Annotated in this window: 55 protein-coding genes, 2 tRNA genes and 1 pseudogene (1 of these 58 only partly in view); 30 read left to right on the forward strand and 28 right to left on the reverse strand. The window is 71.8% G+C overall.

Translation table 11 applies throughout. From position 1 onward, the window contains the following. Window positions 1-378 precede the first annotated feature (378 nt). Both L2C96_RS34955 and L2C96_RS34960 read left to right on the forward strand, forming a co-directional pair. Window positions 379-1782 (forward strand): serine/threonine-protein kinase, encoded by a 1404-nt coding sequence (locus L2C96_RS34955; RefSeq protein WP_237339222.1) that lies wholly within the window; start codon window positions 379-381, stop codon window positions 1780-1782. 10 nt (window positions 1783-1792) lie between these two features. Beyond that, complete coding sequence (locus tag L2C96_RS34960) at window positions 1793-3013, forward strand: threonine synthase (protein WP_020421928.1); 1221 nt, start codon at window positions 1793-1795, stop codon at window positions 3011-3013. Here L2C96_RS34960 and L2C96_RS34965 read toward each other — a convergent pair. From L2C96_RS34965 to L2C96_RS34985, 5 genes are read right to left on the reverse strand one after another with little or no spacing between them, the layout of a single operon-like run. Beyond that, the gene (locus L2C96_RS34965) at window positions 3001-3741 is read right to left on the reverse strand and encodes an HAD family acid phosphatase (protein ID WP_020421929.1); all 741 of its coding nucleotides are present in this window, start codon (window positions 3739-3741) and stop codon (window positions 3001-3003) included. The genes L2C96_RS34960 and L2C96_RS34965 overlap by 13 nt on opposite strands. Window positions 3742-3791: 50 nt before the next feature. Next, complete coding sequence (locus L2C96_RS34970; RefSeq protein ID WP_020421930.1) at window positions 3792-4937, reverse strand: class I SAM-dependent methyltransferase; 1146 nt, start codon at window positions 4935-4937, stop codon at window positions 3792-3794. Next, window positions 4938-5888 carry a class I SAM-dependent methyltransferase gene (locus L2C96_RS34975; RefSeq protein WP_020421931.1) on the reverse strand — a complete coding sequence of 317 codons (951 nt, stop codon included), beginning with the start codon at window positions 5886-5888 and terminating at the stop codon, window positions 4938-4940. It abuts the gene before it with no gap. 1 nt (window position 5889) lies between these two features. Next, window positions 5890-6669: an enoyl-CoA hydratase/isomerase family protein gene (locus L2C96_RS34980; protein ID WP_020421932.1), complete on the reverse strand. Its 780-nt coding sequence runs from the start codon at window positions 6667-6669 to the stop codon at window positions 5890-5892. Between the two features lie 45 nt (window positions 6670-6714). Beyond that, window positions 6715-7479, reverse strand: coding sequence for an ABC transporter ATP-binding protein (locus tag L2C96_RS34985; RefSeq protein ID WP_237339256.1), 765 nt, complete (start codon window positions 7477-7479; stop codon window positions 6715-6717). A 297-nt stretch (window positions 7480-7776) separates the two neighbouring features. Between L2C96_RS34985 and L2C96_RS34990 the strand changes: the two genes are divergently transcribed. Further along, entirely contained in the window at window positions 7777-8313 is a 537-nt protein-coding gene (locus L2C96_RS34990) for a cysteine dioxygenase (protein ID WP_237339223.1), read from the forward strand. After that, a complete protein-coding gene (locus tag L2C96_RS34995) occupies window positions 8313-8705 on the forward strand; it encodes a rhodanese-like domain-containing protein (RefSeq protein ID WP_237339224.1) in 393 nt (130 codons plus the stop codon). The genes L2C96_RS34990 and L2C96_RS34995 overlap by 1 nt, the downstream gene beginning before the upstream one ends. Before the next feature lie 499 nt (window positions 8706-9204). Here L2C96_RS34995 and L2C96_RS35000 read toward each other — a convergent pair whose 3' ends face one another. The 4 genes from L2C96_RS35000 to L2C96_RS35015 are packed head-to-tail and all read right to left on the reverse strand — an operon-like array spanning window position 9205 to window position 13462. Further along, a complete protein-coding gene (locus L2C96_RS35000) occupies window positions 9205-10353 on the reverse strand; it encodes a glycoside hydrolase family 16 protein (RefSeq protein WP_237339225.1) in 1149 nt (382 codons plus the stop codon). Between the two features lie 28 nt (window positions 10354-10381). Further along, entirely contained in the window at window positions 10382-11698 is a 1317-nt protein-coding gene (locus tag L2C96_RS35005; protein ID WP_237339226.1) for an MFS transporter, read from the reverse strand. 31 nt (window positions 11699-11729) lie between these two features. Then, complete coding sequence (locus L2C96_RS35010; protein WP_237339227.1) at window positions 11730-12662, reverse strand: NAD-dependent epimerase/dehydratase family protein; 933 nt, start codon at window positions 12660-12662, stop codon at window positions 11730-11732. Then, complete coding sequence (locus tag L2C96_RS35015) at window positions 12659-13462, reverse strand: IclR family transcriptional regulator (RefSeq protein WP_020420179.1); 804 nt, start codon at window positions 13460-13462, stop codon at window positions 12659-12661. Before L2C96_RS35015 ends, L2C96_RS35010 begins: the two co-directional genes overlap by 4 nt. A 58-nt stretch (window positions 13463-13520) precedes the next feature. On the opposite strand from L2C96_RS35015, the gene L2C96_RS35020 reads away from it, so the two are divergent. Genes L2C96_RS35020 through L2C96_RS35030 form a run of 3 tightly spaced genes read left to right on the forward strand, consistent with a single transcriptional unit; the run spans window position 13521 to window position 16279 of the window. Continuing rightward, a complete protein-coding gene (locus L2C96_RS35020; protein ID WP_237339228.1) occupies window positions 13521-14687 on the forward strand; it encodes a mandelate racemase/muconate lactonizing enzyme family protein in 1167 nt (388 codons plus the stop codon). A 3-nt stretch (window positions 14688-14690) separates the two neighbouring features. After that, window positions 14691-15578 (forward strand): dihydrodipicolinate synthase family protein, encoded by an 888-nt coding sequence (locus tag L2C96_RS35025; RefSeq protein ID WP_237339229.1) that lies wholly within the window; start codon window positions 14691-14693, stop codon window positions 15576-15578. After that, entirely contained in the window at window positions 15566-16279 is a 714-nt protein-coding gene (locus L2C96_RS35030) for an SDR family NAD(P)-dependent oxidoreductase (RefSeq protein WP_237339230.1), read from the forward strand. Before L2C96_RS35025 ends, L2C96_RS35030 begins: the two co-directional genes overlap by 13 nt. A gap of 19 nt (window positions 16280-16298) precedes the next feature. Here the strand turns inward: L2C96_RS35030 and L2C96_RS35035 are convergent. Both L2C96_RS35035 and glgP read right to left on the reverse strand, forming a co-directional pair. Next, window positions 16299-16758 (reverse strand): annotated as a pseudogene (locus L2C96_RS35035) (transposase family protein); the annotation flags it as partial. 202 nt (window positions 16759-16960) lie between these two features. Next, complete coding sequence (glgP, locus tag L2C96_RS35040) at window positions 16961-19501, reverse strand: alpha-glucan family phosphorylase (protein ID WP_020420184.1); 2541 nt, start codon at window positions 19499-19501, stop codon at window positions 16961-16963. Window positions 19502-19539: 38 nt separating this feature from the next. Here glgP and L2C96_RS35045 point away from each other — a divergent pair, with 38 nt between their 5' ends. Then, window positions 19540-20976, forward strand: a complete 1437-nt coding sequence (locus L2C96_RS35045) for a neutral zinc metallopeptidase (protein ID WP_237339231.1) — start codon at window positions 19540-19542, stop codon at window positions 20974-20976. A gap of 1 nt (window position 20977) precedes the next feature. On the opposite strand, the gene L2C96_RS35050 is transcribed toward L2C96_RS35045, so the two are convergent. Continuing rightward, window positions 20978-21478, reverse strand: a complete 501-nt coding sequence (locus L2C96_RS35050; RefSeq protein WP_020420186.1) for a MarR family winged helix-turn-helix transcriptional regulator — start codon at window positions 21476-21478, stop codon at window positions 20978-20980. A 77-nt stretch (window positions 21479-21555) separates the two neighbouring features. Between L2C96_RS35050 and L2C96_RS35055 the strand changes: the two genes are divergently transcribed. Further along, window positions 21556-21855 (forward strand): thiamine-binding protein, encoded by a 300-nt coding sequence (locus tag L2C96_RS35055; protein ID WP_020420187.1) that lies wholly within the window; start codon window positions 21556-21558, stop codon window positions 21853-21855. Window positions 21856-21886: 31 nt separating this feature from the next. Beyond that, window positions 21887-22843, forward strand: a complete 957-nt coding sequence (locus L2C96_RS35060; protein ID WP_237339232.1) for a tetratricopeptide repeat protein — start codon at window positions 21887-21889, stop codon at window positions 22841-22843. 44 nt (window positions 22844-22887) lie between these two features. Here L2C96_RS35060 and L2C96_RS35065 read toward each other — a convergent pair whose 3' ends face one another. Next, window positions 22888-23613: an SDR family oxidoreductase gene (locus L2C96_RS35065; protein ID WP_237339233.1), complete on the reverse strand. Its 726-nt coding sequence runs from the start codon at window positions 23611-23613 to the stop codon at window positions 22888-22890. A gap of 85 nt (window positions 23614-23698) precedes the next feature. Here L2C96_RS35065 and L2C96_RS35070 point away from each other — a divergent pair, with 85 nt between their 5' ends. After that, entirely contained in the window at window positions 23699-24559 is an 861-nt protein-coding gene (locus L2C96_RS35070) for a LysR family transcriptional regulator (RefSeq protein WP_237339234.1), read from the forward strand. Window positions 24560-24612: 53 nt separating this feature from the next. On the opposite strand, the gene L2C96_RS35075 is transcribed toward L2C96_RS35070, so the two are convergent. Further along, entirely contained in the window at window positions 24613-24975 is a 363-nt protein-coding gene (locus L2C96_RS35075) for a DUF3817 domain-containing protein (RefSeq protein ID WP_020420191.1), read from the reverse strand. 247 nt (window positions 24976-25222) lie between these two features. On the opposite strand from L2C96_RS35075, the gene L2C96_RS35080 reads away from it, so the two are divergent. The 6 genes from L2C96_RS35080 (at window position 25223) to L2C96_RS35105 (ending at window position 31380) form a co-directional block, all read left to right on the forward strand. Next, the gene (locus tag L2C96_RS35080) at window positions 25223-26467 is read left to right on the forward strand and encodes an aspartyl protease family protein (protein ID WP_237339235.1); all 1245 of its coding nucleotides are present in this window, start codon (window positions 25223-25225) and stop codon (window positions 26465-26467) included. A 102-nt stretch (window positions 26468-26569) separates the two neighbouring features. Then, window positions 26570-27553, forward strand: a complete 984-nt coding sequence (locus tag L2C96_RS35085) for a LacI family DNA-binding transcriptional regulator (protein WP_237339257.1) — start codon at window positions 26570-26572, stop codon at window positions 27551-27553. Beyond that, a complete protein-coding gene (locus L2C96_RS35090; protein WP_020420194.1) occupies window positions 27550-28575 on the forward strand; it encodes a class I mannose-6-phosphate isomerase in 1026 nt (341 codons plus the stop codon). The genes L2C96_RS35085 and L2C96_RS35090 overlap by 4 nt, the downstream gene beginning before the upstream one ends. Continuing rightward, window positions 28575-29342, forward strand: coding sequence for an ATP-binding cassette domain-containing protein (locus tag L2C96_RS35095; RefSeq protein ID WP_237339236.1), 768 nt, complete (start codon window positions 28575-28577; stop codon window positions 29340-29342). The genes L2C96_RS35090 and L2C96_RS35095 overlap by 1 nt, the downstream gene beginning before the upstream one ends. Further along, window positions 29339-30373: an ABC transporter permease gene (locus L2C96_RS35100; RefSeq protein WP_237339237.1), complete on the forward strand. Its 1035-nt coding sequence runs from the start codon at window positions 29339-29341 to the stop codon at window positions 30371-30373. Before L2C96_RS35095 ends, L2C96_RS35100 begins: the two co-directional genes overlap by 4 nt. 32 nt (window positions 30374-30405) lie before the next feature. After that, window positions 30406-31380, forward strand: a complete 975-nt coding sequence (locus tag L2C96_RS35105) for an ABC transporter substrate-binding protein (protein WP_237339238.1) — start codon at window positions 30406-30408, stop codon at window positions 31378-31380. Window positions 31381-31425: 45 nt separating this feature from the next. On the opposite strand, the gene L2C96_RS35110 is transcribed toward L2C96_RS35105, so the two are convergent. Then, complete coding sequence (locus L2C96_RS35110; protein ID WP_237339239.1) at window positions 31426-32136, reverse strand: isocitrate lyase/PEP mutase family protein; 711 nt, start codon at window positions 32134-32136, stop codon at window positions 31426-31428. Next, window positions 32133-32597, reverse strand: coding sequence for a carboxymuconolactone decarboxylase family protein (locus tag L2C96_RS35115; protein ID WP_237339240.1), 465 nt, complete (start codon window positions 32595-32597; stop codon window positions 32133-32135). The genes L2C96_RS35110 and L2C96_RS35115 overlap by 4 nt, the downstream gene beginning before the upstream one ends. A 46-nt stretch (window positions 32598-32643) precedes the next feature. Here L2C96_RS35115 and pdxR point away from each other — a divergent pair, with 46 nt between their 5' ends. Further along, window positions 32644-33993, forward strand: a complete 1350-nt coding sequence (pdxR, locus tag L2C96_RS35120; protein WP_237339241.1) for a MocR-like pyridoxine biosynthesis transcription factor PdxR — start codon at window positions 32644-32646, stop codon at window positions 33991-33993. Window position 33994: 1 nt separating this feature from the next. Here the strand turns inward: pdxR and meaB are convergent, their stop codons facing one another. Then, window positions 33995-34963, reverse strand: coding sequence for a methylmalonyl Co-A mutase-associated GTPase MeaB (gene meaB / locus L2C96_RS35125; RefSeq protein WP_237339242.1), 969 nt, complete (start codon window positions 34961-34963; stop codon window positions 33995-33997). Beyond that, window positions 34963-36150 carry an acetyl-CoA C-acetyltransferase gene (locus tag L2C96_RS35130; protein WP_017984478.1) on the reverse strand — a complete coding sequence of 396 codons (1188 nt, stop codon included), beginning with the start codon at window positions 36148-36150 and terminating at the stop codon, window positions 34963-34965. The genes meaB and L2C96_RS35130 overlap by 1 nt, the downstream gene beginning before the upstream one ends. Before the next feature lie 118 nt (window positions 36151-36268). On the opposite strand from L2C96_RS35130, the gene mce reads away from it, so the two are divergent. Then, entirely contained in the window at window positions 36269-36712 is a 444-nt protein-coding gene (gene mce, locus L2C96_RS35135; protein ID WP_020420202.1) for a methylmalonyl-CoA epimerase, read from the forward strand. Here mce and L2C96_RS35140 read toward each other — a convergent pair. Together L2C96_RS35140 and L2C96_RS35145 are read right to left on the reverse strand one after the other, a co-directional pair. Continuing rightward, on the reverse strand, window positions 36709-37299 hold the full coding sequence (locus L2C96_RS35140) for a TetR/AcrR family transcriptional regulator (RefSeq protein WP_020420203.1): 591 nt from the start codon (window positions 37297-37299) through the stop codon (window positions 36709-36711). The two genes, mce and L2C96_RS35140, sit on opposite strands and share 4 nt — an antisense overlap. An 81-nt stretch (window positions 37300-37380) precedes the next feature. After that, window positions 37381-37755 carry an SPW repeat protein gene (locus tag L2C96_RS35145; protein WP_020420204.1) on the reverse strand — a complete coding sequence of 125 codons (375 nt, stop codon included), beginning with the start codon at window positions 37753-37755 and terminating at the stop codon, window positions 37381-37383. A gap of 211 nt (window positions 37756-37966) precedes the next feature. Between L2C96_RS35145 and ccrA the strand changes: the two genes are divergently transcribed. The 4 genes from ccrA (at window position 37967) to L2C96_RS35165 (ending at window position 42624) form a co-directional block, all read left to right on the forward strand. After that, window positions 37967-39304, forward strand: a complete 1338-nt coding sequence (gene ccrA / locus L2C96_RS35150; RefSeq protein ID WP_237339243.1) for a crotonyl-CoA carboxylase/reductase — start codon at window positions 37967-37969, stop codon at window positions 39302-39304. Between the two features lie 14 nt (window positions 39305-39318). After that, the gene (locus L2C96_RS35155) at window positions 39319-40380 is read left to right on the forward strand and encodes a coiled-coil domain-containing protein (RefSeq protein ID WP_020420206.1); all 1062 of its coding nucleotides are present in this window, start codon (window positions 39319-39321) and stop codon (window positions 40378-40380) included. Between the two features lie 834 nt (window positions 40381-41214). After that, window positions 41215-41664: a universal stress protein gene (locus tag L2C96_RS35160; RefSeq protein WP_017984484.1), complete on the forward strand. Its 450-nt coding sequence runs from the start codon at window positions 41215-41217 to the stop codon at window positions 41662-41664. 3 nt (window positions 41665-41667) lie between these two features. After that, complete coding sequence (locus L2C96_RS35165; RefSeq protein WP_237339244.1) at window positions 41668-42624, forward strand: adenylate/guanylate cyclase domain-containing protein; 957 nt, start codon at window positions 41668-41670, stop codon at window positions 42622-42624. A gap of 61 nt (window positions 42625-42685) precedes the next feature. Here the strand turns inward: L2C96_RS35165 and L2C96_RS35170 are convergent, their stop codons facing one another. Then, complete coding sequence (locus L2C96_RS35170; RefSeq protein ID WP_237339245.1) at window positions 42686-43924, reverse strand: aldehyde dehydrogenase family protein; 1239 nt, start codon at window positions 43922-43924, stop codon at window positions 42686-42688. A gap of 51 nt (window positions 43925-43975) precedes the next feature. After that, window positions 43976-44704 carry a M50 family metallopeptidase gene (locus L2C96_RS35175; RefSeq protein ID WP_020420210.1) on the reverse strand — a complete coding sequence of 243 codons (729 nt, stop codon included), beginning with the start codon at window positions 44702-44704 and terminating at the stop codon, window positions 43976-43978. Between the two features lie 355 nt (window positions 44705-45059). On the opposite strand from L2C96_RS35175, the gene L2C96_RS35180 reads away from it, so the two are divergent. After that, window positions 45060-45452, forward strand: a complete 393-nt coding sequence (locus L2C96_RS35180) for a hypothetical protein (RefSeq protein ID WP_237339246.1) — start codon at window positions 45060-45062, stop codon at window positions 45450-45452. A gap of 78 nt (window positions 45453-45530) precedes the next feature. Here the strand turns inward: L2C96_RS35180 and L2C96_RS35185 are convergent, their stop codons facing one another. Beyond that, window positions 45531-46478, reverse strand: coding sequence for a DNA-3-methyladenine glycosylase family protein (locus L2C96_RS35185; protein WP_237339247.1), 948 nt, complete (start codon window positions 46476-46478; stop codon window positions 45531-45533). Between the two features lie 247 nt (window positions 46479-46725). Between L2C96_RS35185 and L2C96_RS35190 the strand changes: the two genes are divergently transcribed. The 4 genes from L2C96_RS35190 (at window position 46726) to L2C96_RS35205 (ending at window position 49347) form a co-directional block, all read left to right on the forward strand. Further along, window positions 46726-47505, forward strand: coding sequence for a ribosomal RNA small subunit methyltransferase A (locus L2C96_RS35190; protein ID WP_237339248.1), 780 nt, complete (start codon window positions 46726-46728; stop codon window positions 47503-47505). Between the two features lie 81 nt (window positions 47506-47586). Then, window positions 47587-48507: a S1C family serine protease gene (locus L2C96_RS35195; protein WP_372491300.1), complete on the forward strand. Its 921-nt coding sequence runs from the start codon at window positions 47587-47589 to the stop codon at window positions 48505-48507. 83 nt (window positions 48508-48590) lie between these two features. Continuing rightward, the gene (orn, locus tag L2C96_RS35200; protein ID WP_084506149.1) at window positions 48591-49199 is read left to right on the forward strand and encodes an oligoribonuclease; all 609 of its coding nucleotides are present in this window, start codon (window positions 48591-48593) and stop codon (window positions 49197-49199) included. A gap of 72 nt (window positions 49200-49271) precedes the next feature. Next, window positions 49272-49347 (forward strand) — tRNA-His (locus L2C96_RS35205). A 276-nt stretch (window positions 49348-49623) separates the two neighbouring features. Here L2C96_RS35205 and L2C96_RS35210 read toward each other — a convergent pair. Next, a complete protein-coding gene (locus L2C96_RS35210; protein WP_237339250.1) occupies window positions 49624-50814 on the reverse strand; it encodes a L,D-transpeptidase in 1191 nt (396 codons plus the stop codon). A 173-nt stretch (window positions 50815-50987) separates the two neighbouring features. Here L2C96_RS35210 and L2C96_RS35215 point away from each other — a divergent pair. Continuing rightward, window positions 50988-51060 (forward strand) — tRNA-Lys (locus L2C96_RS35215). A 15-nt stretch (window positions 51061-51075) separates the two neighbouring features. Here L2C96_RS35215 and L2C96_RS35220 read toward each other — a convergent pair. The 3 genes from L2C96_RS35220 to L2C96_RS35230 all read right to left on the reverse strand — a co-directional run bounded on the left by L2C96_RS35220 (window position 51076) and on the right by L2C96_RS35230 (window position 53589). Continuing rightward, window positions 51076-51444, reverse strand: coding sequence for a tyrosine-type recombinase/integrase (locus L2C96_RS35220; RefSeq protein WP_237339251.1), 369 nt, complete (start codon window positions 51442-51444; stop codon window positions 51076-51078). Next, the gene (locus L2C96_RS35225) at window positions 51408-52073 is read right to left on the reverse strand and encodes a hypothetical protein (RefSeq protein WP_237339252.1); all 666 of its coding nucleotides are present in this window, start codon (window positions 52071-52073) and stop codon (window positions 51408-51410) included. The genes L2C96_RS35220 and L2C96_RS35225 overlap by 37 nt, the downstream gene beginning before the upstream one ends. A gap of 304 nt (window positions 52074-52377) precedes the next feature. Further along, the gene (locus L2C96_RS35230) at window positions 52378-53589 is read right to left on the reverse strand and encodes a cytochrome P450 (protein WP_237339258.1); all 1212 of its coding nucleotides are present in this window, start codon (window positions 53587-53589) and stop codon (window positions 52378-52380) included. A gap of 304 nt (window positions 53590-53893) precedes the next feature. Here L2C96_RS35230 and L2C96_RS35235 point away from each other — a divergent pair, with 304 nt between their 5' ends. Continuing rightward, window positions 53894-55420 carry a TROVE domain-containing protein gene (locus tag L2C96_RS35235; protein WP_237339253.1) on the forward strand — a complete coding sequence of 509 codons (1527 nt, stop codon included), beginning with the start codon at window positions 53894-53896 and terminating at the stop codon, window positions 55418-55420. A gap of 13 nt (window positions 55421-55433) precedes the next feature. Here the strand turns inward: L2C96_RS35235 and nicT are convergent, their stop codons facing one another. Continuing rightward, a protein-coding gene (nicT, locus tag L2C96_RS35240) for a Nickel transporter NicT (RefSeq protein ID WP_237339254.1) crosses the window boundary here: on the reverse strand, window positions 55434-56494 show its 3' portion. Its footprint extends 7 nt past the window's final position; only the last 1061 of its 1068 coding nucleotides appear in the window; its start codon lies beyond the right edge, outside the window; its stop codon occupies window positions 55434-55436.

Consider the following 56494-nt stretch of genomic DNA (forward strand, 5'->3'; position numbering starts at 1 on the left):
GTGGCCGGGCGGTTGGGTGTGGTGGCCGGGCGGTTGGGTGTGGTGGCCGGGCGGTTGGGTGTGGTGGCCGGGCGGTTGACCGGGCGATTGGCCGGACGCCCGGACGTGCTGGCCGCGCGGCCGGACCAGGCAGCCGGACACGGCGGCCGGCTGCCGGGCGGTTGGCCGGGTTCCCGGGTCCCGCACGTCACCGGCTCCCCGGTCGGCGGACCGGGTGGGCGCGAGGCGCGGCGGCCGGTATCAGTGCAGGTCAGAGCGGCCTGGATTGGTCCGGGCCAGCGGGTTCGGGCAGTTCGCAACCGCCCGGCGCGGGTGGCCTGGACCGTTTCGAGGTGTTTGCCGCGCGGCGTGTGGAGCCGACACCGTAGCCTTGCCGGGGTGACGGAGACCGAGGGGCAGGACAACCCGCGCGTGATCGCCGGCCGGTACCGGCTGCAGCGTCACATCGGCGGGGGCGCGATGGGCGTCGTCTGGGAAGCGAACGATCAGCTACTCGACCGGACCGTTGCGGTGAAACAACTTCTGCTACCGCCGCGGCTCACGCCAGAAGAGGCCGAGCAGGCCCGCAAGCGCTCCTTCCGCGAGGCCCGCCTCGCCGCCCGCCTCCAGCACCCGCACGCCATCACCGTGTTCGACGTGGCCGACGACGACGGCAAACCGGTGCTGGTGATGGAGTACCTGCCCTCGCACAGCCTGGCCGAGGTCCTCGCCGAGCGCGGCAGCCTCCCGCCAGGCGAGGTCGCCCGCATCGGCGCGCACGCGGCGTCCGCCCTGGCCGCGGCCCACGCGGCCGGCATCGTGCACCGCGACGTCAAGCCCGGCAACATCCTGCTCGGCGAGGACGGCATCGCGAAGATCACCGACTTCGGCATCTCCAAGGCCGCCGACGACGGCACCCTGACCGGCAGCGGCCGCTTCGCCGGCACCCCCGCGTTCCTCTCCCCCGAGGCCGCGCGCGGCGAGACACCCGGCCCGGAGTCCGACGTCTACTCTCTCGGCGCCACTCTCTACGCCGCGGTCGAGGGCCGCATGCCCTACGGCGACACCGACAACCAGATGGCGCTGCTCTACGCGGCCGCCGCCGGCCGCGTCGCTCCGCCGGAGCACGCCGGGCCGCTCACCGGCGTGCTCACCCGGATGCTCGACGTCGACCCCAAGGCCCGTCCCACGATGGCCGAACTGGCCGCTGAGCTGGGCAAACTCGCCTTGATGACGGCCACGACCAAGGTCGACCCGGTGCCGCCGCAGAGACCGTCGCGGCGAAGATTCGCCTACGCCGGCGCCGCACTGGCCGTCGTCGCCGCCCTGGTCGTCGCGCTCGTCATCCTGCTGCCCGCCTCGACCGGGGACAACGACGCGCCCGCCGACCAGGCCTCGGCCCCGCCTTCCCCCACGTCCGCGACGAACAGCCCGGCCCCGCCGTCGACCAGCGTCACCACCGTGACCAAGACGGCGACCAGCAGCCCGAGCCCGACCCCGGCCACCGCCTCCGCGGTCCAGGCCGTCAGCGACTACTACGCGATGATGCCGGGCAACACCGACGCCGGCTGGGAGCGGCTCGGCCCGGGGCTGCAAGCCCAGGGCAAGACCCGCTACGTCAACTTCTGGTCCAGCATCAGCTCCATCACCATCGTCGGCGGACCACGGCAGATCGACGCCAGCACCGTCGAGGTCACGGTCGATTTCGTGAAGGGCGGCTCGCACTCCCGCGAGCGGCACCACCTGGGCATGATCGAGCGCGACGGCAAGTGGCTGATCAACACCGACACCCTGGTCCGGTAGAACGGGAGGCGTGGCCTACTCCGCGCTCTCCCACCTGGACTGCCCCCGCTGCCACCTGACCCACGACGCGGACCGCGTGCAGGGCCTCTGCACCTGCGGCTCACCGCTGCTCGCCCGCTACGACCTGGCCGCCACCACGGTGACCAGGGACGAGATCGCCGGGCGCGAGCCGACCCTGTGGCGCTACCACGAGGTCCTGCCGGTCCGGTCGGCCGCGAACGTGGTCTCCCTCGGCGAGGGCGTGACGCCGCTGCTGCTGCTGCCCACTTACGGCGCGCAGGTCGGCGTGCCCGGCCTGCTGATGAAGGACGAGGGCCTGGTCCCGACCGGCTCGTTCAAGGCGCGCGGCGCCGCGGTCGGCGTGTCCCGCGCCGCCGAGCTGGGCGTCACCGGGATAGCGATGCCCACCAACGGCAACGCCGGCGCCGCCTGGGCCCTCTACGCCGCGCGCGCCGGCCTGCGCAGCCTGATCGCGATGCCGGTCGACGCGCCGGCGATCACCAGGGCGGAGTGCCAGGTCAGCGGCGCCGAGCTGTACCTGGTCGACGGCCTGATCTCGGACGCCGGCAAGCTGATCCGCGACGCCGTCGCCGAACGCGGCGGCTACCAGGACGTCTCGACGCTCAAGGAGCCGTACCGCATCGAGGGCAAGAAGACGATGGGGTACGAGATCGCCGAGCAGCTCGGCTGGCGCGTGCCGGACGTGATCGTGTACCCGACCGGCGGCGGGGTCGGCATCATCGGCATCCACAAGGCGCTGCTGGAGATGCGTGAGCTGGGCTGGATCCCGGACGGCAAGCTGCCGCGGCTGGTCGCGGTCCAGGCCACCGGGTGCGCGCCGATCGTGGACGCGTTCCAGCGCGGCGCCCGCGAGTCCGAACCGGCCGTCGGCGCGCGCACGATCGCCTTCGGGATCACGGTGCCCAAGGCGCTGGGCGACTTCCTCGTGCTGGACGCCGTCTACTCCACCGGGGGCACCGCGATCGCCGTCAGCGACGAGGAACTGCTGGCCGAGCAGGGCAACCTCGCGCGCGCCGAGGGCACGTTCGTCTGCCCCGAGGGCGCCGCGTGCTTCGCCGCGGTCCGCGAACTCCGCGGATCGGGCTGGCTGTCCGCGGACGACGAGGTCGTCGTCCTCAACACCGGCGCGGGCGTCAAGTACCCGGAGACGGTCGAGGTGTCCGTGCCGGTGCTGGCCAAGGACGGCGCGATCCCGCCTCAGGGCAGGTAGTACATCGGGTTCGGCAGCTTGACCGGCCGCTCCGCGTGCCCGCCGTCGAGGTCGCTGTACTGGTCGCCGAGGTTGAGCACGATCGTCTCGCCGGTGGCTTCGATGTGCGCCCGCGTGCCGGACTTGTACTGCACGGTGTCGCAGGTCAGGCCGCACGCCAGGTAGTCCGGCGCGGTGGTCTCCGGCTTGAAGAACGCCGCCGCGGGCGCCGGGTAGCCCTCGTTCGCCAGGTTCTTCAGCGACGCCGGGCCCTGGTGCTCCTTGCGGCCGGTCAGGAAGTAGACGTCGACGCCGTGCTGTGCGGCCCAGTTCGCCAGTTCGAGGGTCGGCTTGATCGCCGGGAACGCGCCGTCGTTGATCGCCTTCTCCTGCTTGACCGGGTCGAAGCCGAAGTCGTTGTCGGCTTCCCAGCCGTAGGTGACCTCGGAGGTGTCGTCGATGTCGAGCACGATCGCCGGGTTGCGCACGCCCTGCTGGAGGCGGATCGCGAGGTAGCGCTGGGCGCCCTCGACCTGGCGGCGGACGTCGGCGGCCCACTGGCTGCGGTCGGACTCGTGGTGCTTGCCGTCCGCGTCCACCTGGTCGCCGTAGTAGGCCTTGACGTCGAGCTTGACCTGACCGAGGTTGTCCGGCTCGTGGCTGCCGCCCGAGGTGGCGACGGCGGTGGCGCCCCCGGCGACGGTGGCGCCGATCGCGGCAGCGGCGGCCAATTTGACCAAACCGGACATTCTCTCACGCAACACGGGTCCTCCTCGTGAACGGTTGACGACCCGAGAACCTACCCCGGGATCCGCTCCGCGCGACAGAGGAAGAAGTGGGGCGTGCGGCCGATCCGCGTGAGCACCACGCTGGCCTCCTGGTCGCCCGCGAGCTTGAGCCGCTTGCGCAGCGCGTCCGGGTCGATGTCCAGGCCGCGGACCAGGATCTCCAGCCTTCCGACGCCGCGCGCCCGCAGCAGCGAACGCAGCGATTTCTCCTGGTAGTGGCCGTGCTCCAGGACGCGGAAGGCCCGCACGCCGGGTGGCGGCACATCGCCGGTCAGGTAGGCGATCCGCTCGTCGAGCTGCCACAGCCCGTGCCGGGCCGCGTAGTGCTTGACCAGGCCGGCCCGCACCACCGCGCCGTCCGGGTCGACGATCCACTCGCCCGGCGCGGCGGCGCCCGCGTCCGACGGGTCCCGGTCGGTGATCGTCCACTGTGTACCGTCCGAGCGCAGCACGGTCGCTCGACGCTCCGCCGTCGCCAGCCCGGCGCTCCACACGCAGGCCTCCCGCACCTGGCCGTCGAGCGACACCAGCTCGATCTCCGCCGCCCACGGCACGGCCGCCGGATCCAGGCCGGGGGCGCACTTCACGACGAGGTCCCGGCCCGCGTAGGCCTCGGCGAGCTCGTCCAGCGGCGGCGCGAAGTCCGACGGGCGCCAGGTCCGGCGGCCCGCCGAGTCGCGGCGGGCCGGATCGGCCACGACCACCGCGTCCCGGCTGACCGGTCGCAGCGCGTCGGCCTGAACCAGCGGCACGCCGGGGCAGTTGTGCCGCGCCATCGCCAGGCGCACCGGGTCCAGGTCGGAGCCGAGGCACCGTCGGGCGACCCGGGCCAGCTCGGCCAGGTCGGCGCCGATCGAACAGGTCACGTCGTGCACGTCGAGTCCGGTCAGCCGCTCCGCGCGGTGCCGCGCCACCGGCGGCACGCTGGCCTGCTGCAGCGCGTCGCCGGTGTAGAGCCAGGACGGGTCGAGCTTGCCCTTGCGCCGCAGCAGCACGGTCTCCAGCACCGCGGCGAACCGCTCACCGGCCAGCTTGCGCACGGCCGCGACGTCCGCGATCCGGTCGGTCAACGGCAGCTCGGCGACCTGGCCCAGCGCACGCGCGCCTTCCTCCGAGCGGAGGAAGGCGACGTCGTCGAGGGTGAACGCGTAGGGCACTTACGGCTTGATACCGGTGATCATCACGTTGTAGAACAGCTCGCGCGGCAGCACCTTGGACAGCACCTTCTTGTCCAGCGCGGACAGCCGCAGCCACAGCTGGTAGGCGAACATCCGCCACCGCACCGTGAGCTTCTCCTGCGGCACCGCCGCCTCGAACGTGCGGATCGGCCAGCCGGCCAGCGCCGCGCTGAACTCCTCGGTGACCGCGCGGACGTCGACCGCGCCCGCGCCGAGCGCCATGCGCTCCAGCTCGGACGGGTCGAACGTGTGGATGTCGACCACGGCCTCCAGCGCCGCCGCGCGCGAGGACTCGTCCAGCTCCTCCTGCGGGCGCCGCCAGCCGCTCAGCGCCGGGACCTTGGTGACGTTGGTGGTCAGCCACCAGGTCAGCTGGCCGAGCTTGCGCGCGTAGAAGTTGCCGATCTTGGTCGGCTCACCGGCGAACACGAACCGGCCGCCCGGCTTGAGCACCCGCAGCACCTCGCGCAGCGCGCCCGGCACGTCCGGGATGTGGTGCAGCACCGCGTGCCCGACCACCAGGTCGAAGCTGTTGTCCGGGTAGGGGATGCGCTCGGCGTCGGCCACCCGGCCGTCCACGTCCAGGCCCAGGTTCTCGGCGTTGCGCAGCGCGACCTGCACCATGCCTGGCGAGAGGTCGGTGACCGAACCCTTCTTGATCACGCCGCCCTGCATCAGGTTCAGCAGGAAGAAGCCGGTGCCGCTGCCCAGCTCCATCGCGGTCGGGTAGGGCTGGCCCTCCTCGCCCGCGACCGCATTGAACACGTCAGTGGCGTAGGAGATGCAGCGCTCGTCGTACGAGATCGACCACTTCTCGTCGTAGGTGCCTGCCTCCCAGTCGTGGTAGAGGATGTTGGCCAGCTTCGGGTCCGAATACGCCGCCTTGACCTCTTCCTCGGTCGCGTGCGGGTTCGGGGCGGGGTCGGTCACGTCACTTCCCTTCGAAGGTGGCCTTGCCGGGGCCGTTCTCCACGAAGGAGGTCATGCCCGTGGTCTGGTCCTCGGTCGCCCACAGCGCCGTGAACAGCTGCGTCTCCAGCTTGAGGCCGCTGGCCAGGTCCATGTCGAGACCGCCGTCGATCGCGGCCTTGGCCTGCGCGAGCGCGACGGCCGGGCCGTTCGCGAACTGACCGGCCCACTTCTGCGCCGCGGAGTAGACGTCGTCCGGCGCGACCAGCTGGTCGACCAGGCCCAGCGACAGGGCCTCCTCGGCCTTGACGAAGCGGCCGGTGAACACCAGGTCCTTGGCCTTGCTCGGGCCGATCAGGCGCGCGAGCCGCTGCGTGCCGCCCGCGCCGGGGATGATGCCGAGCAGGATCTCCGGCTGGCCGACCTTCACGTTGTCGCCGGCGATCCGGTAGTCCGCGCCCATCGCGAGCTCGAGCCCGCCGCCCAGCGCGTACCCGGTGATCGCGGCGACGACCGGCTTCGGGATCGCGGCGACCGCGGCCACCGTGCTCTGCAGCTTGGCGCCGAACGACCGCATCTCGACGTAGGAGCGGGTGACCATCTCCTTGACGTCCGCGCCGCCGCAGAAGGTCTTCTCCCCGCCGTAGAGGATCACCGCGCGCACGTCGGACCGCTCGGTGACCTCCTGCGCGGCCACCGCCAGCTCGGCCGTGACCTGGCCGTTGATCGCGTTGACCGGGGGCCGCTCCAGCCGGATCGTGCCGATCCCGCCGTCCACCTCGAGCCGTACGAACTCGCCCACGCTGGCATCCTCCTTGATCTTGCCTACCGGCTGGTAGGGCTGACCTTACCGGCGACGCGCGAAGAAGCGGTCACCCGAGCGTTCGAGGACGAGGTCCTGGTCGAACGTCTTGGACAGGTTCTCGGCGGTGAGCACGTCGTCGACCAGGCCCGCGACCACGGCCCGGCCTTCCCGCAGCAGCAGCGCGTGGGTGAAGCCTGGCGGAATTTCCTCGACGTGGTGTGTGACGAGCACCATGGCCGGCGCGTCCGGGTCGAGCGCCAGCTCGGACAGCCGGGCGACCAGGTCTTCGCGGCCGCCCAGGTCGAGGCCCGCGGCGGGCTCGTCGAGCAGCAGCAGCTCCGGGTCGGTCATCAGCGACCGGGCGATCAGGGTGCGCTTGCGCTCGCCCTCGGACAGCGTGCCGTACTCGCGGTCGGCCAGGTGCCGGATGCCCAGCGCGTCCAGCAGCTCCTCGGCGCGGCCGGTGTCCATCGTGTCGTACTGCTCGCGCCAGCGGCCGATCACCGCGTACCCGGCGCTGACCACGACGTCGACGACCTTCTCGTCCCCCGGGACGCGCGACGCGATCGCCGCGGAGGTGAAGCCGATGCGCGGGCGCAGGTCGAAGATGTTGGTGCGGCCGATCTGCTCGCCCAGCAGGTGCAGCGACCCGGTGGTGGGGTGCAGTTCGGCGGCCGCGAGCCGGAGCAGGGTGGTCTTGCCTGCGCCGTTCGGGCCCAGCACCACCCAGCGCTCGTCCAGCTCGACCGACCAGTCGAGGCCGGCCAGCAGGTCGTTCTTGCCGCGGCGGACCCCCACCCCGGCCATCCGCACCACGAGATCGTCAAGGTCGTTCGGCTCGCTCACGGGCCCATTGTGGCCGCCGGGCGCCGCCGGAGTCCCGCCGCCCCCGTACCACTTGGTGGGACGTCACAGCGGGTAGCCGGATCTCGTGGCACGATGCGCTTCGTGAGCACCTCCCGGTACCCGCGGCGCCGCTTCTGGCGCAACCGTGCCGTGGATCTGGTGCTGGTCGCGTCCTGCGGGTGTAGCCCGACGCGGCACGGTCGCTGACCTGCCGCGTCTCGCCACGTCCCCTTTCACGCGACCTTCTGGAGACTTTCGGTGACTTCTGTCCTGCGTTCGACCGAGATCCACCCGCGCCTGATCGGAACCGCGCTCGAGGAGCTGCTGCACCCCGAGCGGCTGCTGTGGACGCCGACCCAGCTCGCCGGCCTGACCCGCACCGTCACGCTGGAGCTGGGTGCGCGGATCTCGGAGTTCCTGCACTTCGACGCCGACCAGCGGTGGTGGGCGCGGCTCGCCCTCACCGAGGGGATCGAGCTGTGGGTGCTGACCTGGCTGCCCGGGCAGGGCACCAAGCCGCACGACCACGGCGGCGCGGCCGGGTCGTTCACGGTGCTGCGCGGCGAGCTGTCCGAGGAGTACCGCTACCCCGGCGGGCCGATCCGGCAGCGCACCCATGTGACGGGCGACGGAATCGGGTTCGGCGCGGGGCGGGCGCACCAGGTGACCGGCGCGGGCGCGGTGCCGTCGGCGAGCATCCACGCCTACTCGCCGCCGCTGGTGCCGACACGCGAATACGCCAGTCTGGCTGACGTGCCCGCCGAGATCCCGCCGCTGCCGGGCATCCTGCGCTGATGAACATCGACGAGATGCTGGCCTCCGCGCGAGCCACCCTGAAGCGGGCCGAGCCCGCCGACGCCTGGCGGCTGCAGGCCGAGGGCGCGCTGATCGTGGACATCCGGCCGATCGGCTACCGCGAGGCCGAGGGCGAAATCCCGGGCGCGGTGCCGGTCGAGCGGATCCACCTGGAGTGGCGCCTCGACCCGGCGAGCGACCACCGGCTGCCCGGGGTGCGCCCGGACCGGCCGGTGGTCGTGGTGTGCAACGAGGGCTACGCGTCGAGCCTGGCGGCAGCCGACCTCCGGCGGCTGGGGTTGTCCCGGGCGACGGACCTGGTGGGCGGTTTTCGGGCGTGGCGGGCTGCCGGGTTGCCGGTGCAGCCGGGTGGCACGCCGGCGGTTCCCTGAGGGGGAGCTGGTTGCTGGGGCCCCCGCGGTGGCGCGGTGCGGTGTGGAGTGGAGTGGCGGGTTGCTGGGGCGGACTGCGCCGCGAAGCGTTGGGGACTGGGGTGCACTGTGCCGCAAACCAGCGCGGGGCTGCGGTGCACTGGCCGCGAAGCGGCAGGAGGCTGCGGTGGGCGGGCGAGTGCGGCGCGGCGAGGACCAGGCCGCGGAGCGGCGGTCCGCTGAGGCGCGCGATTCCGCGAGACCGGACTGGCGCGACGGCAGCTGCTGCCGAGGCAACCAGGCGCTGCGCCGCGAAGCGACCGCCCGCCCGGTGGGCGGGCGCGGAAGCCCGGCACGCCGGTAGCGGGGGCTGCCGGGGCAACCAGCCGGGGTGCGGCGAGGGGGCTGCCGCGGGGAACGTGGCTCGGCGGCAGCTTCCGCAACCCCGGCCAAGCGGGGCGTGCCGATCCCCACGACAGGCACGCCCGCTCACCTACCCCGCGGGGACGCGTCCGCTCGCCTAGTCCGCCGGGAGGAACTTCACCGCGTCTGCCCTCGCGGTCGCGGCTCCCGCGGTCAGCGTGACCGCGCTGGACGTGCCTGCCGGGAAGTCCCACGTGCCCAGCTTCAGCCAGCCGCCCGTCGTGTAGTCGGCGGTCACCGTGCTTGTCTGTCCGTTGTGGACCACCGTCAGGCGCGCCGCCGAATCAGTCGACGGTACCCGGTAGATCCACACGTCGTAGGTCCCACCGGCGCGCAGGTTCGGTCGCCACGTCGCCGTCGAGCCGGGGGTCTGGCTGTACCGCGAGCTGTTCCCGACCGTGAAGCCGGCCAGGGAGCTGTCCAGCCAGGTGCCGGTCTCCGAGTAGCCGTAGTCGGCCGGCGTGTCGTTGTCGACGTAGTACTCGCGCTGGTAGTACCGCACGTAGTCGAACTGCGCGGTCGCCGGGAGTTTGCTCTCGTCGACCGTCTCGTACGCGATCGACGTCAGCCAGATGTTCACGTAGTCGTGCGTGTCGAGGCTCGGCGGGTAGGTCGCGGTGTTCGTCAGCACCCCGTCCACGTAGAAGGCCACCCGGCTTTCGTTCCAGTCGAAGCCGTAGGTGTGCCAGCCCGCCGAGGTGTCGAAGCCCGGGTTCGTCCACTTGCGACCGACGTCGGTCTTCGTGCCGTCCGGCCGCCACGCGTTGACGCCCTGGCTGATGCTGCCCGGCGCACTGGAATTGATCTCGGACTGGTCGATCTCGGTGCGCCGGTCGGGGTTGAACGTCGTGCTCCCGTCACCGGCCATCGCCCAGAACGACGTGTGCCAGCCGGATCCCACGGGCGTCTTCGCGCGCGTCTCGTAGTACCCGTAGCGGAAGGACTGCTTGCTCACCACACCGCCCGCGGTGTAGGCGTAACTGCCGACCTGCTCCTTGCGCAGGTTCAGCGTCAGCACGCCACCGCCCTCCGTGACGTTCGCGGGCAGCTGTGCGCTCTTCACCTTCTGATCGGTGCGGTAGTTCCACTTGGCGCTGTCCACTGTGGAGTCGTTGAACTCGTCGCTGAAGACCAGTGTGTAGCCGGATCCGGCTGGGGTGGTGACCGGGCCGGCCGCCACCGCGGCCGGAGCGGTCACCAGCGCGGCCGCGACCAGCACGGCGGGGACGAGTGCGTACCTCGGCATTGAGGGTTCTCCTTGACCGGTGGGGACTTCAGGCCACGGCGCGGGCCTTGGGCCCGGCCGTCTCCCGCACGACCCGCAGGACGGTGACCAGCGTGATCGTGGCGGTGAGCATCACGTAGAACGCGGGCGAGAGCCGGTAGCCGCTGGCCGAGATCAGCCAGGTGGCGATGTAGGGCGCCGTGCCGCCGAACAGCGACACCGCGATGTTGTACGGGATCGCGATCGCGCCGGAGCGGATGCGCGGCGGGAACAGCTCGGCCATGGTCGCCGACACCGCACCGTCGTAGGCGGCGATCAGCAGGCCGAGCACGACCATGCCGAGGATCGCCAGGAACTCGTTGCCCAGCGACATCAGCAGCAGGGAGGGCCAGGTCAGCAGGATGAACCCGGCTGTGCCGGCGATCAGCAGCGGGCGGCGGCCGATCCGGTCGGACAGCGCGCCGGCGAACGGCACCGCCACCGCGACCACCGCCAGGCACACCGTGGAGGCGACGAACGACTGCACCTTCGTGAAGTGCAGCGTGGTCTGCAGGTAGCTGGGCATGAACGTCTGCAGCGTCCAGTGCGCGACACCCTTGATCACGACCAGCCCGGCCAGCACCAGCATCGCCTTGCCGCCGGTGCGGAAGGTTTCCCGCACCGGGCTCTCGGTGACCTCGCCCCTGGCCTCCAGCTCGCGGAACTCCGGCGTGTCCTGCAGCTTGAGCCGCAGGTAGAGACCGGCCAGGCCGAGCGGCAGCGCGAGCAGGAACGGCAGCCGCCACGCCCACGAGGTCATCGTCGCGTCCCCGAACGACGCGGTCAGCAGCAACGCCAGTCCCGAGCCGAAGACGAACGCGGCGAACCCGAAGGTGTCGGCGAAGCTGGAGAAGAACCCGCGCCGGTTCGGCGGCGCGTACTCGTACAGCACCGTCACCGCGCTGGACGTCTCGCCGCCCGCCGCGAAACCCTGCACCAGCCGGGCGACGACGAGCAGCAGCGGGGCGAGCGCGCCGACCACGTCGTACGTCGGCAGCACACCGATCGCGAAAGTCGCCAGCGACGTGGTGAGCACGACGATCGCGAGCACCCGCTGGCGCCCGATCCGGTCGGCCAGCGGCCCGAAGAACAACCCGCCCAGCGGCCGGATCACGAACCCGGCGGCGAACACCGCGAACGTCGACAGCAGGGCCGCCGTCGGGTCGCCCGCGGCGAAGAAGTTCGCGGCGATGACGGTCGACAGGGTGCCGTAGATACCCATGTCGAACCATTCCACGAAGTGGCCGGCACCCGCGGCCAGCAGCACTTTCCGGCGGGGCACCTGGCCGGTGCTCACGGTTTCGGGCACAGCGACCTGTTCAGACATGACGACCTCGTTGTCCGTGTCGGAGTGGGGATCAGCGGAGTTCCGCTTCCGCGATCATGCGGGAGACGGGAAATTCGACGGTGAAGCCGAGCAGTTTGCGCGCCTTCGCGTTGGACGTCGTGTAGTGCACCGCGGGACCGGGCAGGGACACGTCCTCATAGTCCAGTCCGGCGCGGCGCGCCAGTTCCGGGACCAGCCAGTCGAAATCGACCGAGTCGTCCGCGCCGAGACCGATCACTTCGCCGTCGAGACCGGGGGTTTCCACGGCGGCGACCACACCGGCCGCCAGGTCGCGGGTGTCCAGGATGCCCATCCGGAAGGGCGTCCCGTCCTCGCCGCGCGAGAGCACGAGCTTGGTCGTGCCGTCGTCGTGTGGTTCGAGCGCCGCGACTGCGGCCGCGTTGCCGAACGCCCGCTGCTGCTCGATCTTGCGGTGCAGGAAGAACCTCGGCCCGGAGAAGAAGCTGTCGCGGTCCAGCAGCTCGGCGGCGTCCTGGAAGTGGGAGAACCGCAGCACCACCGCCTCCAGCCCGCGGGTGCGGCGGTAGAAGTCCACGGTGTCCTCGGCGAGCTTCTTCGTCAGCCCGTACGCGCTCGTCGGCGCGCGCGGGTGGTCCTCGTCGAGCGGCTGGTACACGGGTTTGCCCTCGGGGTAGACCTCGCCCGTGCTGGCGAGCACGAGCTTCGCGCCCGCCAGAGCCGCCGCTTCGGCCACGTTCGCGGTGCCGAGCACGTTGGTCTCGAACAGCGCCGCGTCGTCGGCCCGTTGCCAGGACATCCGGGCGGCCAGGTGCACCACCACGTCCGCGCCGCCGCAGGCCGAGATCAGACCGTCCCGATCGGACAGTGGCAGACTGACCGGCGGCGCGACATCGATCGGCACCACCGTGTGGCCGCGTTCTTCGAGCCGTCCGGTCAGCGTGCGGCCGAGCCGTCCCGCGGCCCCGGTGACGGCGATCCTCACCGCACCTCCCGCACGGGCGTGTGCACCGGGCCGAGGTAGCCGAGGCCGATGCTCACGCTGTCGGCCGCCTCGACGATGGTGCGCCCCAGATCGGCCTCCCGCTCGTCGAGCGCGATCGCGGACAGCGCACCGGACAGCGAGATCGCGGCGACGACCGCGCCGGTGTGGTCCCGCACCGGCGCGGCGATGCACGCGCGGCCCAGCGCCAGCTCCTCGATCTCGGTCGAGTAGCCGCGGCTCGCGATCCGCGCGAGGTCCGCGTCGAGCGCCTCGAACGTCGTGATGGTGTGCCCGGTGAAGCCGTGCAGCGGCTCCGGACCCAGCAGTTCCCGGCGCTGTTCCGGCGACAGGCCCAGCAGCAGGCTCTTGCCCATCGCCGTGGCGTGCAGCGGGTTGCGCTGCCCCATCAGCGAAAACGACTTCTGCGCCAGCTGGCCTTCGACGTTGAGCAGGTAGAACAGCTCGGCACCGCGGCGCACCGCGACGTTCGCGCCGAGACCCAGCTCCCACGCCAGCCGCTGCGCGACCGGACGTGCCTGCCGGTAGATCGGGTCGTTGTTGAGCGCGATGCCGGCCATCGTCAGCACCGCCGGGCCGAGCTCGTAGAGCTGGCTCACCGGGTCGCGGCGGACCAGGTCGACCGACTCCAGCGTCGCGAGCAGCCGGGACGTGGTGGAGATGCCCAGCCCGACCTCGGCCGCGACATCCGACACCCGCAGCGCGGGCCGGCCGAGGGTGAAGGCGTTCAGCACGGCCGAGGCCCGCTCCACGCTCTGATTGCCACCGCTTTCGGAAACCATGGCACGAAGTATGCGGAGGCTTTGCACATTCCGCAAGTCCCGTGCAAAGATTGGCAACATGCGCATCGCCGAGGTGACGACCTACGTCTTGAAGCTGTCCGGTCCACAGGCCTACCTGGGGAAGCTGGAGGACGGCAGCGAGCTGAGCGAGGACCGCGGCTACGTCGTGCGCGAGCCGTGGCGCAGCCTCTACTCCGGCCGGTTCGAGACGATGCTCGTCCGCGTCACCGCCGAGGACGGCACCACCGGCTGGGGCGAGGCGCTGGCGCCGGTCGCCCCCGAGGTTCCCGCGGCGATCGTCGACCGGATGCTCGCCGGGTGGCTGACCGGCCGGGAGATCACCGGCGTCCGCCCGCTCTGGCTCGGCCTGCGGGACCTGATGCGTGAGCGCGGGCACCTGGTCGGGCACCAGGCCGACGCGCTGGCCGCGGTCGACATCGCGCTGTGGGACCTCTACGGCAAGCTGACCGGGCTTTCGGTGGCCGACCTGCTCGGCGGCGCGGTGCGCACGCACGTCCCGGCCTACATCTCCGGCCTCGCCCGCTCCACCGACGCCGAGCGCGCCGCACTGGCCGCGGACTGGGTCACCAAGGGGGCGAGCCTGGTCAAACTGGCCCTGGGCAAGCGGATCGAGGCGGATCTGGCCACCTTCGACGCGGTCGCCGAGGCCGCGCCGTCGATGCGGATCGCGGTCGACGCGCACTGGGCGTACCGGATCGGCGAGGCCGTCGAACTGGGCCAGGAGCTGGACCGGCGCAAGGCGCTGTTCTTCGAGGCGCCCCTGGTGCCCGAGGACGTCGACGGGCACGCCGAGCTGGCCAGGCGCATCCGCACGCCGGTCGCGGTCGGCGAGGCCATGCGCAACCGCTACGAGTTCGCCGACTGGCTCGGCCGCCGCGCACTGCGCCTGGCGCAGCCGGACGTGGCGCGCACCGGCATCACCGAGGCGATGTCGATCGCGGAACTCGCGTCGGCCCACCACGTGCCGGTGGCCTGCCACCACTCGGTCGGCCTCGGCATCGCGCTCGCCGCCGGGATCCACGTGTCCGCGGCCAGCGCGGACACGCCGTTCTTCGAGTACCAGCCGGACACCGTCCCGGTCGCGCAGAGCATCCTGCGCACCCCGCTGACCGCCGGGCCGACGGGGTTCGCCGTGCCCACCGGGCCGGGGCTGGGCATCGACGTCGACGCCGACCTGATCACCGAACTCGCGAAGGAGAACTGACCCGTGCCGGACACACCCACCGGTCTCATCCCCATCCTGGCCACGCCGTTCACCGCGGAAGGCGAGCTGGACCTGCCATCGCTGCGGTCGCTGGTGGAGTTCCAGCTCTCCTGCGGCGTCGACGGGCTCGCCGTGTTCGGCATGGCCAGCGAGGGGTTCGCGCTGACCGCGGCCGAGCGGGAGGTCATCCTGCGCGAGGTGCGGGCGATGACGTCGTTGCCGGTCGTCGCCGGGGTCAACGGCACCAGCACGGTGACCGCGCTGGAACAGGTCCGCGCCGCGGGTGACGGCGGGGCGGACCAGGTGATGGTGCTGCCGCCGTTCCTGGCGAAACCGTCGCCGTCGCAGGTCGTCGAGTTCTTCACCGAGGTCGCCGGCGCCGGGGTGCCGGTGATGATCCAGGACGCGCCGGGCGTGACCGGCGTGCCGGTCGACGTCGCCGCGGTGGCCGCGCTCGCCGGGGTCGAGGGCATCACCTCGATCAAGGTGGAGGCGCCGCCGACACCGTCCAAAGTGGCCGCGGTGCGCGATGCCGCGGGATTGGCCGTCCTCGGCGGGCAGAACGCGCAGGCGCTGATCGAGGAGTACGACAACGGCGCGGTCGGCACCATGCCGGCGTGCGAGTTCACCGACTTGCTGCGGTCCATTCTGGACGATCTCGCGGGCGGACGCCGGGCCGAGGCGCGGGCGGAGTTCACCCGGCTCCTGCCGTTGATCCACCTCGGGGTCCGGCCGGGGCAGGCGTGGGCCGTGCACAAGGAGGTGCTGGTGCGGCGCGGGATCATCCGGACGGCCACCGTGCGGCTGCCCGCCCGGCCGCTGGAGCCGATCACCGAGAAGGCCCTGACCGAGGTCCTGGACGAGCTGGTGCTGCCGGCGTGGCGCCGGTGAGGGGCGTCCTGGTCGTCGGCGGCGGCTCGGACATCGGGCGGGCGATCGCCGCGGCGTTCCCGGACGACCACGTGGTCGGCGCCGGGCTGGAGCCGGTGACCGACCCGGCGTTCGGCGAGTACGTGGTCGCCGACTGCGCGACACCGGCGGGCGCGGAAGCGGCCGTCGGCGCGCTCGACCGGCTGGACGTGCTGGTGCTGGCGGCGGCGTCCCAACCGGTGGCGGCCGCCGCGGAAGCGACCGACGAGCAGTGGCGCGCGGCGATCGCGAACACGCTGGACGCGGCGTTCTACCCGGCGCGGGCGGCGCTGCGGGTGATGACGGCCGGGAGCAGCATCGTCGCGGTGACGTCGGTGAACGGCTTCCTGGCCGCGCCCGGCCTCCCCGGCTACGCGGCGGCGAAAGCCGGGGTGGACGGGCTGGTGCGGCAGCTGGCGCTGGAGTACGGCCCGCGCGGGATCCGGGTCAACGCGGTCGCGCCGGGCATGATCGGCTCGGCCGACCTGCCCGCCGTGGCGGAGGGCTACCCGCTGCGCCGCACCGGCGAGCCGCGCGAGGTCGCCGACGCCGTGGCGTTCCTGGCGTCGGCGCGGGCGTCGTTCGTCACCGGCGTGGTGCTCCCGGTCGACGGCGGGCTGTCGATCGCCTCGCCCGCCGCGTTCCTGCGGCCGGACCTGCGCGCCCGCTTCCTCCAGGTGTGATGTCCAGGGAGGTTGGTCAGCCGGGTGGTGAGAGCACTCGTTCGATGGTGACGCCGCGGGTGGCGAACCAGGTCACCGCGCGGCGCAGCACCGCGGTGGCGGTGACAGCGGTTTCGTCGGCGTGGATCTCGGCGTAGGCCACGCGGGACTGGTCGTCGAGCACGGTGTGCACGAACGCGGTCACGATCTTGGGGTTGCGGTAGGAGTTGCGGGGCTTGTCTGGTGTCGCGGCCCGGTTGCGGTCGCCTTGGGCGCGGCCGACGAACCGGTGTCCGCCGCCGCCGGGAACGTTGCCGAACTTGGCGACATCAACATGGCTCAGCGCGCCGGGGTGATCGTGTTCGTAGCGGCTCGCCGGTGACCCGGTCGATCCGGGCCAGGCGGTTGATCCGGCAACGCACCAGCACCGCGTGCACGGTGGAGGCGGGCAGGCCGAGCCGGCCGGCGATCTGGACCGGGCCCAGCCGGCGGCGCCAGCGCTGCGGTGCAGGTCCAGCCCTGTTCGACAATCAGGCGCGCGAGCCGGAGCCGGGTGCCTGGCGTCAGGGTGGGACACGAAGGCCTCCGGTGGGTGATGTGGTTCCACGACAGCTCCACCTCACATCCGGAGGCCTTCACCTGTCTGCACGACAGGCCGTCACCGGTCACCTCGAATCGGAACAACGTCCTTGGACATCACAGCTAGGCCAGCACCACCTTGCCCAGCTCGGCGGGCGTCGCCAGGAGGTCGTGGCGCGGCAGGATCCGCACGGTGTAGCCGAGGGAGCCGGCCCGGGGCAGCCGCAGCGTCGCGGTGTACTCGCCCTCCTGGGACGGCTCCATCCGCACCGTCATGGGCTCCGCCAGCTCGTCCGTGTCACCGACGCGGCCGACCACCGTCTGGACCTCCACTTCGGACGGCGCCAGCCCGGCCAGGTCCACCTTCGCCCGCACGCGCACCTCGTCGCCGACCACCAGGCGCTCCTGCGCCTCCACCGTCAGCTCCGTGTCCAGCACCCGCACCTGCCGCCACACCGCGTCGACCCGCCTGCGGTACTCCGCCAGCGACCGCGCTCCCGCGTAGCCGTCCGCGGTCGCCGCCGCGCTGGTCACCGCCGCCGGGTGGTAGGCCGTCTCCACGTACTCGCGCACCATCCGCGACGCCTGCACCCGCGGCCCCAGCACGTCCAGCGTGTGCCACACCATCGACATCCACCCGCGCGGCACGCCCGCGTCGTCCCGCTCGTAGAACAGCGGCGCCACCTGCTGGCCCAGCAGGTCGTACAGCGCGGCCGACTCCAGCTCGTCCCGGCGCAGCGGGTCGGTCACGCCGTCCGCGGTCGGGATGGCCCAGCCGTTGCTGCCGTCGTAGCACTCATCCCACCAACCGTCCTTGATGGACAGGTTGAGGCCGCCGTTGAGCGCCGACTTCATGCCCGACGTGCCGCACGCCTCCAGCGGCCGCGTCGGGTTGTTCAGCCACACGTCGCAGCCGCGGTAGAGGTAGCGCGCCATCGACATGTCGTAGTCGGGCAGGAACACCATGCGCCGCCGCACCGCGGGGTCGTCGACGAACCGCACGACCTGCTGGATCAGCGCCTTGCCGCCCTCGTCGGCGGGGTGCGACTTGCCCGCGACGACGATCTGCATCGGGCGTTCCTCGTCCAGCAGCAGCGCGCGCAGTCGTTCCGGGTCGCGCAGCATCAGCGTCAGCCGCTTGTATGTCGGCACGCGGCGGGCGAACCCGACGGTCAGCACGTCCGGGTCGAACACCTGGTTCACCCAGCCCAGCTCCAGCGCCGACGCGCCGCGCTGCAGCCACGCGTTGCGCACCCGCCGCCGCACCTCGAGCACGAGCTTCTGCCGCAGGTCCCGCCGCAGCGCCCACAGTTCCTCGTCGGACACGCCCATCTGGCTGGGCAGCTTGCCGTCGTGCCCCCACGCCTTGTGCTTGCCGCCGAGCAGCGCGGTCAGCTCACGCGCCACCCAGGTCGGCCCGTGCACGCCGTTCGTGACCGACGAGATCGGCACCTCGGCGTCGTCGAAGCCCGGCCACAGCCGCGCGAACATGCGCCGCGACACGCGCCCGTGCAGCTGGGACACGCCGTTGGACCGCTGCGCCAGCCGCAGGCCCATGTGCGCCATGTTGAACATGCCCGGGTTGTCCTCGGCGCCCAGCGCGAGGATCCGCTGCAGCTCCAGCCCCGGCAGCAGCCGCCCGTCGCCGAAGTAGTGCTGCACCAGGTCCACCGGGAACCGGTCGATGCCGGCGGGCACCGGGGTGTGCGTGGTGAAGACGGTGCCCGCGCGCACCGCGGACAGCGCTTCGTCGAACGCCAGCCCCTGCTCGCCGATCACCTCGCGGGCGCGCTCCAGGCCGAGGAACCCGGCGTGCCCCTCGTTGGTGTGGAACACCTCCGGCTGCGGGTGACCGGTCAGCTCGCAGTAACGCCGCACCGCGCGCATGCCGCCGATGCCTGCCAGGATCTCCTGGCGGATGCGGTGATCGGCGTCGCCGCCGTAGAGCCGGTCGGTGACGCGGCGCAGGTCCTCGTCGTTGGCCTCGACGTCGGTGTCCAGCAGCAGCAACGGCACGCGCCCGACCTGCGCCTGCCACACCTGCGCGTACAGGTCGCGCCCGCCGGGCATCGCGACGTGCACCAGCACCGGCTCGGAGTCCTCACCGGTCAGCAGCTCCAGCGGCAGCGCGCTCGGCTCGATCACCGGGTAGTGCTCGACCTGCCAGCCGTCCAGCGACAACGACTGCCGGAAGTACCCCGACCGGTAGAGCGGCCCGACCCCGATCAACGGCACCCCCAGGTCGGAGGCCGCCTTGAGGTGGTCGCCGGCGAGCACGCCGAGGCCGCCCGAGTAGTTCGGCAGCGCTTCGTGCACGCCGAACTCCATCGAGAAGTACGCGATCGCGGCCGGCGCCCGCTCCCCCTGCGGGCGCTGCTGGTACCACCGGTCCTCGGTCAGGTAGCGCTCGAGGTCGTCGCTCATCGCGTGGACCCTGGCGAGGAAGTCCTCGTCACCGGCCAGCTCCGTCAACCGCGCCGGCGACACCGCGGTGAGCATCCGGAGCGGGTCCCGCACGCGCCGGAACAGGTCGTCGTCCATCGACGCGAACAGGTCACGGGTCGGCGGGTGCCACGTCCAGCGCAGGTTGGTGGCCAGCGCGCGCAACCCGGCCAGCGGCTCGGGCAGGCTCGCGCGGACGGTGAACCGGCGGATTGCTCTCATGGGGATCGACGATATCGGTAAGGTGCGCTGCGACAAGCGTGACGAACATCGAGGGGGCCGGGGTGCGGCGATCGCTGGTGGCGCTGAGCGGGGTGCTGGCGCTGGGACTGGCCGGTTGCAGCGACGGGAAGTCCGCCTCGGTGTCCGAGGGTGACGTCGCCGGGCTGCCGATCACCCACTTCGAGAGCGGTCTCAAGCCGACCGCGCCCGAGCCGGACCTCGACGTGACCAACGTCAGCGGCGACGAGGCGGACCGGGTGGCCGTCGCCACCATCGCCGACGTCGAGGACTACTGGTCCGACGCGCTGCCGGGCAACTTCGACGTCAAGTTCGAGCCGGTGAAGTCCCTGCTGTCCTACGACTCCGACGGCGAGAACCAGGAGAACGGCTGCGGCGACACGAAGGGCAACGCGAACGCCTTCTACTGCAGCATCGACGACTCCGTGGCGTGGGACCGGGGCGTGCTGCTGCCGACCATGATGGACCAGTTCGGGCCGCTGTCGGTGGTGACCGTGCTGGCGCACGAGTTCGGCCACGCCGTGCAGTACCGGCTCGGCGACAAGGCGGGCATCAGCCGCAACACGCCCACGATCGTGAAGGAGCAGCAGGCCGACTGCTTCACCGGCGCCTACTACCGCTGGGTCGCCGAGGGCAAGAGCAAGTACTTCGCCGTGTCCACCTCCGACGGGCTGAACTCCGCGCTGTCGTCGCTGTTCCTGGTGCGGGACAGCGCGGGCACCTCGGCGACAGACCGGTCCGCGCACGGCACCGGGTTCGACCGGACCTACGCCTTCCAGATCGGGTTCGAGCAGGGGCCGACGGAGTGCGCGGGGATGACGCTGGACAACATCCGGCCGCGGCTCACCGAGCGGCCCTTCGACTCCGGCGACCGGGACGGCGACATCGAGGTCGACCAGGAGGCGATCGGCCTGCTGAAGGACAGCCTCGACCAGGCGTTCGCGGGCGCCAAGGTGCAGGCGCCGGAGATCGTCGACGACGGCGCGTCCTGCCCGAACGGCTCGGCCACCCCGCCGGCCACCTATTGCACGAGCGACAACACGGTGCGGATCGACCTCGCCGCGCTGGCCGAGCTGGGACAGCCGGTGGACCAGGAGGGCGAGTTCACCGGGTCCAGCAGCGGCGGGCACGGCGACTTCGCGGCGTTCTCCGAGGTCGCGTCCCGGTACGCGATGGGCATCCAGAAGGGTGTCGGCGCTTCGCTGGACAACGCGAACGCCGGGTTGCGGACCGCGTGCCTGGTCGGCGCGTGGGCGGCGGTGGCCGCGCAGGAGGGTCAGCAGATGCGGCTGTCGGCAGGCGACCTGGACGAGGCGATCTCGGACCTGCTGCGGCCGGACTCGCTGGTCGCGGCCGACGTCGACGGCAAGCCCGCGGCCAGCGGCTTCAACCGCGTCGAGGCCATGCGCACCGGCTACCTGCAGGGTTCCGGGCCGTGCAGCACCCAATACGGCTGAGTCAGCCGATGAAGTCGCCGGTCGCCTTGCGGACCTTGGTGAGCAGCTCGGACAGCTGCTCGGTCTGCTTCGGCGTGAGGCCGACGAGCCCGAAGTCGATCGAGGTGACCGCCTTCGTCGCCTCCTCCAGGCGGGCGTGACCGTCGTCGGTGATCTCCACCAGCGTGGTGCGCCGGTCGGTCGGGTGCGGCACCCGCTTGACCAGCCCGTCCTTCTCCAGCCGGTCGACGATGTTGGTCACGCTCGTCGGGTGCAGCTGGAGGCGCTCGCCCATGACCCGCATCGGCAGCGCGCCGCGGCGCGCGAACGACAGCAGCACGAGCGCCTCGTACCGCGCGAAGGTGAGGCCGTGCGGTTTGAGCGCGCCGTCGACGGCCGACTGGACGATCTGCTGCACGCGCATCACGCCGGTGACCGCCGCCATCGTCGCGGACGGCCCGATCCGGTCCTCCCACAGCTGCGCGGCGCGGGCGATCGGGTCGAAAGGCAGCGGGCGGTTCATGGCAGGGAAGCTACCAGCGGGTTCTTGACCGAGGGGGCAGGGTAGTGCGCAAAGTGTCGCAAGTGTGAGGAGAGCCGATGATCGTCGCCTTCAGCGTGAGCCCGTCCGGTGGTGACCCGGACGGCGGGGTCAGCGAAGCGGTCGCCAGGGCGGTGAAGGTCGTCCGCGACTCCGGCCTGCCGAACTCGACGAACGCGATGTTCACCAACGTCGAGGGGTCCTGGGACGAGGTCATGGACGTGGTGAAGCGGGCGGTGGAGGCGGCGGGCGAGGGCGCCGCCCGGGTGTCGCTCGTGCTCAAGGCCGACATCCGGCCAGGCTTCGACAGCGGTCAGCTGGAAGCGAAAGTGGAGCGGCTGGAGGAGCACCTCCGGTGAAACGCCGGACAGTACATGCCAGGATGGAAGCGTGACAAATCCACGCGCATCAGCAGCGAAGTCAGCCGCCATGTCCGCCGCGCTGTCCGGCGCGGTGGATCTGTCCGCGCTCAAGGCCAGGGCCGAGGCGCAGCGCAACGCCCCGCCGCCGTCGAGCGGCGCACCGTCCGGGGGCGGCGGCGCGGCGAGCGCCGCGGTCATCGACGTCACCGAGGCCACGTTCCAGGCCGAGGTCGTCGAGCGGTCGCTGCAGCAGCTCGTCGTCGTGGACCTGTGGGCCGACTGGTGCGGGCCGTGCAAGCAGCTGAGCCCGGTGCTGGAGCGGCTCGCCGAGCAGTCCGGCGGCGCCTGGGTGCTGGCGAAGGTCGACGTCGACGCCAACCCGCGCATCGCGCAGGTCTTCGGCGTCCAGTCGATCCCGACGGTCGTGGCGATCGCGGGCGGGCAGCCGGTCAACGCGTTCTCCGGCGCGCTGCCGGAGCCGGAGATCCGGCAGTGGCTGGACCAGCTGCTGGAGGCGCTGAAGGGCAAGTTGCCGGGCATCCCGCCGTCCGGGGCGGGCGGCGCCGAGGAGCCAGAGGACCCGCGCTTCACCGAGACCGAGGCCGCGTTCGAGCGCGGCGACTTCGCCGCCGCCGAGGCCGCCTACCAGCGGATCCTGGACGTCGAGCCGGCCAACGAGCTGGCCAAGGCAGGTCTGGCGCAGGTCCGGTTCGCCGCCCGCGCGGCCGAGGCCGACCCGTCGGCCGTCACGCGCGCCGACGCGTCCCCGGACGACCTGGACGCCCAGTTCGCCGCTGCCGACTACGAGGTTGCGACGGGCAAGGTCGAGGACGGGTTCTCCCGGCTCATCGAGGCCGTGCGCCGCACGGCGGGCCCGGACCGCAACCGCGTCCGCGAGCACCTGGTCGGCCTGTTCGACCTGTTCGACCCGGCCGACGAGCGCGTCGCGGCGGCCCGGCGGAACCTGGCGTCGGCCCTGTTCTGAGACGGCGTTCCCCGCGCCGCGAGGTGCGGCGCGGGGAGTGCGGTTCACCAGGGGATGACGCCGTCGTCGTCGAAGAAGCCGCCGCGCGGCCCGTCGTCGGGCAGGGTGGCGAGCCGGATCGCGATGGCCGCGCCCTGCTCGGGAGTCCGGGGCGCGGCGAAGCCGGTGAAGTCGGTCGCGACGTACCCGGGGCACGCGGCGTTGACGATGACGTTCGTGTCGGCGAGCGCGCGGGCGTACTGCACGGTGATGCTGTTGAGCATCGACTTCGACGGCGCGTAGGCGGCCATCACCGGGCCGGTCCGCAGTGCCAGCGAGCCCATGTTGCTGGACATGTTGACGATGCGCGGCGAGCCGGCGCGGCGCAGCAGCGGGAGCATCGCGTTCGTCACCCGGACGACGCCGAACACGTTGGTGTCGAGGACGGTCCGGACGACGTCGAGGTCCAGTGTGGTCGGATCCTGCGCGCCGCCGTCGGTCCGGCCGCCGATGCCCGCGTTGTTGACCAGGACGTCGAGCCGTCCCGCTCTGCGCTCGATCGCCGCCGCGGCAGCCGCGACGCTGTCGTCGGAGGTGACGTCGAGGGCCACCCCGAACGCGTCGGCGCCCGCGGCGCGCAGCCGCTCGACGGCCTCTTCGCGGCGGGCGTCGTCACGCGCCCCGACGGCGACCGTGTGGCCCATCGCGCCGAGCCCCTGCGCGATGGCGTAACCGATTCCCTTGTTCGCGCCGGTGACCAGCGCGATCTTCGTGTCGTTCACGCGGCCCATGCTCGGCGCGCGGGAACGCGCTGTCCAAGATCAGCTCGCTATCCTGTGATACTCGGCAGGTATCAGCGCGCGTAGGCTCGAAACCGTGCGTGATCTGGAAACCCGCGAGCTCCGCTACTTCGTCACCGTCGCCGAGGAGCTGCACTTCGGCCGCGCCGCGGAGCGGCTCGGGATCGCGCAACCGCCGCTCTCCCGCGCCATCCGGCAGCTGGAACAGCGGCTCGGCGCCCGGCTGCTCGACCGCGACCGCCGCGGGGTGGCGCTGACCGACGCCGGGCGGGTGCTGCTCCGCGAAGCCAGGGTGGCGCTCGACGCGGTCACGGCCGCCGCGCGCCGCACCCGCCGCGCCGCGGACCCGCACCGGCCGCTGGTGCTCGTGACGAAAGCCGGGGCGTCACATGAACTCCTGCAGCGGCTCCTGGACGCCGCCGCGGCCGAACCGGACGTGCCACCGGTCGAGGTCCTCCTGTGCGAAGTGGGCGAGCAGGCCGGGTTGCTGCGCGACGGGCGGGCCGACGTGGCGATCATGCACCGCCCATTCGACGACCTCGCCGGCTTCGACACCGAAGACCTCGTCGTCGAAGGGCAGGTCGCGATCCTGCCCGCGGCGCACCCGCTCGCGGCCCGCGCGCAGCTCACGCTCGCCGACGTCAGCGACGTCCCGGACCTGCCGATCGCGCGGTGGCCCCGGCTCGACGGCACCTACCCGCCCGGCCCCGGCCCGGAGGTGCGCACGCAGTCGCAGCTGGCCCAGCTCGTGGCACTGGGGCGGACGCTGCTCGTCATCCCCGCGTCCAGCCGGGCCTGGCAGTGGCCGGAGCACGTGGCGGTGCCCGTCGTCGACGCGCCGGAGGTCACGACCGTGCTCGCCTGGCCGGCGAGCAGCCGCTCAACCGCCGTCGCCGCACTCGTTCGCTCGGCGGCCGCGCTCTACGAGACGGCGTGACAGCACGAAGCGCCGCCGCCACGGGTCGTGGCGGCGGCGCTTCGCGGTGAAGATCAGGCGGAGACGGTGTCCCGGACGATCAGGCCGGTGCCGCCGTGGGTGAGGCGCTCCGGGCCGTCCAGCTTGCCGGTGCGCAGGGCCCAGGTCTCGAACCACCAGGTGAACAGCGGCGGGATGCTCGCCAGCAGCGCGGTGATCACGGTCTTCGGGCGCCAGCCGAGCGGCTTGAACACGGCCAGGGTGACGACCAGGTACACGACGAAGACGACGCCGTGGACCATGCCGAGCACCGGCACGCCGCCCTCGTTCGGGGCGTCGACGACGTACTTCAGGAACATCCCGATCAGCAAACCCGCCCAGGACAGCGCCTCGGCGACGGCGGCCACGCGGAACACGAGAGCGGCCTTGCTGGTCACTGCTTTCCTCCTTGTGAGAAGCACATGAGAAAACGTCCGACTCCGGTCTACGTCAACCACGCTGTCGGACGCTTCGGTACCCAGTGTGAGGCGTGATGGTCCTCACGGGTACTTCGGGGGTCGTGATCATCATCACGAGCGGTCGTCCACAGAGGATCCGCGTAGCCACACGGTCACCCACGGAATATGGATCACGTATGACGCCGTCATCGGTCACCGATCGGCCCCCGCCGGTAGGCCTTGTGGCATGACACTCAGCCGACGCGGTTTCCTGTGGCGGGCCGGCCTGGCCACCGCCACTGTCCCACTGGTGACCTCCGGTCTCGCGAACGCGACCGAAGCCGACCCGGACCGGCTGTTCCGGGCCGGCTCGTTCGACGCCGCCGACCGCGGCTACGCCAAGCTGCTGCGCCGGGACCCGGCGAACGCCCGCGCGGCCGCCCAGCGCGGCTACATCGCCCTGCTGCACAACCGGTTTCCCGACGCGGAACGGTTTCTTTCCCGCGCGCTCGAACTGGTTCCCGGCGATACCGACACCACCCGGAAGCTGGCGGAGTGCTTCGTCCGGCAGGACCGGCACGACCGCGCGGTGCCGTTGCTCGGGAGCACGCCGTTCGGGACCCAGTACGCCGCGTTGCGCGGCAAGCCGTGGGAGATCCGGGGGGCGACGGCGGTCCGGCTCCCCTTCATCGACCTCGATCCGCTGCCGACCGTCGAAGCGTCCCTCAACGGCGGTGAGCCCCGCCGGTTCCTCCTCGACACCTACGGCACGCTCGACCTGGACCAGCCGGTGGCCGACGAACTGGGCCTGCGCTCCCTCGCCACGGTTTCGGGTTACGCGGGCAACCGGCCGGTCACCATCCACCTCGGGATCCTCGACTCGATCCGGTTCGGCGACCTCGAAATCCGCAACATCCCCATGCAGTGGACGAACCAGCCCAAACCGGCGCTCCCGGACGGCGCGATTCCCGCGGGCGTGCTCGGCACGACGGTCTTCTACCGCCTGCTGACCACGATGGACTACGCCCGCCGCGCGCTGGTGCTGCGGCGCAAGGACGCCCCGTTCCGGCCAGGGCCGCGTGCCGCACGAGTGCCGCTGTGGCTGGCCGGGGACCACTACCCGTGCTCGCTGGGCAGCCTCAACGACTACGGGCCGAAGATCGTCACGCTGGACACCGGCGGCATCGCCCACGGCCTGGACACCACGGTCGAGATGGCCGAGCGAGCAGGCATCCCGGTGGACTACGCGAACCCCGGCGAGATCAACGGCAGGCCGGTCTACCCGATCACCGCCGAGCGGATCTCGCTGGGCCGGGCCGTCGGCCACGACGTGCGCGGGTCCGCGAGCACCGGTCCCGTCGAAGGCACGCCGGGCCCCGGGCAGTCGGCGATGTTCGGGTTCGACATCATCGCCAACTTCACCCACGAGTTCTTCAAGCCGTTCGCCGTCACCTTCGACTACACCGGCATGAACTGCTACCTGGAACCCTGACCAGCCGGGCGGCGGTTGACACACCGCCGCCCGGTGGTGTGAAATCCACCCGCTATGACAACGTTGTCGTCGGGTCCGGGGAAGGCGTCGCGGCGCGCCACGATGAACGACGTCGCCCGTCTGGCCGGGGTGAGCATCAAGACGGTCTCGCGCGTGGTCAACGACGAGCCCGCGGTGCACCCGGAGACGGCCGAACGCGTCCTGGCCGCCATCGACGAGCTCGGGTTCCGGCGCAACCTCGGCGCGCGCAACCTGCGCCGCGGCTCGACCACCGGCACCATCGGCCTGGTCGTCGAGGACGTGGGCAACCCGTTCTACTCCGAGCTCACCCGCGCCGCCGAGAAGGTCGCCACCGCGTTCGGCAGGCACGTGCTGTCCGGCTCGTCGGAGGAGGACTCCGACCGCGAACGCGAGCTGGCGCTGGAATTCTGCTCCCGCCGGGTCGACGGGCTGCTCATCGTCCCGGCCGGCACCCAGCACGGCTACCTGCTGCCGGAAATGCGGGCGGGCACGCCAGTGGTGTTCGTGGACCGCCCGGCCGGGGACATCACCGCCGACACCGTGCTGGTCGACAACGCGGGCGGCACCGTCGAAGCGGTCGCCCACCTGGCCCGGCAGGGGCACCGCCGGATCGCCTTCGTCGGCGACCGGCCGGACATCTACACCGCCGCCGAGCGCCTGCGCGGCTACCGCGAGGGGTGCGCCCGCGCCGGGGTCCGCTTCGACGAGCGCCTCGCCATCCTGCGCCCGCCGACCAGGCAGAGCGTCGCCGACGCGGTCGCCCGCCTGCTCGCCGGGCCGGACCCGGCGACCGCGATCATCGCGGGCAACAACCGCGTCACCGTCCACCTGCTGCGGGCGCTGGCCCACGTCGCGCCGCGCCCCGCCGTCGTCGGTTTCGACGACTTCGAACTCGCCGACCTGCTCGACCCGCCGGTGACCGTCGTCGCGCACGACGTGAGCCGTCTCGGGTCGGCGGCGGCCGAGCTGTTGTTCGCCCGCATCAACGGCGATGCCTCCGCACCGAGAAAGGTTGTCCTGCCCGTGCACCTCGTTCCCCGCGGCTCCGGTGAGGTGGCCCCGTGACCGCCCCGATCAAGCTCCCGGCCAACCAGCCCGCCCAGTTCTACCGCGGCGGCGCGGCGATCGCCGCGCTGCGCGGAGTGTCCGAACAGGACTCCGCCTTCGGCCCGGAGGACTGGGTCGCGTCGACCACGACACGCTTCGGCCAGGAGGAGTCCGGACTGACCCGGCTGCCCGACGGCCGCTGGCTGCGCGACGCCGTCCGCGACGACCCGGAGTCCTGGCTCGGCGCCGAGCACGTCGCGGCGTTTCGCGACTCCACCGCGCTGCTGGTCAAGCTGCTCGACGCCGGTCAGCGGCTGCCGGTGCACTTCCACCCCACCGACGCGTTCGCCCGCAAGCACTTCGACTCGCACTTCGGCAAGACCGAGGCCTGGATCGTGGTCGGCACCAGCGGCGACGACCCGCGCGTCTACCCCGGATTCCGCGAGACGGTCAGCCCCGCCACCGTCGACGGCTGGGTGCGCGAGCAGGACACCGAGGCGATGCTCGGCGCGCTGAACAGCGTCCCGGTCCGCCCCGGCGACACGGTCTACATCCCGGCCGGCCTGCCGCACGCGATCGGCGCGGGCGTGTTCGTCGTCGAGCTGCAGCAGCCCACCGACTTCTCGCTGACCATCGAGTGGCGGAACTTCCTGGACGACCCGGACAAGGGGCACCTCGGCCTCGGCTTCGACACCGCGCTGCAGGCGCTCGACACCTCCGGCTGGGACGACGAGCGGCTGGCGGGCATCGTCAAGCACACCGCCGACGAGCCGGGGTCCACTGTGGACCTGCTGGCCGCGGGTTCGGCGGAGTTCTTCCGGGCCGACCAGCTCCGCCCGTCCCCCGCGCTCGCGCTCGACCCGTCGTTCGCCGTGTTCGTGGCGCTCGACGGGCAGGGCACGCTGCGCACCGAGCACGGCGGCGAGATCGCCGTGGCCAAGGGCGAGACCCTGGTCGTCCCGCACGCCGCCGGGCAGCTCGAACTGGCAGGCGACCTGACCGTCATCCGCTGCCGTCCCCCGGCCCCCGGAGCGCGCTGATGAACGACACCGTCCTGCTCGACGCGCGGAACCTGGTCAAGCACTACGGCTCGGTGGAGGCCCTGCGCGGCGCCTCCTTCCAGGCCCGCGCGGGTGAGGTGACCGCACTGATCGGGGACAACGGCGCGGGGAAGTCCACCCTCGTCAAGTGCCTGTCCGGCGCGGAGCAGCCGACCTCCGGCGAGATCCGGCTGGACGGCAGGACGGTGTCGCTCGACTCGCCGGTGACCGCGCGGCGCCTTGGCATCGAGACGGTGTACCAGGACCTCGCGGTCGCCCCGGAGCTCGATCCGGCGGCGAACCTGTTCCTCGGCAGGGAAATACGCCGCAAAGGCATCCTCGGCAGGCTCGGCATGCTCGACAAGGCCGAGATGCGGCGCCGCGCGATCGAGGAGTTCGACCGGCTGGGCGTGACGCTGCAGAGCACGGACGTGCCGATCGGCTCGCTGTCCGGCGGGCAGCGGCAGAGCGTCGCGGTGGCGCGGTCGGTGGTCTGGGCGTCGAAGGTCGTGTTCATGGACGAGCCGACCGCCGCGCTCGGCGTGGTGCAGCGCGAGCGGGTGCTGGACGTCATCCGGCGGGTCCGCGACGAGGGCATCGCGGTGGTGCTGATCAGCCACAACATGCCCGAGGTGCTGTCGGTCGCCGACCGCGTGGAGGTGCTGCGGCTGGGCACGCGCGTGGCCCGGTTCGTGGCGGCGGAGACCAAGCTCGAGGACCTGGTGGCGGCGATGACCGGCGCACTGACCCACGAGGAGGCGGCGTGAGCACGGCGGTCCAGACCGAGGTGAGCGGCGGGATCGGCAAGCGGTCCCTGGGACAGCGGCTGATCGGCGCCAACACGTTCTGGATCGCGCTGGTGCTGCTCGCGTTGATCGCGGTGTTCACGGTGCTGGCGCCGAACGAGTTCGCCACCGTGTTCACCTTCCAGACGCTGCTGATCGAGACGTCGGTGCTGCTGGTGCTGTCGGTCGGGATGACGTTCGTGATCATCACCTCCGGCATCGACCTGTCCGTGGGCTCGGTGCTGATCTTCGCCGGCATGGTGTGCGGCAAGACGATGGAGGCGCTCTCCGGCGGTAACGCGAGCACCGCCGGGTGGGGTGTGATCACCGTCGGCCTGGTCGCGGCGGTGCTGGCCGGCACGGCGTGGGGGCTGATCAACGGGTTCCTCATCGCGGTCGCGAAGATCCCGCCGCTGATCGTCACGCTCGGCTCGATGGGCGCCGCGCTGGGTGCGGCGTACCTGCTCAACGGCGGCTCCGACGTGCGCAGCGTGCCGACCACGCTCAACCGCACGCTCGGCTACGGCACGTCGTTCGGCGGCGTCCCGAACCTGGTGCTGGTGGCCGCGGTGATCACCCTGATCGGCGCGTGGCTGCTGCACACCACCCGCTTCGGCCGCTACACCTACGCGGTCGGCTCGAACGCCGAGGCCGCGCGCCGGGCCGGGATCGGCGTGACCGCGCACCTGCTCAAGGTGTACCTGCTGACCGGGTTCCTGGCCGGGGTGGCGGGTTTCCTGTCGCTGGCCTACTACGCCTCGACCACGATCACGGCGCACACCAACGACAACCTCAACGCGATCGCGGCGACCGTGATGGGCGGGACGAGCCTGTTCGGCGGGGCCGGGTCGGTGCTGGGCACGGTGATCGGGGTGTTCATCCCGGCGGTGCTGAAGAAGGGCTTCAACATCACGCACGTCCAGGACTTCTGGCAGATGATCGCGGTCGGCGCGGTGCTGGTGGCCGCGGTGTGGTTCGACCAACGGCGCCGCCGGGCGCGCAATTCCCGCTGAAATCCGTACAACGAGGTAGGGAGAGGGATCGGATGAAGTTGGCGCAGATCGCCGGACTGGCGGCGACCGCGGTGCTGCTGGCCGCCTGCGGATCGGGTCAGGTCGGCGGCTCCGGGGGCGCGGCACCGGAGAACAGCAAGCGGCTCACGCTCATCCCGGGCGTGCAGGCGGAGCCGTTCTACATCTCGATGCAGTGCGGCGCGCAGGCCGAGGCGCAGAAACTCGGCTACACCCTGGACACCTCGGCGCCGCAGAAGTTCGAGGCGGCGCTGCAGACGGAGAAGGTCAACGCGCTGGGCTCGAACCCGCCCGCCGCGCTGCTCATCGCGCCGACCGACGACACGGCGATGCTCGCGCCGATCCAGCAGGTCGCCTCGCGCGGCGTGAAGATCGTCGAGGTCGACACGGCGCTGAAGGACACCAGCGTGGCGCAGTCGTCGATCTCCTCGGACAACACGGCGGGCGGGCAGCTCGCGGCGGACACGCTGGCGCAGCTGGCAGGCGGGAAGACCGGGTCGGTGCTGGTGCTGGACACGATCGCGGGCACCTCGACCACGAACGCGCGCGCGGCCGGGTTCGAGGAGCAGCTGAAGAAGTACCCGAACCTCAAGTCGGTCGGCATCCAGTTCACGCAGAACGAGCCGGAGCAGGCCGCGTCGAAGGTGACCGCGGCGCTCGCGTCGACCCCGGACCTGGTGGGGATCTTCGCGACCAACCTGAACACCGGCGAGGGCGCGGCGACGGGCCTGCGCAACGCAGGCAAGGTGGGCCAGGTCCAGCTGGTCGGCTTCGACGCCAGTCCGTCCGAAGTGGAGGGTCTGCGCAACGGCGAGTACCAGGCGCTGATCGCGCAGGACCCGGCGATGATCGGGCAGCAGGGCGTGCAGCAGGCGGTCGCCGCGCTGGAGGGCAAGCCGGTGACCCGCAACCTGACGGCGCCGCTGCACTCCATCACGAAGGCGAACATGGACGCCAACAGCCAGTACTTCTACAAGCAGTCCTGCTGAGGGGGCCGGGGAGGTGCGCCACTGGGGGTGCGCACCTCCCCGGTTTCACCGCAGCGTCTTCAGGTGCTCGGCCAGCCACCCGCGGGCGGCCCGCCACAACCCGGCGCCGAGCGAGATCCGCGCGACGCCCAGCTCGGCCAGCTCGGCGACGGGCCCGTTGGCGTTGACCGCGGCCGGGCTCACCGCACGCACGAACTCGGCCAGGACCTCGCGGTCGCGCAGCAGGATCGGGTACACGCAGTCCGCCTCGGCTTCGAGGTACGCCCGCGCGCGTTCGACCGCCTCCGGCAGCACGGCACGCGGGTCCGGCGCACCGAGGAACACGTCGATGCGGGCGTTGATCACCAGGTCTCGCCCCGCGGCCGCGCGCACCGCCGCCAGCCGGGCGGCCTGCTCATCGACCGGCCGCGGGGCGCCGCGCGCATGGTCGGTGTCCTCGTAGTTGCACCCCACGGCGCCGGTCGCCAGCAGCCGTTCGGCGAACTCTTGTCCGGTCAGCCCGTAGCCGCTCTCGGCGTCGACCGTCACCGGCACCGACACCGCCCGCGCGATCCGCGCGGCGGCGGCGAACATCTCCTCGGCCGGTGCGGCCTCGCCGTCCGGGTAGCCCAGCGCGGCGGCGACGGCGACCGACGACGTCGCCACAACCGGGAAGCCCGCCTCCTCGACCAGCCGCGCGGTGTCGGCGTCCCACGCGTTCGGCAGGAACAGCGGCTTTCCCGGGACGTGCAGCGCCCGCAGCGCCTCGGCGCTCACTGGGGGTCCGCCGGGAGCGGCTTGTGGCTGGTGACGCCGAGCCGGTTGAACGCGTTGATCACCGTCGCCGCCCACGCGACCGCGACGTACTGCTCTTCGGTGAACACGCTGGTCGCCTGCTGGTAGACGTCGTCGGGCACGTCCTGGTTCTGCGGCAGCCGGGTCATCGCGTCGGTCACCGCGAGCGCGGCGCGTTCCTGCTCGGTGTAGAGATCGGTCTCCCACCAGGCGCTGAGCATGATGATCCGCCGCTCGCTCTCCCCCAGCTTGCGGGCGTCCCGCGAGTGCAGGTCGATGCAGTAGGCGCACCCGTTGAGCATCGACGCGCGGATCTTCACCAGCTCGATCAGCCGCTGGTCCAGCCCCGCGTTCGCGGCCGCCTTCTCGACGACGGTGTGCAGGTGGAGGATCGACTTGTAGGCCTCAGGCAGCGCGGCGGACAACTGGATTCGCTTGGTCATGACGACCACGCTATCCGCCGCTGGCACACGAGTATGGTCCAGTTCTGTGGCACGTTCGTGGTCCAGTTCCGACCTCCACCTCGACTGGTCGCCGTCCGCGGGCAGGCGCGGGCTGGCGGACGCGTTGCGCCGTGCCATCCGCGAAAGCCGCCTCGCGCCCGGGACGGCGCTGCCCTCGACACGAGCGCTGGCGGCCGACCTCGGCATCGCCCGCGGCACCGTCACCCGCGTCTACGGCGACCTGACCGCCGAGGGGTACCTGCGCACCAGCCAGGGCGCGCCGACCCGCGTCGCCGCCGGCCCGCGCCCGTCCGCGGAACCCCGCGAGAAGTCCGGGCCGCCCACGTCCGCCTGGTTCCGGGACGCGCGCTGGGATCTGTTCCCCGGGCGGCCCGACCTGTCGTCGTTCCCGCGCACGGCGTGGGCGTCCGCGATGCGCCGGGTCCTGCAATCGCTGCCCGCCGGTTCGTTCGACTACGGCGACCCGGCCGGGCCGGCCGTGCTGCGCGAGGCCCTGGCCCGGTACCTCGCGCGCAGCCGCGGCGTGCTGGCCGACCCGGACCGGATCGTGGTGTGCGGCGGCTACTCCCACGCGATCAGCGTGCTCGGGCACCTGTTCGACGAGATCGCCTTCGAAGACCCGTCGCTGCCGGAGTTCCGCGACGGCGCGGCCAAGGGCGGCGCGAAGATCGTCACGGTGCCGGTGGACGAACGCGGCATCCGGGTGTCCGAACTGGACAGTCCGGTGGCGGTCGTGACGGCCGCGCACCAGTACCCGCTCGGGGTCACGCTCGCGCCGGAACGCCGGTCCGCGCTGGCCTGCTGGGCGGCCGCGGGCGGCCTCGTGATCGAGGACGACTACGACGGCGAGTTCCGGTTCGACCGCCAGCCGGTCGGGGCGCTGCAGTCGCTCGCGCCGGAGCGGATCATCTACGCGGGCGGCGTCAGCAAGACGCTCGCGCCGTCGCTGCGGATCGGCTGGCTGGTGCTGCCGCGGCGCCTGGTCGGGCCGACGCTGGACACGATGACGGCGCTGGGCTGGCGGGCCCCGGTGATCGACCACCTGGCACTGGCGGACCTGCTGAACTCCGGGGTGTACGACCGGCACGTCCGGCAGCGCCGCGTCGCCTACCGCCGCCGCCGGGACCGGCTGATCGCCGCGCTGCCGCCGGGGTTCGTGCCGGAAGGCATCTCCGCGGGACTGCACCTGGTGCTGCGTGTGCCGGACGAAGCCGCCGTGCTGCGGGCGCTGCGCGCGCGATCGGTGGCGGTGGACTACCTGAGCCGCTACTGGACGGGCACCGGCCCCGGCGGACTGGTGATCGGCTACGCGACGCCGGCCGAGCACGCGTTCGGCCCGGCGGTGGAGGCCCTGGTGGACGGCCTGCGCGCCTGAGTCACCCGCGGTCGGCTCGCAGCGCCGCGAGCAGCTCGTCCGCCGCGGCGTACGGGTCCAGCTCGCGCTCGACGACCTTCTTCGCGACCGCGGGCAGGTGCCCGCCGCCGTGCAGGTCGGTCAGCCGCGCCTGCAGCTCGCGCAGCGCGATGGCCGCCACCTCGTCCGCGGCCCGCTCGGCGCGGCGGCGCTCCAGCTCCCCGTGCGAAGTCAGCCAGTCGTGGTGCTCGGACAGCGCCTTGACCAGGTCCTGCGCGCCTTCGCCGCGCGCGGCGACCGTCCGCACGATCGGCTGCCGCCAGCTCTCGCCGCGGATCTCCCGCCGCGCGTAGGCGATCATCTGCTTCAGGTCGCGCACCACGGTCTCCGCGCCGTCGCGGTCGGCCTTGTTCACCACGAACACGTCGGCGATCTCCAGCACCCCGGCCTTGGCCGCCTGGATCCCGTCGCCGAGCCCGGGCGCGAGCAGCACCACCGTGGTGTCGGCCAGCTTCACGACGTCCACTTCGGACTGGCCGACCCCGACGGTCTCGATCAGGACGACGTCGAACCCGGCGGCGTCGAGCACCCGCACCGCCTGCGGCGTCGCCCAGGACAGGCCGCCCAGGTGCCCGCGGGTGGCCATCGAGCGGATGAACACGCCCGGATCGGTGGCGTGCTCGGTCATCCGGATCCGGTCGCCGAGCAGCGCCCCGCCGGAGAACGGCGACGACGGGTCGATCGCGAGCACCCCGACGCGCTTGCCCTCCGCGCGCAATGCGGACAACAGCATGGACGTCGAAGTCGACTTGCCGACGCCGGGCGGCCCGGTCAGGCCGATCACCCGCGCCCGGCCGGTGTGCGGCGTGAGCGCCGCGGCCACCTCACGCAGGCGCGGGTGCGCGTCCTCGACCAGCGAGATCAGCCTGGCGACCGCGCGCGGCTGTCCCTCCCGCGCGCGGTCGACGAGTTCCCCGACGTCCAGTGGCACTACAGCGCGGGCACCTTGATCAGCAGCGCGTCGCCCTGGCCACCACCACCGCACAGCCCGGCCGCGCCGAGCCCGCCGCCGCGGCGGCGCAGCTCGTGCACCAGGTGCACGGCCAGCCGCGCGCCGGACGCGCCGATCGGGTGGCCCAGCGCGATGGCGCCGCCGTCGACGTTCACGATCTCCGGGTCGATGCCCAGCGCCTTCGTCGACACCAGGCCGACCGCTGCGAACGCCTCGTTGATCTCGACCAGGTCCAGCGCGCTCGCGTCCAGCTTCGCCTTCGCCAGCGCGGCCTTGATCGCGTTGGACGGCTGCTCGTGCAGGCTCGCGTCCGGGCCGGCGACGACACCGTGGGCGCCGATCTCGGCGAGCGGCTCCAGGCCCAGCTCCTCGGCCTTGGCCCGGCTGGCGACGACGACCGCGGCGGCGCCGTCGGAGATCTGCGAGGCCGAGCCCGCGGTGATGGTGCCGTCCGAGGCGAACGCCGGGCGCAGCTTCGCCAGGCTCTCCGCGGTGGTGTCGGCGCGCACGCCCTCGTCGGTGTCGAACACGACCGGGTCGCCCTTGCGCTGCGGGATGGACACCGGCGCCAGCTCGGCCTTGAACCGGCCGGCTTCGGCGGCCGCGACCGCGCGCTGGTGCGACCGGGCCGAGAAGGCGTCCTGGTCCTCGCGCGTGATGCCGTAGCGGGAGTTGTACTTCTCCGTGGACGCGCCCATCGCGCACTGGTCGAAGGCGCAGAACAGGCCGTCGTAGGCCATGTGGTCGAGCAGCGCGGTGTCGCCGTACTTGAAGCCGGACCGCGACTTCGGCAGCAGGTGCGGCGCCTGGGTCATCGACTCCTGGCCACCCGCCACCACGAGGTCGAATTCGCCGGCGCGGATGAGCTGGTCGGCCAGCGCGATGGCGTCCAGGCCGGACAGGCACACCTTGTTGATGGTCAGCGCGGGCACGTCCATCGGGATGCCTGCGGCGACCGCGGCCTGACGGGCCGGGATCTGGCCCGCGCCCGCGGTGAGCACCTGACCCATGATCGTGTACTGCACCTTGTCCGGGGACACCCCGGCCTGCTCCAGCGCGGCCTTGATGGCGATCCCGCCGAGTTGCGCGCCCGTGAAGTCCTTCAGTGAACCGAGCAGACGCCCGATCGGGGTACGCGCGGCACCCAGGATGACGGAACCGGACACAGCAGCCTCCAACAGACGAACGACGGCGGTCGATCCGACGATACCCGGAGCAACCGTCCAGTACAGGTGTGAGCCGTGGCACCCACGCACCCAGGTGCCAAGCTTTATCCTCACCACTATGAATGACGCGCTGAAGCCGTTCGTGACGACCATCGACCACGTCGGCATCGCCGTCGCCGATCTCGACGCCGCGATCGACTTCTACGCGGAGAACTTCGGCATGATCGCCACGCACTCCGAGGTCAACGAGGAGCAGGGCGTGCGCGAGGCGATGCTGCACGCGCCGGGCGACGAGTCCGGCCCCGCCATCCAGCTGCTCGCGCCGCTGCGACCGGACTCGACGATCGGGAAGTTCCTCGACACCAAGGGCCCCGGCCTGCAGCAGGTCGCCTACCGGGTCACCGATGTCGAGGCCGCGGCCGAGGCGCTGCGGGCCAAGGGCCTGCGCCTGCTGTACGACAAGGCCAAGCGCGGCACCGCGAACAGCAAGGTGAACTTCGTGCACCCGAAGGACGCCGGCGGGGTGCTCGTCGAACTGGTCGAGCCCGCCGCCGCGCACTAACCCGGGGCGGGCCGGGCCATCAGCGCGTCGGCGATGAAGTTCAGCTCCCGCTCCATCAGGTCCGGCGGGTCGTCCCCGCCGTGCCGCGCCACCGAGTGCCGGTAGCTCACCGCGAGCGCCAGCAGCCCGGCCGCGCTGTCCACGTCGGCCACCGCGAGGTCGCCGTCCCCCGCCGCGATGATCACCGTGCGGACCTGCCGGACCAGCTGCTGGAACCGGTCGTGCAGCGCGTCCCGCACCGCCCGGTGGGTGTCGGCCTCCCGCCACAGCAGGTGGGACAGCATCCGCGACCGGGCGAGCCGCGCGTCGAGTTCGGACACCAGCCGCCGCAGGCTCTCCGCGATGTCGCCGGGCACGACCACCCGCGCGGCGTCGATCTGCTCGTCCGGCAGGCGCTTGATGAGCGCGCTGAGCAGGTCGGCCTTCCGCCGGAAGTAGTAGTGCACGAGACCCTTCGGCACGCCGGCCCGCTCGGCGATCCGGGAGGTCGGAGTGGCGTCGAAACCGCTTTCCGCGAAGAGGTCCTCGGCCGCGCGGAGGATCCGCTCCTTGGCCGGGAGGTCGTCGCCGTGTTCGGTCCGCGCCACTCCGCCCGCCTCTCGTACAGCTCGCCGGCCCACAACGCTAACCGAAAACCGGCTCGTCGTGGGCCGACCGGGGTGACTGCCTCAGTGCGCGGTCGTCATCCCACCGCGGTGCACCGCGTTCGCCACGGGCAGTGCCGCCAGCCCGGCGATCGCGGTCAGGGCGCCGATGATCCACGAGGACCACGCCGCCACGTCCAGTGCCGTGTAGGTCATCACCCACGGCGCGATGAACAGCAGCGCCCCGAGGATGACCTGGACCCCCTCGCCGTAGACGAGGCCCGGCATGGACAGCGAAAGCAGGCCGTCCAGCGCGATCAGGGCGCCCAGCACGATCATCGTCCACATGGTGGTGGTGTCGGTGTCGGCCCACAGGGGCGTCAGTACCGCCACCACCCCGAGCACGACCTCGGCCCAGTCGTGCGGACGGGTCCACGCCCGCTTCGAACGATCAGCCATTCGTGATCACCTCCGAACCCGATCCGGGAGACCACGCGGCGCGGTCTCCGCACTGCCATGGTGCGCCTTGATTGGCCGGCCGGTCAATCAAGGTTGGATTACGGCGAACCCGGCACAACGGACGGGTGAGGTAGCCCTCCTCCCGGACAGTGGCGGATGACGTTACTGGCCAGTAATGTCAGGCACTCCAACCCAGCGCAGGGAGGCCCACATGACGATCACGGACATCCGGGATGCGATCCTCGCCGGCGAGACCGCCGAAGTGGGCGCCCTGCCGGTGCCGGAGGCCTACCGCGGCGTGACGGTCCACGCCGACGAGGCCGGCATGTTCGACGGCATCCCCTCCCGGGACAAGGACCCGCGCAAGTCGCTGCACGTCGACGAGGTGCCCACCCCCGAGCCTGGGCCGGGCGAGGCGCTGATCGCCGTGATGGCCAGCGCGATCAACTACAACACCGTGTGGACGTCGATCTTCGAGCCGATCCCCACGTTCAAGTTCCTGCAGCGCTACGGGAAGCTCTCGCCGCTGGCCAAGCGCCACGACCAGCCCTACCACGTGGTCGGCTCGGACGCGGCCGGCGTCGTGCTGCGCACCGGGCCGGGTGTGCACCGGTGGCAGCCGGGCGACCAGGTCGTCGCGCACTGCCTCAACGTCGAGCTGGAGGGCCCGGACGGGCACAACGACACGATGCTCGACTCCGACCAGCGGATCTGGGGCTTCGAGACGAACTTCGGCGGGCTCGCCGAGCTGGCGCTGGTCAAGGCCAACCAGCTGATGCCCAAGCCGGACCACCTGACCTGGGAGGAGGCCGCCTGCCCCGGGCTGGTCAACTCCACCGCCTACCGGCAGCTGGTGACCCCCAACGGGGCGAACATGAAGCAGGGCGACGTGGTGTTGATCTGGGGCGCCTCCGGCGGGCTCGGGTCGTACGCCACGCAGTTCGCGCTCAACGGCGGCGCGATCCCGGTGTGCGTGGTGTCCAGCCCGGAGAAGGCGGAGATCGTCCGCCGGATGGGTGCCGAACTGGTGATCGACCGCAACGCGGAGGGTTACCGGTTCTGGAAGGACGAGAACACGCAGGACCCGAAGGAGTGGCAGCGCTTCGGCGCGCGCATCCGAGAGTTGACCGGCGGTGAGGACCCGGACATCGTGTTCGAGCACCCGGGCCGGGAAACGTTCGGCGCGTCGGTCTACGCGGCGCGCAAGGGCGGCACGATCGTCACCTGCGCGTCCACCTCGGGTTATCTGCACCAGTACGACAACCGGTACCTGTGGATGAACCTGAAACGGATCATCGGCTCGCATTTCGCGAATTACCGTGAGTCGTGGGAGGCCAACCGGTTGATCGCGAAAGGCCTGATCCACCCGACGCTGTCCCGGACGTACCCGATGACCGAAACCGGGCAGGCGGCGCTGGACGTGCACCGCAACGCCCACCAGGGCAAGGTCGGTGTGTTGTGTCTCGCCCCGGAGGAGGGTTTGGGCGTGCGTGATGTGGAGAAGCGGTCCAAGCACATCGACCGGATCAATTTGTTCCGCGGCGCCTAAGTAGTCTGGGCCGCATGAGCCTTGGCGACGAACGAGAGCTTGTACCGCTCGGCGCGGGTTTCGACCTGGCCAAGCGCGGTTACGACCGCCACCAGGTCGACGAGCACCTCGAACGGCTGGACAGCGACCTGAAAATGCTCGCCGCCGACCGGGATGCCGCCATCTCGCAGGCCGGCGACCTCGCCCGGCAGCTGGAGCAGGCTCGCGGCGAGATCGAGAACCTGCGCGGCCAGGTCGAGCGGCTGGGCCAGCCGCCGACGACGGTCGAGGGCCTGTCCGAGCGGTTGCAGCGCATGCTGCGGCTGGCGCAGGAGGAGGCCGCCGACACGCGGGCCCGCGCGGAGGCCGAGGCCGGGCACATCCGGGCGAAGGCCGAGTCGGACGCCAGCGCCATGCGCGCCCGCTACGAGCAGCTGCTGTCCGAGCTGGACGCGCGGCGCAAGGAGATGGAGGCCGAGCACCGCAAGGTGCTGGAGACCGCGCGCGCCGAGGCCGAGTCGATCACGAACAAGGCCAAGGAGGAGCGGGACCGGCTGGACCGCGAGGCTGAGCAGCGCCGCACGCAGGTCGAAGAGGACTTCGAGATCGCAATGGCGGCACGGCGCACCGAGGCGATGCGGGTGCTGGCGGAGCAGGAGGCGACCAGCAAGGCGGAAGCCGAGCGCCGCGTCCGCGAAGCGACGGACGAGGCCGCGGCGATCCGCAAGAAGGTCGCCGAGGAGGAGGCCGCCGCGAAGGCCGAGATCGAACGCCGCCGCCGCGAGTCCATCGAGGACGCCAACCGCCGCAAGACGGAGTCGATCACCGAGGCGAACGCCCGCGTGGCGGAGGCGTCCGACGAGGCGGCGCGCCGCGTGCGCGAAGCCACGGAGGAGTCGAACCGCCGCATCAACGCGGCCGCCGACCGGGTGGAGGCGCTGCGCAAGCTGCGCGCGGGAATCGCCGAACAGGTCAAGGCAGCGCGCGAAGTGCTGCTAGAGGCCAATTCGGTGCTCGGCGAAGCCGAACCGGTGATCGAGCCCCTACCCGAGGAGCGCGAGGCCACACCTGCGGGGAAGCCCTCCGGGAGGCAGTAGAGGCGCGGCGCAGCCCGCGGAGCGGGGAGCCGGGCGCAGGCCAGGGAAGCCTGCCGAGTCGGCGCGGCAAGCGCGCCTCGGCAGGTCCGGCACACCCGGCTGACTCACCTCGGCACGCCCGGCAGATCCGGCTGGCCCACCCCGGCACACCCGGCAGATCCGGCTGGCCCACCCCGGCACACCCAGCAGATCCGGCTGGCCCACCCCGGCACACCCGGCACATCCGGCTGGCCCACCCCGGCACACCCAGCAGATCCGGCACGCCCACCCCGGCACACCCAGCAGATCCGGCACGCCCACCCCGGCACACCCGCCAGGCCCGGCACGCCCACCCCCGCACGCCCGGCACGCTTGGTTTCACATGCCCGGCCTTCCGATCAGGCAAGCGCTGTTTCGCCGACCGGACAGGCTCGATCCCACCGGCAGGACATGCCGCGACAGCCCAACCGAGCAGGCTCGGGCCCATCACGGGCGGTCCTGCCGCGCCGAGCGGCAGCGCGGCCACACCCGCCCGCCGTGACGAGCAGCCTGACCGGTCACCCCTGCGGTGGCACCTCCAGCGCGGGACCCACGTCGCTCGCCGCCGGCGCCGCGCTCGCGGCCCCTCCAAGCCATCAGCCCCGATCTTCGCTCCGGTTCGCCGCCACCGCCGCTGAGCCGCCCCACCTGCGCAGTTGTTGCCCCGGCGCAAGGGGTGTCCGAGCAGCTGTCACGGCCCGCCGAAGAACGTGAAACCGTCCCCGGTGGTGGGGCTGCGCAGAAACCGACTGGCGAGTAACCTAGGGCGCCACTTGCGAAAGCGCACAGGCGCGCACCCTTGCCGGAGGTATTGGGATGGCTGCATACCGGACCGTGGTTGTCGGTACGGACGGGTCTGATTCATCGTTCCGCGCGGTCGACCGGGCGGCGGCCGTGGCCGCGGACTCCGGCGCCACGCTCGTCATCGTGTGCGCCTACTACCCGGCGAGCAGGCAGGACGTGGAGAAGGCCCAGGACGTCCTCGGCGAGGAGGCCTACCAGGTGGTCGGCTCGGCGCCGGCCGAGGACACGCTCCGCAGCGCCCGCGACCGCGCACTCAAGGCCGGCGCGGGGTCGACCGAGACGATCGCCGTGGTCGGGGAGCCGGTCGAAGCCTTGCGCAAGGTCGTCTCCGACAAGTCGGCCGACCTGCTGGTCGTCGGCAACCGAGGCCTGAACACGCTCACCGGGCGGCTGCTCGGGTCGGTGCCGTCGGAGGCGGCGCGCAAGTCGGGCGTCGACGTCCTGATCGTGCACACCACGTAAGCCGTGGTGGACTCCGAGCGCCTCGAGAGCATCCTGCTCGGCGGCAAGCGCCGCTACACGCGGCTCGAGGTGGCCGAGAAGGCGGGTGTGCCCATCGAACGGGCCACCCGCCTGTGGCGGGCGCTGGGGTTCGCCACGGTCGGCGACGACGAGGTCGTCTTCACCGACGCCGACGTCGAGGCCGTCCGCACCACCGACCAGCTGATCTCCTCCGGCCTGCTCGACCAGGGCCTGGAGGCGCCGGTGGCGCGCACGCTGGGCCTGCACCTGTCCCGGCTGGCGGAGTGGCAGGTGCGGATGCTGTGGACGCTGATCACCGAGAACGAGCACCTCGGCCAGGACGACTCGCAGGTCGTGACGCTGGTCGAGCGCCTGCTGCCGGAGTTGCAGCGCGTGCAGGACTTCGTGTGGCGGCGGCACCTGGCGGCCTTCGCGGGCCGGGCGCTGGCGTCGCCGGAGGAGGACCTGGAGGCGCGGACGGAGGTCGTCGGGTTCGTCGACATGGTCGGCTACACGCGGCTGACCCGCCGCCTCGACGAGAGCGAGCTCAGTGCCGTGCTGGAGGGCTTCGAGCTGCTCGCGACCGAGGTGATCGCCGACCACCACGGCCGGGTGGTGAAGATGATCGGCGACGAGGTGCTGTTCGTCGCCGACGCGCCCGCCGACGCCGCTGAGATAGCGCTGACGCTGACCGAACGCACAGCGGCGGACGCCGAACTGCCGGAAGTCCGGGCGGGCCTGGCGGCGGGCCGGATCCTGAGCCGCTTCGGCGACGTGTACGGGGCGGTGGTGAACATGGCCGCACGCCTCACGTCGGTGGCGCGCCCCGGCACGGTGCTGATCGACCGCGAACTCGCGGGCGAGCTGGCGGAACTGCCGGGTTTCACGGTGCGATCCCGCCGCCCGGCGACGGTCCGCGGCTACGCGCGGCTGCACCCGTACGTGCTCAGGCGGGATTAGCAGGCCGAGCGGAAATCGATGCGACCACCGGTGCCCCGGCGGCCGCATCGATCGTCAAGGCTCAGTTCGCGGGCAGGACCGCGTACTGGCGCACGTACAGGTCGGTGTAGGTGACCGGCCCGCGGGGGCCCGGCACCTTGTCCAGGTTGATGCCGGTCTCGGGCACGGCCAGCAGCTTGAAGCCGTCCAGCAGGCGGGTGGGCGCGTTCCAGAACACGCCGGTGCCGGTGTAGCCGTCGAGGAAGGCCGAGGCGGTTCCGGCGTCCTCGGTGGCGATGCCCGCCGCCAGGCCGGAAGTCTGCTCGTTGGCGATCGACACCGCCTCGGTCACGTCGGCGACCTGCGCGACGGTCACCGTGGCCTCGTGGTCGGAGTCGAGCGCCCACTCGTAACCGATGGCGTGCTCGTGCGGCGGCAGCGAGGGCGTCACCTTCCGCTCGGCCAGCGCCTCGGAGATGACCGGCCACAGCTGGTCGTGCACCGCGGAGTGGATGAGCAGCAGGTTGAGGCGGTTGCAGACGCCCAGCCGGTCGAGGCTGTTGAACACCAGGTCGCGAACCTTGCCTGCGTCGGCAGCCTCGTCGATGTACAGCACGCCACCGCCGTCGGCGTGGGCGAGCGTGCGCACGCCGTGCTGGGCGGCCTCGAGCGCGAGCGCGCGGGTGCTCTCGCCGCTGCCGCGCAGGATGACCAGCGGCACCAGGTCCGGGAACCGCACCAGGGCGGCCGCGGCCTCCCGTTCGACGCGCGGCACCAGCTGCACGACGGCGGGGTCGATGCCCGCGTCGGACAGCGCCGGGGCGATGACGACCTCCAGGAGCCGCTGGGCCGAGCCGAGCGCGGCCGAGCCGGTGCGCAGCACCCCGCCGTTGCGGGACTTGACGAGCTGCGACGCCACGTCGACCGTCACGTTGGGCCGGGCCTCGTAGTTCGCGCCGATCACCCCGACCGGACGGCGCCGCTCGACGAGCCGCAGGCCGTCGGAGAGCTCCTTCACCGGGATCTCGCGCTCCCCGTGGGGCGAGCCGGCCAGCAGGCGCAGCTGCTCGGCCATGCCGGTGAGCCGCTCCTCGGTGATCGTGAGGCGGTCGAGCAGTCCGGCGCTCATGCCTTCCTGCTGCGCCCGCGCCACGTCGGCCCGGTTGGCCTCCAGGACGCTTTCACGCGCGTCGAGGAGGCGGTTCGCCATGGCGGTCAGGGCCGCGTCGATGGCCTCGTCGGACGCGGTGGCCAACGACGGGGACGCCGCCTTGGCCGCCCGCGCGCACTCCTCAACAGCCTTCGCCACCTCGTCGGACACCGCTACCTCCACGCTGGGAACTGGGAGCCTCCAGTGTGCCGCACGGGCAGGTCAGGGCTGCAGCGCGGGTTCCAGCAGCCACGCGCCGCCGACGAAGAGACAAGTGACCGCGAGCACGCCGAGCATGAGCATCCACAGCGCCGCCGGCACACCGGTCAGCCGGGCGAGCTGGTCGGCGTCGGAGTCCCGCGCCGCGCCGCGCCGTCGCTTGATCTGCAGCTCGATGACCGGCCGCAGCCCGCCGAACAGCAGGAACCAGGTGATCAGGTAGATGAACCACGCCTGGACCTGCGGCCCGGCGACGAGCGCGACCACCGCCAGCCCGGCGGCCGTGAGCACCACGGACAGCACGCCGTACGCGTTGCGGACCATGACCAGCACGCCGAGCAGCAGCAACGCGGCGAGCGCGAGCAGCACCGTGATGCGTCCCGCGGCCAGCAGGCTCGCGAAGGCCAGGCCGAGGATCCCGGGGGCCGGGTAGCCCGCGAGCGCGGTCAGGACCATGCCCGGCCCCTCGGGCTTGCCCCGCGAGACCGTGACGCCCGAGGTGTCCGAGTGGAGCTTGATGCCCTGCAACCGGCGCCCGGCCAGCACCGCGATCAACGCGTGGCCCGCTTCGTGGACGATGGTGATCACGTTGCGGGCCATCCGCCAGGGCGCGCCGGACAACACCAGCAGGAGCGCCACACCACCGGTGACCAGCGGCACCGGGATGGACGGATCCGGCTGCGCCCCGAAGAGACCCGCCAGCACGTCGAGCTCTGCCGTCGCCTCGTTCACGCGCGAAGCTCACCACATGTGGAGTGCGCTCCCTGTTATCACCCCCATCGTGATCACAGCTCCTTCACTGGTAGTTGGGATGGGCGGGGCGGCGTGGTGCCGTTGTGGGGATGGCGCCGAAGCTGCCCCGCCGGGGGTTCCGCGGCTGAGCGAGACCGTCGGCTGAGCCGGCAACCGATGACACAGCCCGGCACCGCTGCGGCGCCCCAGCCGCGGGCAGGTGGCCTCCCGTTGGCGGAGTGGCCGGAGGGCTGCCGAGCGGGCACGGGGCCGGGCTGGGGCACCGGGCGACACCCGGCCGCTCAGCGGAGCGCCCGCGAGCGGGCACCGCACCCTGCGAGGTGCGGTGGTTTGGTTGCACCGCACGCGGGCGAGCGCCGGCACCGGGAGCCATCGATGTCGCCACCGCGCCGGTGCCCGGTGCCGGCACCGGGCACCGAGCGCAGCGGCAGCGGCACCGGGCACGGGCACCGGACACCGGACACCGGACACCGGACACCGGGCACCGGACACCGGGCACCGAAGGACGGCACCGAAGCACGGCAGCGCCAACGGCAGCGGCAGCGGCAACGCCGGCGGCAGCGCCAGCACCAGCGGCAGCGCCAACGCCAGCGGCAACGGCAGCGCCAACGCCAACGGCAGCGCCAACGCCGGCGGCAGCGCCAGCACCAGCGGCAGCGCCAACGCCAGCGGCAACGGCAACGGCAACGGCAACGGCAACGGCAACGGCAACGGCAAGGCTCAGTGACCCACCCAGACCGCCGGAAGCGGGCGCCCGCTGTCGGGCGGGGCTGGGTGAGGGCTGGCGCGGGGAGGGCGGCCGGGCTCAGGCGGCTTGCGTCGGCGCCTTCTTCGTCGTCGCCGCTGCTGTGGGTTTCGGGCGGCGGTCGCGGGCCACGCGGAACAGCAGGGCCGCCCAGCTGCGGTACGGGGCCCACGCGTCGGCGATCGACGTCAGTTCCGCAGGCGTTGCGGCGGGGCAGGTGTAGGCGTGGCGCATTTCCTCCAGCAGGTACCGCTCGTCGGCGGGGAAGACGTCCGGGTGCCCGGCACCGCGGATCAGGATCAGCTGCGCCGAGAACGCTCCGATGCCGGGCAAGGCCCGCAACGTCTCCAGGGCGTCGGCGGGGTCCGCGGCGCGCAGGGCGGCCGGGTCGAGGACGCCGGTCAGCGCGGCCTCGGCGACCACGCGCAGACGGTCCACTTTGATCTCCGGCAGCCACGGCGGCGCGGGCATCTGCAGCAACTCCGCCGGCGCCGGGAACGACCACAACGGACGCCCATCCACATCCAGCTGCCTGCCGTGCAGTTCGGCGATCCGTTGCTTGAACAGAGCCGCCTGCGTGAACCGGATCCGCTGCCCGATGATCGCCCAGCAGGCGGCCTCGTACGGCGACGTGAACAACACGGGACGCAACCCGGGATACCGCGCCTGTAACTCACCCACCACCGGATCACGCTCGCCGACCGCGGCGAAACCGGAGCCGTCCACGTCGAGCGACAGGATCCGCGCCACGTGCCGCGCGGCCTCGGCGACATCGGCTTCCCCCGCCACCACTGACACTTCGACCGATCCGGGCGCTCGTTGCCGCACCCGCACCCCGGTGTGCACCCACCCGCCCGGCAACGGGAAGGCGAACCGGAGCGTGCCCGGCTCCTCCGCCGCATCCGGTCGCGACGCGGGCGCGAACCCCTCCAGAAAACCGGCCGCCGCCGTGAGATCGAACGGCCCCGGCACGGCGATCTCGACGGTGCCCGCCACACTGCTCGTCATCGTTGCTCTCCTTCGGTTGGACGATGATGGGACGACGGTAGCGGGACCCACCGACAATTCCGGAAAAAGCAGTTGCCGGCCCCGCTACGGTGGAGCCATGGGTACCTTGTTGCAGTCCTGCGTGGCGTTCGCCCGCTTGCGGCGCGCCTAACGCAGCGGCTGCCTCGCACACCTCGGCTTTTCCAGCCACCACAACGCCAGTCGCTGCGTCATGAGCTCCTGCCCACTCTCATGACGTGGAGTACCCATGCCCTCGGCACCTCGTGCCGGGCGGTCCGCCGGCGTGCATTTCCTTGCCACACCGGCGATCGCCGCACAGCTCGTCCAGTCCTGCGCCATCGGCGGCGACGATCTCGTCCTGGAGATCGGCGCCGGCCAGGGCGCCCTCACCCGCCACCTCGCCGCCACCGGCGCACGTGTTCTCGCTGTCGAGCGAGATGAACACTTCGTGCGCCGCTTGACCACCCGATTCGGTGATCGGCCGAACGTTCGCGTCGTGCACGCCGACGTCCGCGACATTCCCTTGCCGCGACGGCGGTTCCACCTCGTGGCCAACATCCCGTACGCGCTGTCGACCACCATCCTCCGCCGCGTCCTCACCGGCCACACGACGCTCCACCGCGCGGCGCTGCTCGTCGAATGGGGCTTCGCCAAACGGGTCTGCGCCAGCGTGCCCAGCCGGCTCGAACAAGCGTGGTGGGCCGCCCGTTTCGACCTCGAACTGGTGTCCCGGGTCGGCGCGCGGCACTTCTCCCCGCCACCCCGCGTCGACTCCGCGCACCTGGCGATCCGCCGCAACGACTTCCCCCGATCGGCCGAACGAGCACTGTGGACGGTCCTGTCCACCGCCTACCGCCATCCCACCGCGCCGGCGCAGCTGCTGTTCGACCGGCGCGCCCTGCGCCACGTGGGAATCCAGCCGGCGGAGCCCGCGCGCACCGTCACGCCGCAGCGCTGGGCGCGCCTCGCCCGCCACCTGTCCCCCGGCCGCGCCTGGCCCGCCCTGCCGAAACGGATCCGCGACTGAGAACTCTCAGGAAATTCTTCTCAGGGGATTTCTGGGTTGCTCCACAGGATTCTCACAAGAACGGGGACGAACCTCATGGGCATGAACGAGAACGAGTTCCGGGCGAGCCAGGCCGGCGGAGTCCCGCCGACCTACAGCCACCCCTACTACCAGCAGCCGGTCGCGGCCGCGCCGGTGCTCACGCCCCCGCGGCCCAAGAAGAAGCGCGTCGCCGCGCTCGTCACCGCCAGCACCCTCGCCGCGGCGGTCATCGGCGGCGCCAGCGGAGCCGCCATCGTGGGCCTCGACAGCGGATCGCCGACCAGCTCGGCCGCCTCCGCCACCACGGTGTCCAGCACCACGAACACCGACGTCAGCGCCGTCGCCGCGAAGGTGCTGCCCAGCGTCGTGCAGGTCAACGTCACCACCCGCCAGGGCGAGGCGATCGGCTCCGGGGTCATCCTCAGCTCCGACGGCAAGATCCTCACCAACGCGCACGTCGTGTCCGACGCCGTGGGCGAGGTCACCATCACCCTCTCCGACGGCACCAAGTACCAGGCCAGCGTCGTCGGCGCCGACACCAAGGCCGACATCGCCGTCCTGCAAGCCGACGGGGCCAGCGGCCTCACCGCCGCCACCCTCGGCGACTCCAGCAAGGTGCAGGTCGGCGAAGAAGTCGTCGCCATCGGCTCCCCCGGCGGCCTGCAGAACACCGTCACCTCGGGCATCGTCAGCGCCCTCAACCGCGACCTCTCCGACATCTCCAGCGGCGAACCGGACACCCCCTTCGGGCAGACCGCCGACACCAGCAGCGACAGCCCCAGCTACACCGCCATCCAAACCGACGCGTCCATCAACCAGGGCAACTCCGGCGGCCCGCTCGTCGACATGAACGGCGAGGTCATCGGCATCAACTCCGCCCTCTACAGCCCCTCGTCGACCTCCGCCGGATCGGTCGGCATCGGCTTCGCCATCCCCATCAACGACGCCAAAACGATCATCCAGCAGATCGAGAACAACTGACACACCGGAACGGGCCGCGGTCGGGGCGGCCCGTTCCGCTGTGCCGGGCGGTCCCCGAGCGCGGCCCGCGTTAGGGTTTCCCGGTGACCGACCGTCTTGTCTGGATCGACTGCGAAATGACAGGGCTGGACCTCGCGAAGGACGCCCTGATCGAAATCGCCGCCCTGGTGACCGACGCCGACCTCAACATCCTCGGCGACGGCCTCGACATCGTCATCCACGCCGATGACGACACCCTCGCCGGCATGCCCGACGTCGTGCGCGAAATGCACGCCAAATCCGGGCTCACCGACGAGGTCCGCCGCTCCGTCACCACCCTCGAGGAAGCCGAACAACGCGTCCTCGACTACATCCGGGCCCACGTCCCCGAACCCAACAGCGCGCCGCTCGCAGGCAACTCGATCGCCACCGACCGCGGCTTCATCGCCCGCGACATGCCCGCCCTCGACGCCCACCTGCACTACCGCATGGTCGACGTGTCCTCGGTCAAGGAACTCGTCCGCCGCTGGTACCCGCGCGTCTACTACGCCAAGCCCGAGAAAGGCCTCGCCCACCGGGCCCTCGCCGACATCAAGGAATCCATCAGCGAACTCGACTACTACCGGCGCACCGCGTTCGTGCCCATGCCAGGGCCCAGCAGCGACGACGCCCGCGCCGCGGCCGCCGAAGTGCAGCGCAAACACAGCAACTGACCCCCCGCGAGGCCCCCGCGACGGGCACGCTACGATATCCCGGCTGGTGGCGATCGCAAGACGCCCCACGTGGTGGGTGTAGCTCAGCTGGTAGAGCACCTGGTTGTGGTCCAGGAAGTCGCGGGTTCAAGTCCCGTCACTCACCCCAATGGCCCCACCCTGCTCGGTCGCTTCGCGGCCTCGCCGGGTGGGGTTCGTCATTTCGTCCCGGGGCCGAGCCCCCGGGCCCCCACGGTGCGAGCTCCTCACCCTGGCGAGCGCTGGGCACGAAGGGCGGGGACCAGCGTGTGCCCCTACTCGGTCGCTGCGCGACCTCGTGGGGATTGGTGACCCTCCGCACCTTGTCTCGTTAGGTCGCCTTGCGTGGGGGGTGGGCCCAGCCCCGCTGTCGCTGGCTTGCGGGACTGGGGCCTGGGTTGGGCTGTCAGCTTGTTGTGGGGGTTGTCCAGGCTGACCAGGGGAGTTGCCAGACCGACCAGCCGTCCGTCGGCTCCAGGGGCTGGCCGCCGCTGTTGGAGACCGTGAACAGGTCGCCCTTCTTCGACAGGTCCATCAGCCACTTCGCGTTGTCGGTCGACAAGTTGATGCAGCCGTGGCTCACGTTCCGCCGCCCCTGCGAACCCACCGACCACGGCGCCGAGTGGTAGAAGATCCCGCTGTTCGACAAACGCACCGCGTACTGCACGAACGTCCGGTAACCACCAGGCGTGTCCGCGGGAACGCCGTACGTGCCCGAGTCCATCGTGTAGCCCACGTGCTCGCTCATCACCGTGTACGTCCCCACCGGCGTGGTGTTCCCCGGCTTGCCCATCGAGATCGGCATCGACCGCACCTCGGCGCCGTTCACCAACACCCTCGCCTGGTGCGAACCACCATCGGCGAGCACCTCCACCCGGTCGCCCACCGTGATCTTCGCCGCACGGTCCTCCAGCCCGTACGCCCCGCCGCCCAGCGACTTCCCGTAGATCGCGGCGTCCACCGAGATCTTCGTGCCCGGCACCCAGTAGTCCTTCGGCCGCCAGATCAGCTGGCTGTCACTCATCCAACGGAACGCGCCCTCGGTGACCGGCTCCGTCACCACCTTCACCGCCCGCTCCGCCGCCGCCCGGTCCGCCACCTTCGAGTTGAAGGTGAAGATCAACGGCATCCCGACCCCGACCGTCTCCCCGTCCTGCATGTTCAACGAGACGGAGATGGTCTTCCGCGGCTTCGCGACGGTGGTGAACGTCGAGGTCGACGTCACCTGCTTGCCGTCGGCGCCAACCGCCACGGCGGTCAACGTGTACTGCTTGCCGTAGCCGAGCCCGTCCGCGAACTCCCACGACGAACCATCCGCCGACAGCGCGCCGGGCACGGCCTCACCCTCGGGGTTGCGCAGCGTGACCTCGGTCAACCTGCCGTCGGCAACCTTCACCGAAACGGGTTCCCCCGGCGCGACGTCAGCGGCGCCCGACGAGGGCACGACCGCGAGCGACGCCGGACGGGCGGCTTCGGCCGACTGCGACGCAGGCGCCTCCTGCCCGCCACCACCCGGCTCCGTCGTGCAGCCGGCCAGCAGCCCAGCCGCCAGCACCAGGCAAGCCCATCTGCCCGCCACCACCGAACGCCGCATCATGCCCCCAATCAGGTGAAGATCGCCCGCTTCGTTCTCCTGCTCCCAGTCTGCCCGATCTTCGCGCCCACAGGGGCCAGACCTGCCAAAACGTGATTGGGGACCCTCCGTGAAGGGACCCTCGGAGGCGTGCTAATCTTTTCTTCGTCGCCAGGGAGACCAGGCGGCCGGAGCAAGCGCCATTAGCTCAACTGGCAGAGCAGCTGACTCTTAATCAGCGGGTTCGGGGTTCGAGTCCCTGATGGCGCACAGTCACCCCAGGTCCTAGGGCCTGGGGTTTTTGCTTTCTGATCTTGGTGCCGTTTTACTGCCGTTTTTGGCGACGTCCAGTACGCCGAGCACCACTGCCGGACGCCGGGACGGCAGGCTGCGGCCGACGTAGGTGTCTGTGGTTTGCGACACACGAGAGTGGCCGAGGAGGTCACTCGCTTCCCGCGCCGGAAGCGCGTCAGTGACCAGCGTCGCCACCGTCCGGCGGAACGTGCGAGGCGTGAACCAGTCGCCGATGCCGTGACGCTTACGGAATGCCCGCCAGTCACGTCGGAGGTTGCTGGCCTCGCGAAGCCCGCCGAGCGTGTTGGGGAAGACCCAGCCGGTCAGTTCTTCGGGCCTGATGCCCTGCGTAGCCGCCACCCGAGCACGTCGATCGAGCAACATTTCCACGAGCCAGTCGGCCAGCGGACGCTACGAAGCGCGTTGGCGCTCTTGCCCTCGTTGATCTTGGCGTCGTCCGCCTTCGTGCGGACCATGTTGCCCTCGACCCAAGCGACCTTCTTGCCGAAGCCGATGTTCTCCCAGCGGACGACGATCCCTTCCCCGGTCCGCTCCCCAGTCCCGCCGTAGAACCGCATGATGTCGGGCAGGTCCTGCCGCTGCGCGATCTCGTCCGCGTCCGCCTTGGCGAAGATGTCCAGGACTTCATCAGCCGTGAGCGCCCTCGCCGCCTTCTTGCGCTTCCGATTCTCGACCGGCCGCGCGTCACGAACCGGGTTTACTTTGAGTGCTTCGTGCCGGAAGGCCAGACCGCACACGCCGGACAGGATCGCTCGGACAGTTCGCGCTGTACTGGCCGAGTACTCCTTGTTGATCGTCTGGACGATTGAGTCGGCACGCCCTACCGTGAGTTCGGAGATCGACAGACCCTCGATTCGCGGCCTCACCGGGGTGCGCCAGCGCTGCTCGTAGGTGTCGAGAGACGTCCCGCTCCGATTGCCCAGATCAACTTGCTCCCGGAACTCCTCCAGCCCCTTCTCCCCCACCATCACGGCTTTGGTGTCGGGCTTGATCTGTCCGGATCCGGTCTCACGATCAAGGAGCCGTCTCTGAGCTTGTTCTCCGCATGTCTCGCCGTGCGATCCGTTACCGCTCCGAGCCTTCGCGGCTGCGGTGTTCGCCGCGCCGGAATGCTTTTCAGACGGCCCTTAGTGCCGTGAGCGTCGTGGAGTAGCAGCGACGTGCCCGGCTTCCTCGGTGGCCCTCGTCGGCTCCTGCCACAACATCTGGTTCGAGTGCCACGAGTGCTTCTTCATCAACGCTGGGCCGCTCGCGGCGGGCGGAGGAGACGACCTAGACGGGCCAGGTCACCGGAAGCGCTTTCACACCGCGGATGACGCCGTAGGTTCGTTCGGGCTGGAAGCCCTCCGGGAGCGTGAACTCCGGGATCGCGGCGAGGAACTCCTCGCAGATGACCCGCAGTTCGACCCTCGCGACATGCAGGCCGAGGCAGCGGTGGGCGCCGGCGCCCCAGCCGAGGTGCGGGCGGCGCGGGCGGCCCAGCCGGAACTCGTCGCCGTCCGGGAAGTGCTCCTCGTCGCGGTTGCCCGAACCCCAGGTCAGCAGCATCCGGTCGCCGGGGCGCAGCGGGACGCCCGCCAGCTCCGTTTCCCGCACCACCGTGCGGCCGGTCGCGGCGACAGCCGACTCGTGCCGCACGCTCTCCTCCACCAGCTGCGGGATCAGCCCCGGCTCGGCGGCGACCCGCCGGCGCAGCGCGGGGTCCTGCGCGAGTTCGAGCAGGATGCTGGCCAGCTGGTCCGTCGTCGTCAGGTTGCCTGCCGCGATGAGCAGGAACGCAAACTTCAGCAGCTCGTGGTCGCTCGCGAGCCTGCCGTTGATCTCGCTGTTGACCACCGACGTGAGCACGTCCGATCCGGTCTTGCCGCGGCGGGACCGGATGTGCGCCAGCAGGAACTCGGTGTACTCGCGGCCGATCGCCTCCGCGGCCGCCGCGCTGTCGGCCGCCGCCAGGCCGTGCACGAGCGCGGCAAGCGTCGGCCGCTGTTCCTCCGGCAGTCCCAGCAGGGACGCGATCACCAGCGGCGGGATCTTCGCGCACAGGTCCGGCACCAGGTCCGCCTGCCCACGCGGCGCCAGCCCGGCCACGACTTCCCGCGCCACGCGCCGGATGTAGTCCTCGTGCGCGGCCGCGGCGGGCGGGGTGAAGAACGGCTGCAGGTGGCGGCGCCAGCCCGCGTGCTCCTCCAGGTCCTGCTCGAACAGCGGCGCGATCACCCCGCCGGTCTCCGGCGCCACGACCACGGCGCCGACCTCCGCCGCGGAGGAGAAGGTTTCGCCGTGCCGGGCCACGTGCCGCAGGTCGTCGAACCTCGTCACGACGTACATCCCGCCGTGCGCCTCGCTGTGCGCCACCGGGCACGTCTTCCGGAACGCTGCCAGCGTCTCGTGGATCGTCGCGGCCTGGGCCGGGTCGAGGTGGTCGAAGGTCCGGGCTCGGTCCCGCACCGGGTCGGCGGTCGCCGGATCACTGGACTGGCTCACGTCGCTCAACAATCCACACTCGCCCAGCTCGGGGCAAGGAAAAGCCTCCATCCGGACTAGTGTGATCCACTGCCGCGCACGCAGCGTCACCGGGAGCGGAAAACCGGTTTGTGCCAGGGCGCGGCGCTCGTATGCTGATCTCCGCACGCCGGCCACTTCGGACAGGCCCGGTGCGCAGGCGAGGGCTACTTCTGGTCCACAGGTTCGACTCCTGCCCTCCCCTCGGGAGGTGAAGACCTTCACCGACTCCCTTCTCGGGCCTGTCCGAGGTCGCCGGCTCTCCCCTTCCCCTTGCGAGGCCGGCATGTCCAAGTTCAACCTGCTCCGCCGAAGACCGGCGGCCCGATCCCCGATCGTCACGGTCGCGGTGCCCGGACTCGTCAACCACCAGGGTGGCGCCGGTCACATCCGCGACGCCAAGTCCGAGCTGTTCCTGCTCGCGGTCGCGAACATGGTCGGCGAGGACACCTTCTACGAGGCCGCGGACGACCGCGACAGCCGGTACGCCGGCCTGGTCCGCCGCGTCGCCCTGGACGATCCACAGTGGACAGCACGGTTCCTGCGCTGGCTGCGCACCGAGGCGAACATGCGCTCCGCGTCGCTCGTCGGCGCGGCCGAGTTCGTCAAGGCACGCCTGGACAACCGCGTGGACGACGGTCCGTCGAACCGCGCCGTGGTGACGAGCGTCCTGCAGCGCGCGGACGAGCCGGGTGAGCTCATCGCGTACTGGTTCGCGCGGTACGGCCGCCGCCTGCCCAAGCCGGTCAAGCGCGGGATCGCCGACGCGGTGCGCGCGCTGTACGACGAGCGGTCCTTCCTGAAGTGGGACAGCGGCAACCGCGGCGTGCGGTTCGCCGACGTGCTGCGGCTGGTGCACCCGGCGCCGCGGGACGCCGTGCAGGACGCGCTCTTCGAGCACATCCTGCGCGACGGTTCGCCGCCGCCGGAGCTGACCGTGCTGACCCGGCGGCGGGCGCTCATGGCGCGACCGGCCGACCAGCGCCGGGCGGCACTGGACCCGGCGGAGCTGCGCGCGGCGGGCATGACGTGGGAGGCGCTGGCCGGGTGGCTGCAGGGGCCGCTGGACGCCGAGGCTTGGCAGGCCGTCATCCCGGGCATGGGGTACATGGCGCTCCTGCGCAACCTCCGGAATTTCGACCAGGCCGGCATCCCGGACGAGGTGGCCGACCGGGTGGCGGCGCGGCTCGCCGATCCGGACCAGGTGGCGCGGTCGCGGCAGTTCCCGTTCCGGTTCCTGTCCGCCTACCGCTCCGCGCGGTCGCGGTGGCACGCGGCTCTGGAGCGTGCCCTGGACGCGTCACTGGCCAACGTGCCCGCCCTGCCTGGGCGGACGCTGATCCTGATCGACCGGTCCGCCTCCATGTGGACGCGGGACCGGCGCTCGTCCGTCACGTTCGCCGACCAGGCGGCCGTCTTCGGGTGCGCGCTGGCGGTGCGGGCGGAGAAGTCGACGGTCGTGGTGTTCGGCTGGGACAGCCGCGAGGTCGAGGTTCCGCGTGACGGCGCACTGCTGCCGTTCGTGGAAAGCCTCGACATGTACTCGGCCACGAACACCGCGGCGGCGGTGCGCAGGCACTACCGCCGGCACGACCGGGTCGTCCTCCTGACCGACGAGCAGTCCGCGACGGCGGACGCGTCGGCCGGGTTGCCGCGCCGGGTTCCGCTGTACGTGTGGAACGTCGCCGGGTACCGCTACGGCGGCACGCCGTCCGGGCTGGGCAACCGGCACACGTTCGGCGGGCTGACCGACGCGGCGTTCCGGATGATCCCGCTGCTGGAAGCCGGCCGCGTCGCGCGCTGGCCGTTCTGACCCGGGGCCGCCGTCAGTCGGCGGCCCCGGGCGCCCAGCGCTGCCCCATCCGCCCGGCGCGCCACACCACGAGCGCGACCAGCCAGGTGACCGCGAACAGGCCGACCAGCAGGTACCCGACGTCGGCCAGGTCCATGCTCGCCGCCCAGGCCAGCGGTCCGCTCGTCACGTTCAGCCGCTCCGCGAGCAGGCCGAGCAGTTCGATACCGCCGATGACCAGGGCGACCGCGACCGACAACGCGGTGACCGTGAGGTTGTAGAACACCTTCCGCACCGGCGTGACCAGCGCCCAGCCGTAGGCGAAGTTCATGAACACCCCGTCCGCGGTGTCCAGCAGGCTCATCCCGGCCGCGAACAGCACCGGCAGCGTCAGCAGCGCGTACCAGGGCAGGTCGAAGGCCGCCGCGCCACCGGCGAGGACCAGCAGCGACACCTCGGTCGCGGTGTCGAACCCGAGCCCGAACAGCAGGCCGAGCGGGTACATGTGCCACGGCTTGCGCACCGACCGCGCGACCCGGCCCAGGATCCGGTTCAGGAAACCGCGCTCGTCCAGCCGCCGCTCCAGTTCGGCCTCGTCGTAGTCGCCGGCGCGCATCCGCCGGAACACCGCGGCGATGTGCCGCAGCGCCACCAGGTTCAGCACCCCGATCAGCAGCAGGAACCCGCCGGACACGAGCGTGCCGATCAGGCCGGTCACGGCGTGCAGGGTGGAGCCGTCCGAAGTGACCTGCCCGGCCAGCGCCCGCACCCCGAGCCCGAGCAGCAGGCACAGCCCGAACACCACGCTGGAATGCCCGAGCGAGAACCAGAACCCGACCGACAGCGGGCGCCTGCCGTCCATCATCAGCTTGCGGGTGGTGTTGTCGATGGCGGCGATGTGGTCGGCGTCGAACGCGTGCCGCATGCCCAGGGTGTACGCCGTGACGCCGAGGCCGACGCCGAACACCCCCGCCTGCCCGATCGCGTAGTGGCCGGGCACCACCAGCAGCACCAGTGTGCCCCAGCCGATCACGTGCAACAGGGCCACCGTCACGGCCATCCCGGTGATGCTGCGCCTGCCCTGCCGGTCGAGGA

The sequence above is a fragment of the Amycolatopsis tucumanensis genome (genome assembly GCF_021654135.1).
In the GTDB taxonomy this organism is placed as follows: domain Bacteria; phylum Actinomycetota; class Actinomycetes; order Mycobacteriales; family Pseudonocardiaceae; genus Amycolatopsis_E; species Amycolatopsis_E tucumanensis.

Coding starts and splice junctions, on each gene's coding strand:
- L2C96_RS34965 (WP_020421929.1), bottom strand. CDS start 3,741: ATGTCCGGTTTGGTCAAATTGGCCGCCGCTGCCGCGATCGGCGCCACC.
- L2C96_RS34985 (WP_237339256.1), bottom strand. CDS start 7,479: ATGGCCGGGGTGGGGGTCCGCCGCGGCAAGAACGACCTGCTGGCCGGC.
- L2C96_RS34995 (WP_237339224.1), top strand. CDS start 8,313: ATGAACATCGACGAGATGCTGGCCTCCGCGCGAGCCACCCTGAAGCGG.
- L2C96_RS35000 (WP_237339225.1), bottom strand. CDS start 10,353: ATGCCGAGGTACGCACTCGTCCCCGCCGTGCTGGTCGCGGCCGCGCTG.
- L2C96_RS35005 (WP_237339226.1), bottom strand. CDS start 11,698: ATGTCTGAACAGGTCGCTGTGCCCGAAACCGTGAGCACCGGCCAGGTG.
- L2C96_RS35015 (WP_020420179.1), bottom strand. CDS start 13,462: ATGGTTTCCGAAAGCGGTGGCAATCAGAGCGTGGAGCGGGCCTCGGCC.
- L2C96_RS35020 (WP_237339228.1), top strand. CDS start 13,521: ATGCGCATCGCCGAGGTGACGACCTACGTCTTGAAGCTGTCCGGTCCA.
- glgP (WP_020420184.1), bottom strand. CDS start 19,501: ATGAGAGCAATCCGCCGGTTCACCGTCCGCGCGAGCCTGCCCGAGCCG.
- L2C96_RS35050 (WP_020420186.1), bottom strand. CDS start 21,478: ATGAACCGCCCGCTGCCTTTCGACCCGATCGCCCGCGCCGCGCAGCTG.
- L2C96_RS35055 (WP_020420187.1), top strand. CDS start 21,556: ATGATCGTCGCCTTCAGCGTGAGCCCGTCCGGTGGTGACCCGGACGGC.
- L2C96_RS35065 (WP_237339233.1), bottom strand. CDS start 23,613: ATGGGCCGCGTGAACGACACGAAGATCGCGCTGGTCACCGGCGCGAAC.
- L2C96_RS35080 (WP_237339235.1), top strand. CDS start 25,223: ATGACACTCAGCCGACGCGGTTTCCTGTGGCGGGCCGGCCTGGCCACC.
- L2C96_RS35085 (WP_237339257.1), top strand. CDS start 26,570: ATGAACGACGTCGCCCGTCTGGCCGGGGTGAGCATCAAGACGGTCTCG.
- L2C96_RS35095 (WP_237339236.1), top strand. CDS start 28,575: ATGAACGACACCGTCCTGCTCGACGCGCGGAACCTGGTCAAGCACTAC.
- L2C96_RS35105 (WP_237339238.1), top strand. CDS start 30,406: ATGAAGTTGGCGCAGATCGCCGGACTGGCGGCGACCGCGGTGCTGCTG.
- L2C96_RS35115 (WP_237339240.1), bottom strand. CDS start 32,597: ATGACCAAGCGAATCCAGTTGTCCGCCGCGCTGCCTGAGGCCTACAAG.
- mce (WP_020420202.1), top strand. CDS start 36,269: ATGAATGACGCGCTGAAGCCGTTCGTGACGACCATCGACCACGTCGGC.
- L2C96_RS35145 (WP_020420204.1), bottom strand. CDS start 37,755: ATGGCTGATCGTTCGAAGCGGGCGTGGACCCGTCCGCACGACTGGGCC.
- ccrA (WP_237339243.1), top strand. CDS start 37,967: ATGACGATCACGGACATCCGGGATGCGATCCTCGCCGGCGAGACCGCC.
- L2C96_RS35155 (WP_020420206.1), top strand. CDS start 39,319: ATGAGCCTTGGCGACGAACGAGAGCTTGTACCGCTCGGCGCGGGTTTC.
- L2C96_RS35160 (WP_017984484.1), top strand. CDS start 41,215: ATGGCTGCATACCGGACCGTGGTTGTCGGTACGGACGGGTCTGATTCA.
- L2C96_RS35185 (WP_237339247.1), bottom strand. CDS start 46,478: ATGACGAGCAGTGTGGCGGGCACCGTCGAGATCGCCGTGCCGGGGCCG.
- L2C96_RS35190 (WP_237339248.1), top strand. CDS start 46,726: ATGCCCTCGGCACCTCGTGCCGGGCGGTCCGCCGGCGTGCATTTCCTT.
- L2C96_RS35195 (WP_372491300.1), top strand. CDS start 47,587: ATGAACGAGAACGAGTTCCGGGCGAGCCAGGCCGGCGGAGTCCCGCCG.
- L2C96_RS35210 (WP_237339250.1), bottom strand. CDS start 50,814: ATGATGCGGCGTTCGGTGGTGGCGGGCAGATGGGCTTGCCTGGTGCTG.
- L2C96_RS35225 (WP_237339252.1), bottom strand. CDS start 52,073: ATGGTGGGGGAGAAGGGGCTGGAGGAGTTCCGGGAGCAAGTTGATCTG.
- L2C96_RS35235 (WP_237339253.1), top strand. CDS start 53,894: ATGTCCAAGTTCAACCTGCTCCGCCGAAGACCGGCGGCCCGATCCCCG.